Source organism: Streptomyces sp. NPDC101234, assembly GCF_044767525.1.
Classification (GTDB): Bacteria; Actinomycetota; Actinomycetes; order Streptomycetales; family Streptomycetaceae; genus Streptomyces; species Streptomyces sasae.
This window is the reverse complement of record NZ_JBIWOA010000002.1, coordinates 442,858-498,713: the sequence shown is the minus strand read 5'-3', so window position 1 is coordinate 498,713 and position 55,856 is coordinate 442,858. Positions and strand designations below refer to the sequence as shown.

General features: G+C 70.4%; 51 protein-coding genes (2 of these 51 only partly in view). 26 read left to right on the top strand and 25 right to left on the bottom strand.

Annotation, left to right across the window (positions count from 1 at the left end; all coding sequences use genetic code 11):
* The 3 genes in view from ACIRR9_RS05560 to ACIRR9_RS05550 are tightly spaced (at most 17 nt apart) and all read left to right on the top strand, a layout consistent with a single transcriptional unit that may run on beyond the window.
* Nucleotides 1-930: the 3' portion of a metallophosphoesterase family protein gene (locus ACIRR9_RS05560; protein ID WP_403747865.1), read on the top strand. Its footprint begins 99 nt before the window's first position; only the last 930 of its 1,029 coding nucleotides appear in the window; the start codon falls outside the window, past its left edge; the stop codon is at nt 928-930.
* A complete protein-coding gene (locus tag ACIRR9_RS05555) occupies nt 927-1,337 on the top strand; it encodes a hypothetical protein (RefSeq protein WP_403747863.1) in 411 nt (136 codons plus the stop codon). Before ACIRR9_RS05560 ends, ACIRR9_RS05555 begins: the two co-directional genes overlap by 4 nt.
* Nucleotides 1,338-1,354: 17 nt before the next feature.
* The gene (locus ACIRR9_RS05550) at nt 1,355-1,651 is read left to right on the top strand and encodes a hypothetical protein (RefSeq protein WP_403747861.1); all 297 of its coding nucleotides are present in this window, start codon (nt 1,355-1,357) and stop codon (nt 1,649-1,651) included.
* A 122-nt stretch (nt 1,652-1,773) separates the two neighbouring features.
* On the opposite strand, the gene ACIRR9_RS05545 is transcribed toward ACIRR9_RS05550, so the two are convergent.
* The 8 genes from ACIRR9_RS05545 to ACIRR9_RS05510 form a co-directional block, all read right to left on the bottom strand.
* Entirely contained in the window at nt 1,774-3,216 is a 1,443-nt protein-coding gene (locus ACIRR9_RS05545; protein WP_403747859.1) for an MFS transporter, read from the bottom strand.
* Between the two features lie 88 nt (nt 3,217-3,304).
* On the bottom strand, nt 3,305-4,327 hold the full coding sequence (gene fbaA / locus ACIRR9_RS05540; protein WP_089100088.1) for a class II fructose-bisphosphate aldolase: 1,023 nt from the start codon (nt 4,325-4,327) through the stop codon (nt 3,305-3,307).
* 161 nt (nt 4,328-4,488) lie between these two features.
* A complete protein-coding gene (pyrE, locus tag ACIRR9_RS05535) occupies nt 4,489-5,037 on the bottom strand; it encodes an orotate phosphoribosyltransferase (protein ID WP_403747856.1) in 549 nt (182 codons plus the stop codon).
* A gap of 10 nt (nt 5,038-5,047) precedes the next feature.
* The gene (locus tag ACIRR9_RS05530; protein WP_403252826.1) at nt 5,048-5,836 is read right to left on the bottom strand and encodes an aldose 1-epimerase; all 789 of its coding nucleotides are present in this window, start codon (nt 5,834-5,836) and stop codon (nt 5,048-5,050) included.
* Nucleotides 5,837-6,090: 254 nt separating this feature from the next.
* A complete protein-coding gene (locus ACIRR9_RS05525) occupies nt 6,091-6,831 on the bottom strand; it encodes an SRPBCC domain-containing protein (RefSeq protein WP_403747853.1) in 741 nt (246 codons plus the stop codon).
* A gap of 41 nt (nt 6,832-6,872) precedes the next feature.
* Nucleotides 6,873-8,507 (bottom strand): polyamine aminopropyltransferase, encoded by a 1,635-nt coding sequence (locus ACIRR9_RS05520; protein ID WP_403747850.1) that lies wholly within the window; start codon nt 8,505-8,507, stop codon nt 6,873-6,875.
* 117 nt (nt 8,508-8,624) lie between these two features.
* Complete coding sequence (locus tag ACIRR9_RS05515) at nt 8,625-9,155, bottom strand: DUF2617 family protein (RefSeq protein ID WP_403747847.1); 531 nt, start codon at nt 9,153-9,155, stop codon at nt 8,625-8,627.
* Between the two features lie 362 nt (nt 9,156-9,517).
* Complete coding sequence (locus ACIRR9_RS05510; protein WP_403747844.1) at nt 9,518-9,817, bottom strand: hypothetical protein; 300 nt, start codon at nt 9,815-9,817, stop codon at nt 9,518-9,520.
* Nucleotides 9,818-10,193: 376 nt separating this feature from the next.
* Here ACIRR9_RS05510 and ACIRR9_RS05505 point away from each other — a divergent pair, with 376 nt between their 5' ends.
* Nucleotides 10,194-10,613: a hypothetical protein gene (locus tag ACIRR9_RS05505; RefSeq protein ID WP_403747842.1), complete on the top strand. Its 420-nt coding sequence runs from the start codon at nt 10,194-10,196 to the stop codon at nt 10,611-10,613.
* Nucleotides 10,614-10,699: 86 nt separating this feature from the next.
* On the top strand, nt 10,700-11,887 hold the full coding sequence (locus ACIRR9_RS05500) for a pyridoxal phosphate-dependent aminotransferase (protein WP_403747839.1): 1,188 nt from the start codon (nt 10,700-10,702) through the stop codon (nt 11,885-11,887).
* 5 nt (nt 11,888-11,892) lie between these two features.
* On the opposite strand, the gene ACIRR9_RS05495 is transcribed toward ACIRR9_RS05500, so the two are convergent.
* Nucleotides 11,893-12,318, bottom strand: coding sequence for a signal peptidase I (locus ACIRR9_RS05495; protein ID WP_403747836.1), 426 nt, complete (start codon nt 12,316-12,318; stop codon nt 11,893-11,895).
* A gap of 86 nt (nt 12,319-12,404) precedes the next feature.
* Between ACIRR9_RS05495 and ACIRR9_RS05490 the strand changes: the two genes are divergently transcribed.
* Nucleotides 12,405-13,583, top strand: a complete 1,179-nt coding sequence (locus tag ACIRR9_RS05490) for a hypothetical protein (RefSeq protein ID WP_403252820.1) — start codon at nt 12,405-12,407, stop codon at nt 13,581-13,583.
* A gap of 6 nt (nt 13,584-13,589) precedes the next feature.
* Here ACIRR9_RS05490 and ACIRR9_RS05485 read toward each other — a convergent pair whose 3' ends face one another.
* Nucleotides 13,590-14,132 carry a YbjN domain-containing protein gene (locus ACIRR9_RS05485; RefSeq protein WP_123975434.1) on the bottom strand — a complete coding sequence of 181 codons (543 nt, stop codon included), beginning with the start codon at nt 14,130-14,132 and terminating at the stop codon, nt 13,590-13,592.
* A gap of 217 nt (nt 14,133-14,349) precedes the next feature.
* Complete coding sequence (clpB, locus tag ACIRR9_RS05480) at nt 14,350-16,959, bottom strand: ATP-dependent chaperone ClpB (protein ID WP_403748175.1); 2,610 nt, start codon at nt 16,957-16,959, stop codon at nt 14,350-14,352.
* A 113-nt stretch (nt 16,960-17,072) separates the two neighbouring features.
* Between clpB and ACIRR9_RS05475 the strand changes: the two genes are divergently transcribed.
* Nucleotides 17,073-17,486, top strand: coding sequence for a pyridoxamine 5'-phosphate oxidase family protein (locus ACIRR9_RS05475; protein ID WP_403747833.1), 414 nt, complete (start codon nt 17,073-17,075; stop codon nt 17,484-17,486).
* A gap of 192 nt (nt 17,487-17,678) precedes the next feature.
* Here ACIRR9_RS05475 and ACIRR9_RS05470 read toward each other — a convergent pair whose 3' ends face one another.
* Complete coding sequence (locus ACIRR9_RS05470) at nt 17,679-17,975, bottom strand: (2Fe-2S)-binding protein (protein ID WP_046730465.1); 297 nt, start codon at nt 17,973-17,975, stop codon at nt 17,679-17,681.
* 40 nt (nt 17,976-18,015) lie between these two features.
* On the bottom strand, nt 18,016-18,180 hold the full coding sequence (locus ACIRR9_RS05465; RefSeq protein WP_403747831.1) for a hypothetical protein: 165 nt from the start codon (nt 18,178-18,180) through the stop codon (nt 18,016-18,018).
* Between the two features lie 102 nt (nt 18,181-18,282).
* Between ACIRR9_RS05465 and ACIRR9_RS05460 the strand changes: the two genes are divergently transcribed.
* From ACIRR9_RS05460 to ACIRR9_RS05450, 3 genes are read left to right on the top strand one after another with little or no spacing between them, the layout of a single operon-like run.
* Entirely contained in the window at nt 18,283-19,314 is a 1,032-nt protein-coding gene (locus ACIRR9_RS05460; protein ID WP_403747828.1) for a helix-turn-helix transcriptional regulator, read from the top strand.
* The gene (locus ACIRR9_RS05455; RefSeq protein WP_403747825.1) at nt 19,311-20,336 is read left to right on the top strand and encodes a LuxR C-terminal-related transcriptional regulator; all 1,026 of its coding nucleotides are present in this window, start codon (nt 19,311-19,313) and stop codon (nt 20,334-20,336) included. Before ACIRR9_RS05460 ends, ACIRR9_RS05455 begins: the two co-directional genes overlap by 4 nt.
* Nucleotides 20,317-21,303, top strand: a complete 987-nt coding sequence (locus ACIRR9_RS05450) for a helix-turn-helix transcriptional regulator (RefSeq protein WP_403748172.1) — start codon at nt 20,317-20,319, stop codon at nt 21,301-21,303. The genes ACIRR9_RS05455 and ACIRR9_RS05450 overlap by 20 nt, the downstream gene beginning before the upstream one ends.
* On the opposite strand, the gene ACIRR9_RS05445 is transcribed toward ACIRR9_RS05450, so the two are convergent.
* On the bottom strand, nt 21,257-22,318 hold the full coding sequence (locus tag ACIRR9_RS05445; protein ID WP_403747823.1) for a LuxR C-terminal-related transcriptional regulator: 1,062 nt from the start codon (nt 22,316-22,318) through the stop codon (nt 21,257-21,259). The genes ACIRR9_RS05450 and ACIRR9_RS05445 overlap by 47 nt on opposite strands.
* Nucleotides 22,319-22,711: 393 nt before the next feature.
* Here ACIRR9_RS05445 and ACIRR9_RS05440 point away from each other — a divergent pair, with 393 nt between their 5' ends.
* The 3 genes from ACIRR9_RS05440 to ACIRR9_RS05430 are packed head-to-tail and all read left to right on the top strand — an operon-like array spanning nt 22,712 to nt 26,032.
* Nucleotides 22,712-24,259, top strand: a complete 1,548-nt coding sequence (locus ACIRR9_RS05440) for a circularly permuted type 2 ATP-grasp protein (protein WP_403747820.1) — start codon at nt 22,712-22,714, stop codon at nt 24,257-24,259.
* A complete protein-coding gene (locus ACIRR9_RS05435) occupies nt 24,256-25,188 on the top strand; it encodes an alpha-E domain-containing protein (RefSeq protein WP_365348347.1) in 933 nt (310 codons plus the stop codon). The genes ACIRR9_RS05440 and ACIRR9_RS05435 overlap by 4 nt, the downstream gene beginning before the upstream one ends.
* Nucleotide 25,189: 1 nt before the next feature.
* Nucleotides 25,190-26,032 (top strand): transglutaminase N-terminal domain-containing protein, encoded by an 843-nt coding sequence (locus ACIRR9_RS05430; protein ID WP_403747817.1) that lies wholly within the window; start codon nt 25,190-25,192, stop codon nt 26,030-26,032.
* Between the two features lie 243 nt (nt 26,033-26,275).
* Here ACIRR9_RS05430 and ACIRR9_RS05425 read toward each other — a convergent pair whose 3' ends face one another.
* Entirely contained in the window at nt 26,276-27,382 is a 1,107-nt protein-coding gene (locus ACIRR9_RS05425; protein ID WP_403747814.1) for a sugar ABC transporter substrate-binding protein, read from the bottom strand.
* A gap of 946 nt (nt 27,383-28,328) precedes the next feature.
* Here ACIRR9_RS05425 and ACIRR9_RS05420 point away from each other — a divergent pair.
* Nucleotides 28,329-29,441, top strand: a complete 1,113-nt coding sequence (locus tag ACIRR9_RS05420) for a hypothetical protein (protein ID WP_403747812.1) — start codon at nt 28,329-28,331, stop codon at nt 29,439-29,441.
* 15 nt (nt 29,442-29,456) lie between these two features.
* On the opposite strand, the gene ACIRR9_RS05415 is transcribed toward ACIRR9_RS05420, so the two are convergent.
* The 5 genes from ACIRR9_RS05415 to ACIRR9_RS05395 form a co-directional block, all read right to left on the bottom strand.
* Complete coding sequence (locus tag ACIRR9_RS05415; RefSeq protein ID WP_089100113.1) at nt 29,457-29,903, bottom strand: heat shock protein transcriptional repressor HspR; 447 nt, start codon at nt 29,901-29,903, stop codon at nt 29,457-29,459.
* 5 nt (nt 29,904-29,908) lie between these two features.
* Complete coding sequence (gene dnaJ / locus ACIRR9_RS05410) at nt 29,909-31,087, bottom strand: molecular chaperone DnaJ (protein WP_384559180.1); 1,179 nt, start codon at nt 31,085-31,087, stop codon at nt 29,909-29,911.
* A 45-nt stretch (nt 31,088-31,132) separates the two neighbouring features.
* Complete coding sequence (grpE, locus tag ACIRR9_RS05405) at nt 31,133-31,789, bottom strand: nucleotide exchange factor GrpE (RefSeq protein ID WP_403747809.1); 657 nt, start codon at nt 31,787-31,789, stop codon at nt 31,133-31,135.
* Nucleotides 31,786-33,621, bottom strand: a complete 1,836-nt coding sequence (dnaK, locus tag ACIRR9_RS05400; protein ID WP_365348335.1) for a molecular chaperone DnaK — start codon at nt 33,619-33,621, stop codon at nt 31,786-31,788. The genes grpE and dnaK overlap by 4 nt, the downstream gene beginning before the upstream one ends.
* Nucleotides 33,622-33,715: 94 nt before the next feature.
* Complete coding sequence (locus ACIRR9_RS05395) at nt 33,716-34,735, bottom strand: MraY family glycosyltransferase (protein WP_403747806.1); 1,020 nt, start codon at nt 34,733-34,735, stop codon at nt 33,716-33,718.
* 221 nt (nt 34,736-34,956) lie between these two features.
* Here ACIRR9_RS05395 and ACIRR9_RS05390 point away from each other — a divergent pair, with 221 nt between their 5' ends.
* The 3 genes from ACIRR9_RS05390 to ACIRR9_RS05380 all read left to right on the top strand — a co-directional run bounded on the left by ACIRR9_RS05390 (nt 34,957) and on the right by ACIRR9_RS05380 (nt 38,796).
* Nucleotides 34,957-37,239: a (Fe-S)-binding protein gene (locus ACIRR9_RS05390; RefSeq protein WP_403747804.1), complete on the top strand. Its 2,283-nt coding sequence runs from the start codon at nt 34,957-34,959 to the stop codon at nt 37,237-37,239.
* A gap of 130 nt (nt 37,240-37,369) precedes the next feature.
* Nucleotides 37,370-38,590, top strand: a complete 1,221-nt coding sequence (locus ACIRR9_RS05385) for a cytochrome P450 (RefSeq protein WP_403747801.1) — start codon at nt 37,370-37,372, stop codon at nt 38,588-38,590.
* 5 nt (nt 38,591-38,595) lie between these two features.
* The gene (locus tag ACIRR9_RS05380; RefSeq protein ID WP_403748170.1) at nt 38,596-38,796 is read left to right on the top strand and encodes a ferredoxin; all 201 of its coding nucleotides are present in this window, start codon (nt 38,596-38,598) and stop codon (nt 38,794-38,796) included.
* Here ACIRR9_RS05380 and ACIRR9_RS05375 read toward each other — a convergent pair.
* The gene (locus ACIRR9_RS05375; protein WP_403747798.1) at nt 38,791-39,228 is read right to left on the bottom strand and encodes a MarR family winged helix-turn-helix transcriptional regulator; all 438 of its coding nucleotides are present in this window, start codon (nt 39,226-39,228) and stop codon (nt 38,791-38,793) included. The two genes, ACIRR9_RS05380 and ACIRR9_RS05375, sit on opposite strands and share 6 nt — an antisense overlap.
* 151 nt (nt 39,229-39,379) lie before the next feature.
* Here ACIRR9_RS05375 and ACIRR9_RS05370 point away from each other — a divergent pair, with 151 nt between their 5' ends.
* The gene (locus ACIRR9_RS05370; protein WP_403747797.1) at nt 39,380-40,276 is read left to right on the top strand and encodes an NAD(P)H-binding protein; all 897 of its coding nucleotides are present in this window, start codon (nt 39,380-39,382) and stop codon (nt 40,274-40,276) included.
* Between the two features lie 15 nt (nt 40,277-40,291).
* On the opposite strand, the gene ACIRR9_RS05365 is transcribed toward ACIRR9_RS05370, so the two are convergent.
* Together ACIRR9_RS05365 and ACIRR9_RS05360 are read right to left on the bottom strand one after the other, a co-directional pair.
* On the bottom strand, nt 40,292-41,383 hold the full coding sequence (locus ACIRR9_RS05365; protein ID WP_403748168.1) for a sugar ABC transporter substrate-binding protein: 1,092 nt from the start codon (nt 41,381-41,383) through the stop codon (nt 40,292-40,294).
* Between the two features lie 355 nt (nt 41,384-41,738).
* Nucleotides 41,739-42,404, bottom strand: coding sequence for a DUF402 domain-containing protein (locus ACIRR9_RS05360; RefSeq protein WP_403747795.1), 666 nt, complete (start codon nt 42,402-42,404; stop codon nt 41,739-41,741).
* A gap of 415 nt (nt 42,405-42,819) precedes the next feature.
* On the opposite strand from ACIRR9_RS05360, the gene ACIRR9_RS05355 reads away from it, so the two are divergent.
* The 5 genes from ACIRR9_RS05355 to ACIRR9_RS05335 all read left to right on the top strand — a co-directional run bounded on the left by ACIRR9_RS05355 (nt 42,820) and on the right by ACIRR9_RS05335 (nt 49,292).
* The gene (locus tag ACIRR9_RS05355; RefSeq protein WP_403747793.1) at nt 42,820-43,878 is read left to right on the top strand and encodes a LacI family DNA-binding transcriptional regulator; all 1,059 of its coding nucleotides are present in this window, start codon (nt 42,820-42,822) and stop codon (nt 43,876-43,878) included.
* Nucleotides 43,879-44,382: 504 nt separating this feature from the next.
* Entirely contained in the window at nt 44,383-45,894 is a 1,512-nt protein-coding gene (locus ACIRR9_RS05350) for a glycoside hydrolase family 32 protein (protein WP_403747790.1), read from the top strand.
* 151 nt (nt 45,895-46,045) lie between these two features.
* Complete coding sequence (locus ACIRR9_RS05345) at nt 46,046-47,389, top strand: ABC transporter substrate-binding protein (protein ID WP_403747787.1); 1,344 nt, start codon at nt 46,046-46,048, stop codon at nt 47,387-47,389.
* Between the two features lie 74 nt (nt 47,390-47,463).
* Nucleotides 47,464-48,453: a carbohydrate ABC transporter permease gene (locus tag ACIRR9_RS05340; protein ID WP_403747786.1), complete on the top strand. Its 990-nt coding sequence runs from the start codon at nt 47,464-47,466 to the stop codon at nt 48,451-48,453.
* Between the two features lie 2 nt (nt 48,454-48,455).
* Nucleotides 48,456-49,292, top strand: a complete 837-nt coding sequence (locus ACIRR9_RS05335) for a carbohydrate ABC transporter permease (RefSeq protein ID WP_403747783.1) — start codon at nt 48,456-48,458, stop codon at nt 49,290-49,292.
* A 39-nt stretch (nt 49,293-49,331) separates the two neighbouring features.
* Here the strand turns inward: ACIRR9_RS05335 and ACIRR9_RS05330 are convergent, their stop codons facing one another.
* Nucleotides 49,332-50,330, bottom strand: coding sequence for a LacI family DNA-binding transcriptional regulator (locus tag ACIRR9_RS05330; RefSeq protein WP_384559224.1), 999 nt, complete (start codon nt 50,328-50,330; stop codon nt 49,332-49,334).
* A gap of 201 nt (nt 50,331-50,531) precedes the next feature.
* Here ACIRR9_RS05330 and ACIRR9_RS05325 point away from each other — a divergent pair, with 201 nt between their 5' ends.
* A complete protein-coding gene (locus ACIRR9_RS05325; RefSeq protein ID WP_403747780.1) occupies nt 50,532-52,502 on the top strand; it encodes a hypothetical protein in 1,971 nt (656 codons plus the stop codon).
* Nucleotides 52,503-52,575: 73 nt separating this feature from the next.
* Here ACIRR9_RS05325 and ACIRR9_RS05320 read toward each other — a convergent pair whose 3' ends face one another.
* Nucleotides 52,576-53,928 carry a S8 family serine peptidase gene (locus tag ACIRR9_RS05320; RefSeq protein ID WP_403747777.1) on the bottom strand — a complete coding sequence of 451 codons (1,353 nt, stop codon included), beginning with the start codon at nt 53,926-53,928 and terminating at the stop codon, nt 52,576-52,578.
* Between the two features lie 258 nt (nt 53,929-54,186).
* Between ACIRR9_RS05320 and ACIRR9_RS05315 the strand changes: the two genes are divergently transcribed.
* Nucleotides 54,187-55,512, top strand: a complete 1,326-nt coding sequence (locus ACIRR9_RS05315; protein ID WP_403747774.1) for a phosphatase PAP2 family protein — start codon at nt 54,187-54,189, stop codon at nt 55,510-55,512.
* A gap of 123 nt (nt 55,513-55,635) precedes the next feature.
* A protein-coding gene (locus tag ACIRR9_RS05310) for a hypothetical protein (RefSeq protein WP_403747771.1) crosses the window boundary here: on the top strand, nt 55,636-55,856 show its 5' portion. The gene runs 184 nt beyond the window's last position; 221 of the gene's 405 nt are visible here — the first part of the coding sequence; the start codon lies at nt 55,636-55,638; the stop codon falls past the right edge of the window.

Genomic DNA, 55,856 nt, shown 5'->3' with positions numbered 1-55,856 from the left:
ATGACGCGTCGCCAGCTCATGCGGCACGCGGGGTGGTTCGGCGGCGCGGTGGTGCTGACCGTGGCCGGCGGAGAGGTGATCAGCCATATCGCCGGCGCCCGCGACGCCACCGCCGAGGCCGCCACCGCGGGCACCGCGGCGGGAAACGGCGAGCTGCGGTTCGTGCAGGTCTCCGACAGCCACATCGGGTTCCAGGGCCCGGCGAACATGGATGTGGCCGGCTCGTTCAAGGAAGCGATCCACCAGGTCAACTCGCTCGGGTTCAGGCCCGACTTCGTCATGCACAGCGGCGACCTGACCCATCTGTCCACGGCCGGACAGTTCGACCAGGTCAAGCAGATGATGACCGGCATGAAGACGGACCGCGTCTTCACCGTACCGGGCGAGCACGACTCCATCGGCGACGCGGGCCGCGCCTACCGGCGGACCTTCGGCACGGGCACGCTCGGCGACGGCTGGTACAGCTTCGACACCCACGGCGTGCACTTCATCGCCCTGGTCAACACCCTGAGCCTGGAGAAGCTCGGCCACCTCGGCAACGACCAGATCGACTTCGTCCGCAAGGACGTCGCCGGACTGTCGTCGGACACTCCCGTCGTGGTCTTCAGCCACATCCCGCTGTTCGCCATGTACCCGAAGTGGGGCTGGAGCACCGACGACGCCCTCAAGGTCATCGCCCTGCTGCGCCGCTTCTCCTCCGTCACCTGTCTCAACGGGCACGTCCACCAGCTCTTCACCAAGACCGACGGCAACATCACCTTCCACTCCGCCACCACCACCGCCTACCCGCTGCCCAAACCGGGCCATGGCCCCGCCCCCACCCCGCAGGTCGTCCCCGCCCGGCAGCTCAAGGGCGCACTCGGTATCCGCAGCGTCGGCTACCGCCGGGGCGACCGCGAACTGGCCGTCACGGACGAGAGGCTGGCATGAACGGCCGAAGACTCCCCGTCACCGCCCTGCGGTGGGCGACCGCCGCGGCACTCGCGGCCGGCGGCTACATCCACGCCCAGCTCTACGTCGACGACTACCGTTTCATCCCCGTCGTCGGCCCCCTGTTCCTCGTCCAGGCCAGTGCCTCCTTCGCCCTCGCCGTCCTGCTGCTGACGGGGACACCGCCCCTGCTGCTGAGGGCCGCCGCGGCCGGCGTCGCACTCGGCGCCCTCGGCGGCTTCGCGGCCTCGCGCACGGTAGGCGTGTTCGGATTCACCGAGCGCGGTCTGCAGCCCGCGCCCCAGGCCGTCCTCAGCCTCGTCGCCGAGACCGGCACGCTGCTGCTCCTCGCGACCTGGCAGCTGGCCGCGGCCACGACCGCGACCGCGACCGCCACGGCCGACTGAACCAGGAGGTATCTCCCATGCGTCTGGAACCACACCTGGAACCACGCCCAGGAATCGCCTGGCCGAGCCCGCGCCTTCGCGAGCTGAGGGACGCCGTGCGCGTCCTGCTCGGCCTGGACGACGACACCGCCGTCGTGATCCGCCAGCTCGGCTGCGGCAGACCCGGCCACCCACCGCTGGAGACCGTGGTCGAAGTGCTGCCCATGGACGGCGGCAAGGCTCACCGCTGGACCCTCCCCCGCCCCGCCGACCGGATCACCGGGCCCGAACTGCGGGCCGTCCTGTCCACTGGACGGCCGAAACACGGGGGCTAGAGGGCTAGGGGCCGTCCGGCGGATCAAGTCGCAGGAAAGCAACGGTGCCTGATCGGCCGAGGTGAGCGGGGTCTGGTGGAGTGCCAGACCCCGCGTCCACGGCGTGAGCCGCCGGACAGCCCCTAGGGCCGGCCCTCCGCCTCGATCGGTGGTGTTGTCACGTTTCCGTGGCGGCGGCACTCCGGGCGTACGCAGCCCGGGGCGGGTCTGCGGACCAGGGCGAAGGCCAGGGCCGCGCCCACCACCAGCACCCCGGCGCAGATCGGCATCGCCCTGCGGAAGGCCGCGTCGAAGGCGGCGGCCGAGCGGTAGGCCTCCGGGCCCATTCCCGCGAGCAGTGGCAGTCCCGCCACCGCGATGAGGCTGCCCGCGCGGGCCGCCGCGTTGTTGATGCCGCTGGCGATGCCTGCCCGGGCCGTGTCCACCGAGGCGAGGACCGAGGCGGTGAGGGGGGCCACCAGGGTGACCATGCCGACGCCCATGACCAGGACCGCCGGGAGGACGTCCGTCAGGTAGTTCGCGTGCTCGCCCACCCGCAGCATCAGCAGCATCGCCGCCGCGCAGAGCAACGGGCCGACGGTGAGGGGGATGCGGGGGCCGATGGTGTCGGCGAGGGCGCCCGAGCGGGCCGAGAACAGGAGCATCAGGGCGGTGGTGGGGAGCAGGGCCGTGCCGGCGGCGAGCGCCGAGTAGCCCGCCACCACCTGGAGTTGCAGCGCGGTGAGGAAGAAGTAGCCGCCGAACGCGCCGTACACGCACAGGGTGACGATGTTCAGCGCCGTGAACTGGCGGGAGGCGAAGATGTCCAGCGGGAGCATCGGGTCCGGGCGGTGCTTCTCGACGTACACGAAGGCCACGCCGGCCGCGACGCCCGCCACGGCGAGCAGTGCCAGGGTCCCGGCCTCGATCAGCGCGTACGTCACCAGGCCCAGCGCCAGCGCGGCCAGCACCGCGCCGAGGACGTCGAAGCGGCCGTGGGCGCGTTCGTCGGAGGACTCCGGGACATGGCGCAGGGCGACCGGGACGCAGAGCAGGGCCAGCGGGACGTTGAGGAGGAACACCCAGCGCCAGCCCGGGCCGTCCACCAGCCAGCCGCCCAGGAACGGGCCGACGGCCGCGCCGATACCGCCGAAGCCGGACCAGAGGCCGACCGCGCGGGCCCGGTCGTCGGGGTGGAAGGAGGCCTGGATCAGGGCCAGGGAGCCCGGGGTGAGAAGAGCGCCGCCGATGCCCTGGAGGGCGCGGGCGCCGATCAGCACGGCGTCGGTCGGGGCCAGGCCGCACAGCAGGGACGCGGCCGCGAACCAGACGACACCCGTGACGAAGACCTTCCGGCGGCCGTACTGGTCGCCGAGCGAACCGCCCAGCAGGATCAGGCCGGCCAGCGTCAGCATGTACGCGTTGACCGTCCACTGGAGGGCGGACAGGCTCGCGTTCAGATCCTCCCCGATGCGGGGCAGGGCGACGTTGACGACCGTCGAGTCCAGCATCGCCATGCTGGAGCCGAGGACCGTGGTGAGCAGGATCCACTTGCCCTGGGATGAGGCCAGCCGGACATCGGGCATGGTCCAGGTATACAGCGGACCCGGCGCTGTCGACAGACGAAGACAGACGCCGGGTCCGGACCGTAATACGGATTACCCGTAATGCGGCTTACTTGATCTTGTTGCCCGCCGAGCGCAGGTTCTGCGTGGCCTCGACGACGCGCGCGGCCATGCCCGCCTCGGCCAGCTTGCCCCAGGTGCGCGGGTCGTAGGTCTTCTTGGAGCCGACCTCGCCGTCGACCTTCAGGACGCCGTCGTAGTTCCTGAACATGTGGTCGGCGACCGGACGGGTGAAGGCGTACTGGGTGTCCGTGTCGAGGTTCATCTTCACGACGCCGTTCTCCAGCGCGGTGCGGATCTCCTGCTCGGTGGAGCCGGAGCCGCCGTGGAAGACGAAGTCGAACGGCGACTGCTTGCCGAACTTGGCGGCCACGCCGTCGCTCAGCTCCTTGAGCAGGTCGGGGCGGAGCACCACGTTGCCCGGCTTGTACACGCCGTGCACGTTGCCGAAGGAGGCGGCGAGCAGGTAGCGGCCCTTCTCGCCCAGGCCCAGGGCCTCGGCGGTGCGGATCGCGTCGTCGACCGTGGTGTACAGGGAGTCGTTGATCTCGTGGGAGACGCCGTCCTCCTCGCCACCGGTCGGGGTGATCTCGACCTCGAGGATGATGTTGGCGCGGCGGGCCTGCTCCAGGAGCTCCTGGGCGATGGCCAGGTTGTCGGCGAGGGTCTCGGCGGAGCCGTCCCACATGTGCGACTGGAAGAGCGGGTTGCGGCCGTTCTTCACGCGCTCCTCGGAGATCGCGAGCAGCGGACGTACGTACCCGTCGAGCTTGTCCTTCGGGCAGTGGTCCGTGTGCAGCGCGATGTTGACCGGGTACTTCTCGGCGACGATGTGCGCGAACTCGGCGAGCGCCACCGAGCCGGTGACCATGTCCTTCTTGTACTGGCCGCCCAGGAACTCGGCGCCGCCGGTCGAGATCTGGACGATGCCGTCGCTCTCCGCCTCCGCGAAGCCGCGCAGCGCCGCGTGCAGGGTCTGGGTCGAGGTGACGTTGATGGCCGGGTAGGCGAACTTGCCTGCCTTCGCCCGGTCGAGCATCTCGTTGTAGACCTCGGGGGTTGCGATGGGCATCTGTCCGCTCCTTGAGTGTGCGGGTCGGCGTACTGCTGTTTTCTTACGGCCCTGACCTAGACCTATGGATGCGACGTCATCGTCGTCCCCATCTTTCCAGACCTGAACCGATGCTCCACGCACCGGTCAAATCCGGGTCAATCCCACCCGTCGACCGGGCGTCAGTCCAGCCCCAGTTCATCCTTCGAGAAGGCGAACACATACGGCACGCCGGCCTGCTCCGCGATCGCCTCGGCCGCGCCCGTCGCCCGGTCCACGATCGTCGCGACGCCGACGACCTCGGCGCCGGCCTCACGCAGCGCCTCCACCGCGGTCAGCACTGAGCCGCCGGTGGTGGAGGTGTCCTCGACGGCGAGGACACGACGGCCCTTGACCTCCGCGCCCTCGATACGGCGCTGGAGGCCGTGCGCCTTGCCCGCCTTGCGCACCACGAAGGCGTCCAGCGTCTTTCCGCGCGCGTGGGAGGCGTGCAGCATCGCGGTGGCCACCGGGTCGGCGCCCAGGGTGAGCCCGCCGACGGCCTCGAAGTCCAGCTCGGCGGTCAGGTCGAGCATGACCTGACCGACCAGCGGGGCAGCCTGGCCGTCCAGCGTGATCCGGCGAAGGTCGATGTAGTAGTCGGCTTCCTTGCCCGACGACAGGGTCACCTTGCCGTGCACCACGGCCTTGTCCTTGATCTGTTGCAGCAGCTCAGCACGTACGTCGCTCATGCCGACCAGCTTAGAGGCGGCGCCAGGTCCAGGTGGTGGTGGCTTCGAGGGGCTCGATGGGCGTGACGAGCCGGGGCAGTGTGTTCAGCCCGTTGGGCGGGCCGGTCTGCGGCTCCACGCAGACGGCCTCCGCCTGCTCGTCGTAGACCACGACCCACTGCTCGCGGCTGGTGACCTTCAGCTCCAGCTGCCCCGGCCAGGTGAGGGTGACGTCGACTCCGTCGGGCATGCCGAAGCAGTCGTCCCAGGGGCCGGGCCTCGGGTCGATGCGGTTGCCGGTGGGCAGATGGTCGTCGCCGCGCTCCTCCTGCCAGGCGGGGTCGAAGGCGACCTGGACGTCCTGGCCGCCGAGGTTGCGGTGGAACCACGGGTGCCAGCCGATCTGCGCCGGGAAGGAGTTGTCGTACGCCTCCACGCTCATCGTCAGCGTCAACGAGTCCTCGGCCAGCTGCACGGCGTGGGTGACGCGGCCGGGGTGCGGCCAGGGGTCGCCGAGTTCGCACGTGATCACGGCCTCGCTCGCCGAGACGCGCGCGGTGCGCCAGGCGCCGTCGCGGGCGGTGCCGTGGATGGCGTGCGGCGGGGAGTTGAGGGGCATCTGGACGACGGTGGCGCCGTCGCGGAAGCGGCCGTCCCGGATCCGGCCGCACCAGGGAACCATCGGGAAGCAGCCGAACCGGTCACCTTGCCGGAGCAGTTCGAGGGATCCGACCTCGAGTCCGGCGATCCGGCCGCCGTTTCCGGGGTGCAGGTGGAGGGTCGCGTCGCCTGCGGTCAGCGTGATGTCTTCGTTACTCACGGGACGACAGTACTGGGGAAGGGGCGTCGAGTTCCGGGCGCGGGTGGGTGGGGGCTGATCGCGCCCACGCGGCGGAGCCGCATATCGATACGGCCCCGCGCCCCTGACGGGGCGCTGCAGCCGCGGCACCTTGCGAGCCACCGTAGCTGCGGGCATGCGTGCCTCCCCCGGAGGGGGACCCCCAGGGCGGCACGGGTGGGCGCAGCGGCACCCGGCAAGCGCCGGTAAGCGTTCCCACCCCCGTCCTGCGTACCTCACCGCCGTTTGCGCAGCGCCCTCGTCACCACGATCGCCGATGCCAGGGCCAGCGCCGCCGCCGGTGCCGCCCAGCGCAGGGCTGATGCCGCCGCGACCGTCTGGGGGGCCGGGACCGGGGCGTAGCGGCCGCGAGGGGGCGCGTGGTCGACCTCCTCCGCGCTGCGGCCGATCATCGTGCGGCGGGCGTGGGCCGCCTCGGCGAAGATCTCGGGGAGCGGTTCCTCCTCCGGTTCGGGCGCCAGGGACGGCGGCGGGACCTCCGTCTCGAAGACCGACGTCGGTTCGTCCGGGGCCGCCTCCGGCAGCTGCTCCGGTGTCTCCTCCGCCAGCGCCTCCACGAAGCGGTTCAGCAGCCTCGTCGCCGCCGACGCCACCGCCTCCACCGGAAGTTCCGCGACCCGCCCGCCGGCGGAGGCCGTACCGGTCACCGTGACCGTGCAGCCGCCCTCGTCGGTGTCGGCGAGGCGGACGGCGAGCGCCAGCTTGACCGTGCCGGTGCCGCGCGCCTCGGTCGCGTCGCCGTCGACCTCGTACGTACCGTCGTCACGGGCGGTGACGCGCAGGGAGCCCCGGTAGGTGATGGAGTGGCTGCCGATACGGACCTTGAGGCGGCCGGTGCCAGGGGCGGCGCCCGCGTCCTGCTGGAGGCCGGGGACCGCCCGGGCGACCCGCGCGGGGTCGGCCAGCGCCTGCCTGAGCCGCGCGCTCGGGGCGGGGACGTACACCTGGTGCTCCATGCCGGATGAGCCTACCCACGAGTCGGTCCGTCACACCCTCCTCAGTAGCGCGGATGCACCAACGTGGACGGCGGCAGCCCGGCCGCCGGCACCTCCAGTTCGTCCCGCTCCAACGCCCGCCCGGTCAGCGTCCGCAGCCGCGGCCCGTCCGCCGCCAGCCACAGGGGCGGCCGGCCGGGGCCCGCGGTCGCCAGGACGAAGCCCCAGTCGTGCGGGGCCCTGGACTCGCCGGCCGCGCGGTCGGGGCCGGGGGCGAAGCCGATGTCGTGGCCGAGGACCCGGTAGGCGGTCGTGGCCAGGCCGGCGGCGCGCATGGTGGCCGCGACCGTCCAGAAGGCACGGGGGCGGGCCGTCACCGGGCCGGCGTGCACGACCAGCCGGCCGCCGGGGGCGAGGGCGCGGCGGGCCAGGCCGTAGAACTCCTGGGAGTACAGCTTGGTGCTGGCCGTGATGCCGGGGTCGGGCAGATCGGCGATGACGACGTCGTACGCGGCGCGCGGCGCCGTCCGGCGCAGCCAGCAGAAGGCGTCGGCGGTGTGCACATGGACGCGGGTGCTGTCGTAGACGTGGCCGTTGAGTGCGGCGAGGGCGGGGTCGTGGCGGGCGAGGCGGACCAGGCCCGCGTCGAGTTCCACGAGGTCGACCCGGTCGACGCCGGGCTCGCGGAGCACCTCGCGCGCGGCCATGCCGTCGCCGCCGCCGAGGATGAGCACGCGCGCGTGCGGGCCGCTCATCGCGGGGTGGACGAGGGCTTCGTGGTAGCGGCGTTCGTCGCGGCCGCCGACCCGGAGCCGGCCGTCGAGGAAGAGGTCGAGGGGGCGGCCGTGGGTACCGCCGGTGAGGACGATCTCCTGGACGTCTGTCTGGAGGGCGACCCGGACGCCGTCGCCGTAGACCGCGTGCCGGGCGGCCCGTTCGAAGTCGTCGACGAGGGCGGCGGCGGAGGCGAGCAGACCGAGAACGGTGACGTTGACGAGGAGGAGGGTCCAGCGGGCCCGCCGGGAGAGGTCGCGGCGGAACAGGCCGAGGACCAAGGCGCCCCCGGCCGCCACGTTGACGGTGCCGGTGAGCAGGGTGCCCGTCAACTGGCCGAGGACCGGCAGCAGCAGAAAGGGGAAGGCCAGGCCGCCGACGAGCGCGCCGACGTAGTCCGCCGCGAACAGGTCGGCCACCGCGCCGCCCGCGTCCTGGCGGCGGATGCGCTGGATGAGCTCCATCAGCAGCGGCACCTCGGCGCCGATGAGCAGGCCGATGGCGAGCGAGAAGGCGACCAGGAGGCAGCGCGGGCCGGCGGACCACAGGCCGCCCCAGTCGCCGGTCCAGGCGAAGACGGCGTACAGGGCCATCGCGCTGCAGCCGCCGACCAGCGCCAACGCGGCCTCCACCGCGCAGAATCCGACCGCCGCGTGCCAGCGCAGCCGCTTGGCGCCGAGCGAGCCGACGCCCATCGCGAAGACCATGACGGACAGCACGACGGAGGCCTGGGTGACCGAGTTGCCGATCAAGTACGAGGCGAGGGCGACGAGTTCGAGTTCGTACACCAGACCGCAGGCCGCGCAGACGAAGACGCACGCGAGGACCAGGAACCGTCCCGTCCCCGGCCGCACGGGAAGCGGCGCGGGGGCGCTCCAGGGCGGTGGTGTGCCGGGAGGGGCGGGTGCGTGCGGATCGATCACTCTGCGACGTTACGTCACTCGGTCGGTACGCTTCGTCACCCACACGTGTGGATCTGGACTGCCTTGACGGGCCCAGGGTTTATGCCGTCCGATTGTCGTCCGGTTGCCGTCCGGTGGTCATCCGGCCATGGACCGGCGTACCGGGACCCGTACGCCCACCCTGGTCCGGGTGGCCACCAACTGCCCGTCCTGCGGGTACGCGTGCCAGGTCCGCCAGTGCACCTGGCCCTCGTACCGCTGGGCCAGCATCGCCGTGAACGCGTGCGGGATGCCCGGGAAGACACCGGCGAGACCGTGCGGATGCTCGGCGACCAGGGCGAGCAACTCCTGGGCGCGGCCGGCGAAGGAGCCCGGTGACAGGACCTCGACGCGGGCCGCGAACTCGTACTCCCAGTCGCCGTTGCGCTTGGCGACTCCGAGCGGCAGGGGTGTGCTGGAGCCCGGGATGCACGCCACCGTCTCCGAACAGCCGCCCCGCTCCTCCTCCAGGAGCACCTGGTGGGACGCGCCGAGCAGTCTCAACTGCAGTTTCGCCCCGGTCAGTTCCAGGTCGAGGGTGGCCAGGGCGGGCAACGGCTCGCGCCCGAGGGCCCAGGCGAGGTCGGCCGCGCGCGTATCGGTGTAGGAGGTGTGAAGGGTCGTGAGCATGGATCGGCTCCGCTAACACGCAAAAGGGAGAGTGTGGTCCGGCGCACCTCGGTCGACACCGGGAGATCGGCCCGGCCGGCCCAGCCGGGGAGGGGTGTCGTCAGGACGTCCGAGGCGCTGCTTTGGTGATTTAGAGGGAATCATGAACTGTGACGCTGCCACAGCGTTTTTACCCAACTTCGTGGGGTTTCCATCCCTCAGAGGGCTCCACAGCTCAACTGTTCAACCACACCGTGCGCCGTACTCCGCCCGGCGTGCGCCGGGACGTCCGGTCGAAGAGCTCCCCCGCTCTCCGGCCGGACGCCCCGGTCCCCTTCCCCCTTGTCTCCCCCTGTCTCCCCCTGCCCCCGGGTCCCCCGGGTTCAGTGGCCCCCGCCGCACGACGAGCCGCCGCCACAGGACGAGCCACCGCAGGAGGAGTGCCCGCCACCGCAGGAGTGCCCCCCGTGACCCCCATGACCTCCGTGTCCACTGTGTCCACTGTGTCCGCCGTGCGAGGACGACGAGCCCGAGTCCCCGGTCCACCAGCTGCCGGAGCTGTCGTAGCCGGAGGACCCGCCCCGGCCGGACGCCCCCTTGACCCGTCCGCCCCTGCGGACCGCGGTCCCGACGATCACGAAACAGACGATCGCGGCCGCCGCCACGATGAAGACGATGCTCATGGCGCCACCTTCTTTCCCTTCCCCCGCGAGCGACCCCCCGTGGGCGCCCCGGCCGCCGCGTGAGCGCGACGTGAACGGGGGATGCCCGCCCGTCCCAGCACCCAAAGCAGAGTTGAGGAACTTCAGAGGGTCCTGGCTGTACGTGCCGGATTCAGTGTTTTCCCCGATGTCTCCCGGAACTGCGGTTGGCGACGGTGGTGGCCCCGTCTGGCCACAGGCGGGCCGGCACTGATGGAGAGAGAACATGACGTTGCCCCAAAGACGGGGTGCTGCCGTGCAGAAGCGCGCAGACGAACTCGGGCTCGGTCGGTCGCGCCGGACCTACGCCATCACGGGCGTGATAGGCAGTCTTGGGCAACTTGCCCGGCGGAGCCTCATGCTCGTGCTGGTCCTCTGCCTCGTCGCACTGGTCTGCTTCAGACCCCCCTCGGTGCTGCTCAAGGGCGCTGTCGTCACAGCCCTGCTGCTCGCCGCGTACGGCATCGGGCCGGCCTGGCGCCGCGTATCCGCCGACCTTCAGATGAACCGATGCCACCTCTATCCCGGCGGTGTGGTCGTCACCGACCTGTTCGGTCAGGTACGGGACGCGGTGACGTGGGCCGAGGTGTCCATGCTGAAGCGGTCGTACGGAGCCGTGCTGCTGACGGTCATCAACCGGGTCGAACTCGCGCGGCGCGGTGCGGCCCCCCTGGCGCTCGTGGCTCTGGGGGCCGACCCTGATCTGGTCAAGGCTCTTCAGGAGCAGGCGACCCGGCACGGAATCCCACAGCGCAACGTCCGCTTCCAGGTCTCCTAGCCTCGGTCTTTCATCAGCACACAGCGCATCACCGCAGGTCCCATCCCCCGGACGTGGGTTGAGGAACTCCGGAGCTTGGGCGCAGGATGGCCGGCATGACCTCCAGCGAACGCCCTTTTCTCAATCGCCGGCTCGCCGAGTTCGGGACCACGATCTTCGCCGAGATGTCGGCGCTCGCCCTCAGCACCGGGTCCATCAACCTGGGGCAGGGCTTCCCGGACACCGACGGCCCCGAGGAGGTCAGGGAGGCCGCCGTGCGCGCGCTGCGCGAGGGGCGCGGCAACCAGTACCCGCCGGGGCCGGGCGTCCCCCAGCTGCGTACCGCGATCGCCGCGCACCAGGAGCGCCGGTACGGGCTGTCGTACGACCCGGACGCCGAGGTCCTGGTCACGGCGGGCGCCACGGAGGCCATCGCGGCCGCCCTGCTGGCCCTGGTGGAGCCCGGTGACGAGGTCGTCGCCCTGGAGCCGTACTACGACTCCTACGCGGCCTGCATCGCGATGGCCGGCGGCACCCGCGTCCCGGTCACCCTGCGCCCGGACGGCGGTGCGTTCCGCCTCGACCTCGACGAGCTGCGCGCCGCGGTCACCCCGCGCACCCGCCTCCTGCTGATCAACACCCCGCACAACCCGACCGGCACGGTCCTCACCCGCGCCGAGCTGACCGCGATCGCGGAGCTGGCGGTGGAGCGGGACCTGCTGGTCGTCACGGACGAGGTGTACGAGCACCTGGTCTACGACGCGGCGGAGCATGTGCCCCTCGCGACCCTCCCCGGCATGCGCGGGCGCACGGTCACCATCGGCTCGGCCGGCAAGACCTTCTCCTTCACGGGCTGGAAGGTCGGCTGGGTGACGTCCACGCCGAAGCTGGTCACCGCGGTGCGCTCGGCGAAGCAGTTCCTGACGTACGTCTCCTCGGGCCCCTTCCAGTACGCGGTCGCCGAGGCCCTGGCCCTGCCGGACTCCTACTTCGAGTCCTTCCGCGAGGACATGCGGGCCAAGCGCGACATCCTCGCGACGGGCCTGAAGGAGGCGGGCTTCAAGGTCTACGACACCGCCGGCACATACTTCATCACCACCGACATCCGCCCGCTCGGCGAGAGCGACGGCTTCGCGTTCTGCCGTTCGCTGCCGGAGCGGGCGGGGGTCGTCGCCATCCCTAACGCGGTCTTCTACGACCACCGGGAGGCGGGGGCGCCGTTCGTGCGGTTCGCGTTCTGCAAGCGCGCGGAGGTCCTCAAGGAGGCGGCTGAGCGGCTGCGGAAGCTGTCGTAGGCGCCCTACGGGGTGTCGCACGGGGTGCCGTACGCACCGAGCGTGCGGTGACCGGCCGCGGAATCGTCCTCGTCGGCCTTGTAACCCGGGACGGAGGGCCAGCGAACCGTCAGCACCACGGACTCCTCCTCCGCGAACCAGGAGTGGTCGACGCCTCGTCCCCACACGACGTAGTCCCCCTGCCGGACCAGGAGGACACTGCGCCCGGGCAGTTCCACCCGGAAGCGCCCGCTGATGAGGACCAGCAGGGCGGTGCGCTCTTCGCCGGTCACCCACCGAGCCCGCTCGTCGCCCTTGGGGTGAACACCCCATTTGATCTCGACGGCCGCACTGTGCCGGGGATCGGAGGCATCTTTGAAATGCCCCAGCAGCCACCCCCGGTCCAGCGCCGCGTCCCTGCCCGCATTGCCCACGTACACGCTGTCGGTCATGACTCCGGAAGGTAGCAGCGGCCCCACTTACCCCATCTGCCGCACATTTCTCGCACATCACCGCGATCCCCCTGCACTGTGCGAATGTGAGCCACGCCAGTACCGCCCTCGCCCCGTCCGTCGCAGAGCAACCCGGCACCCGGCTGTCCCTCGTCTCGGCCGGCGGGGTCGCCATGGGGCTGTTCGCCACGGCCCGGCTCACCGGCATGGCCGCGCTCGCGCTGCTCGCCTGGGCGGGCGGCGGGCATCCGCTGACCCTGCTCGGCCGGTCCTGGGACTCGGCCTGGTACCTCGGCATCGCCGCACACGGCTACGGCCGCACCCTGTACTTCGGTCCCGGCATCGTCCACAGCGACCTGGCGTTCTTCCCGCTCTACCCGGCCCTGATCCGCGTCCTCACGGCCCTGACCCCGCTGAGCGGCGCGGGCGCGGGCCTGCTGGTGTCCTGGACCGCCGCCGGGGTCGCCGCCGCCGGCATCTACGCGGTGGGCGCCCGGCTGCACGGCCGCGCGGTGGCCACCGCACTGGTGCTGCTGTGGGGCCTGCTCCCGCACTCCGTCGTGCTGTCCATGGCGTACACGGAACCGGTCCTGACCGCCTTCGCCGCCTGGTCCCTGTACGCGGTGCTGGCCGGGAACTGGCTGTGGGCGGGCACCCTGGCCGCTCTCGCGGGCCTGTCCCGCCCGAACGGCTTCGCCGTCGCGCTGGCCGTGCTCGCCGCCGCCGTCCACGAACTCGTCCGCTCCCGCGGCCGGGTTGCCCACAGGCTGTGGACGGGCGCGGCGCTGGCTCCGCTCGGCTGGACGGCGTACGTGCTGTGGGTGGGCCGGCGCAGCGGGAACTGGCTGGGCGGCTACTTCGACGTGCAGCGCCTGTGGGGCTCGCGCTTCGACCTCGGCCGGGGCTCGCTCGGGTTCGCCCGCCGGCTGCTCCTGCACGGCGACCGCTTCGTCTTCCCGATGACCCTGGTGATCGTGGCGGCGGCCGTGGTCCTGTGCGCCCTGCTGGTCCTGGACCGCGCCCCGCTCCCGCTCCTCGTCTACACAGCCGTGCTCCTGCTGATCACGCTCGGCGGCTCGGGCTTCTTCGAGTCCAAGCCCCGCTTCCTGCTCCCGGCCTTCCCGCTGCTGCTCCCGCTGGCCCGGGCGCTGGTCCGCACGGCGAGAGCCCGGCCCTGGCACGCGACCGTGGTGGTCGCGGCCCTGGCCGGGCTCTCGTTCAGCTATGGCGCGTACCTGGTGGTCGTCGCGCACACGCCGCTGTAGGACCGGTTACTCGCCGTCCTCGGGCTGGTCGTCCTCGGGCTTGTCGGCCTCGTTGACGGCCTCCTCCAGGCCGAGCTGCTCGACGAGCCACTTGTCGAACTCGATCGCGGCCCGCACCCAGCTGACCGTGGACGACACGAAGTGGTTGATGTCGACGCCCATGCCGATCAGCATCTGCGCCTCACCGATGAGACGGACGGTGCCGTCGTCGTGGGTGTGGCTGTAGACCTTGGGCCACAGGGTCCGACGGTTCCAGTCGTCGATGGACTCGAGCAGCTGCGGCTTCTCGTCGATCTTGTGGGGGCGGTCGTAGAACGTCCGTACCGAGAAGACCGCCTGCTCGTCCTCTCCGCGGAACATGAAGTACGTACGGAACGTCTCCCACGGCGCGGCGAGGTCACCCTCGTCGTCGACGACGTACTTGAGCTCCATCTGGTCGAGGAGCTGCTTCACAAGATCCTGATCCGGGATGACGGGGCCCGCCGGTCCTTGGGGCTGCGGCTCGGGCTGGCCCCCGAAGTTCGGAATCGAGGACGGGTCGATGGACATCAGTGGGACTCTCCTGCGGTCGTCTGGTTCGTCCGGTCATCACTGAGACCCGACGCAAGGTCCACCCTCTCTCTCTTGGACCGTGACGGGCAACCGACTCAGCCCTCGCGCCGCCACTTCCTGCCGGATCAGCGGGTCGGGCAGCCGAATCCCGGTGCCCGGCCCTCGGCAGAGCGGCGGCGGTCCGCCGGGTTCCGCAAGGGCCGGGCACCGCTCGTCACAGCGTCTTTCCGGTGTCCTCGGCCGTCACCGGGCCCACGATCAGGCCGTCCCCGAACGCGTCCACGCGGATCGTGTCGCCGTCCTTGACCTCGCCGGCCAGGATCTCCTTGGCCAGGCGGTCGCCGATGGCGGTCTGGACCAGGCGGCGCAGCGGGCGGGCGCCGTACGCCGGGTCGTTGCCCTCCTCGGCCAGCCATGCCAGCGCCTCCGGAGTGATCTCCAGGGCGAGACGGCGGTCGGCGAGGCGCTTGGCCAGCCGGTCGAGCTGGAGCCGGGCGATCCGGGCCAGCTCGTCCTTGGCCAGGGCGGAGAAGACGACCAGGTCGTCGAGCCGGTTGAGGAACTCCGGCTTGAAGGACTGCCGGACCGTCTCCAGGACCTGCCGCTTCTTCTCCTCCTCGCCGAGGACCGGGTCGACCAGGTACTGGCTGCCGAGGTTCGAGGTGAGGACCAGGATCGTGTTGCGGAAGTCGACCGTGCGGCCCTGGCCGTCGGTGAGGCGGCCGTCGTCCAGCACCTGGAGGAGGATGTCGAAGACCTCGGGGTGGGCCTTCTCCACCTCGTCCAGGAGGACCACGGTGTACGGCCTGCGGCGGACCGCCTCGGTGAGCTGGCCGCCCTCCTCGTAGCCGACGTATCCGGGCGGGGCGCCGACCAGCCGGGCCACGCTGTGCTTCTCGCTGTACTCCGACATGTCGATACGGACCATCGCCCGCTCGTCGTCGAAGAGGAAGTCGGCGAGGGCCTTGGCGAGTTCCGTCTTGCCGACACCGGTCGGGCCGAGGAAGAGGAAGGAGCCGGTGGGGCGGTCCGGGTCGGCGATCCCGGCGCGGGACCGTCGTACGGCGTCCGACACCGCTCGTACGGCCTCGGTCTGGCCGATCAGCCGGCGGCCCAGTTCGTCCTCCATCCGGAGCAGCTTCTGGGTCTCGCCCTCCATCAGACGGCCGGCCGGGATGCCGGTCCAGGCGGCCACCACGTCGGCGATGTCGTCGGAGCCGACCTCGTCCTTGACCATGGTGTCCCGGGCCGTCTCCTCCTCGGCCTCGGACGCGGCCTCCAACTCCTTCTCCAGCTGCGGGATCTCGCCGTACAGCAGCTTGGAGGCGGTGTCGAAGTCGCCGTCGCGCTGGGCGCGTTCGGCGGTGCCGCGCAGTGCGTCGAGCTTCTCCTTCAGCTCGCCGACCCGGTTCAGGGACTGCTTCTCGCGCTCCCAGCGGGCGTTGAGGCCGCGCAGGTCCTCCTCCTTGTCGGCGAGGTCGCGGCGCAGCTTCTCCAGGCGCTCCCGGGAGGCCGGGTCGGTCTCCTTCTCCAGCGCCAGCTCCTCCATCTTCAACCGGTCGACGGCGCGCTGGAGTTCGTCGATCTCGACGGGCGAGGAGTCGATCTCCATACGGAGCCGGGAGGCCGCCTCGTCGACCAGGTCGATGGCCTTGTCGGGCAGGAAGCGGGAGGTGATGTAGCGGTCCGAGAGGGTCGCGGAGGCGACCAGCGCGCTGTCGGCGATCTGGACCTTGTGGTGGGCCTCGTAACGGCCCTTCAGGCCGCGGAGGATGGCGATGGTGTCCTCGACCGTCGGCTCGGCGACCAGTACTTGCTGGAAGCGCCGCTCCAGTGCCGGGTCCTTCTCGATGCGTTCGCGGTACTCGTCGAGGGTCGTGGCGCCGACCATGCGCAGTTCGCCGCGGGCCAGCATCGGCTTCAGCATGTTGCCGGCGTCCATGGCGGAGTCGCCGCCGGCGCCCGCGCCGACGACCGTGTGCAGCTCGTCGATGAAGGTGATGATCTGCCCGTCGGAGTCCTTGATCTCGGCTAGGACGGTCTTGAGCCGCTCCTCGAACTCACCGCGGTACTTGGCCCCGGCGACCATGGCCCCGAGGTCCAGCGAGACGAGCCGCTTGTTCTTCAGCGACTCGGGGACGTCCCCCTTGACGATCCGCTGCGCGAGCCCCTCGACCACGGCGGTCTTGCCGACGCCCGGCTCGCCGATGAGCACGGGGTTGTTCTTGGTGCGGCGGGACAGCACCTGCACGACCCGGCGGATCTCCTGGTCCCGTCCGATGACGGGGTCGAGCTTGCCGTCCCGGGCGGCGGCGGTGAAGTCGGTGCCGAACTTCTCCAGCGCCTTGTACTGGCCCTCGGGGTCGGCGGTGGTCACCCGGCGTCCGCCGCGCGCCTTCTGGAAGGCCTCCACCAGCTTCTTCGCGGTGGCCCCCTGCCGGTCGAGCACCTCGCCGGCCGGGCCGCCCTTCGCGGCGATGCCGATGAGCAGGTGCTCGGTGGAGAGGTAGTCGTCGCCGAGGTCCTTGGCGCGCTCGCCGGCGTCGGCGAGGACCGCGAGCAGGTCGCGGTTGGGCTGCGGGGGCGCGACCGTGGAGCCGGTCACGCTGGGCAGCGCGGCCAGCGCCCGCTCGGCGCCCTGGCGTACGGCGGCCTGGTCGGCGTCGACGGCCGCCAGCAGGTCGGTGATGTTCTCGTTGTCCTGCCCCTGGAGCAGAGCCAGCAGCAGGTGGGCAGGGGTGAGGTCCGCGTGCCCCATGGTCACGGCACGGTTGCTGGCCGCGTTGATCGCGTCCCGGCTCCTGTTGGTCAGCTCGGCGTCCACGTTCGGGTTCTCCTCCTCGGCGTCGTACAACTGCTTCAGCCAACATACATAAAGTTGAGTCTATTCCACTCAAGGTGGAGTCGGGAGTCCTTCCGGCGACTAGCTTTCAAGCCATGAGTACATACCGCGTGAACCCGTCCGCACCGGACGAGGCCTACGTCAGCTTCTGGCAGGAACGCCATCTGTGCACCCTCACGACACTGCGGCCCGACGGCAGCCCGCATGTCGTTCCCGTCGGGGTGACATACGACCCGGAGGCGCGGCTGGCTCGGGTGATCACCAACAAGACGAGCACGAAGGTGTCCCATGTGCTGGCCGCGGGTCCTGACGGGGCCCGGGTGGCGGTGTGCCAGGTGGCCGGGCGGCGGTGGGCGACGCTGGAGGGGCGGGCACGCGTCCGGAGCGAGCCGGAGCGGGTGGCGGAGGCCGAGCGGCGGTACGCGGAGCGGTACGGGAGAACCCCCGGGGAGAACCCGTCCCGGGTGGTCATCGAGATCGAGGTGGAGGGCGCGCTGGGGCGGGGGTGAGCGGAGCGGGCCGGCCTCCGGGGCGACCGCCCCGTTCTACCGGCGGGTTTCGGCCACCGTGAACGTTGACCGGAACCAGCCGATACCTTGAAATGTCCCCCGAAAACTGCAGCGGCGTCACCGTGTTCAGGTCACGGTGACGCCGCTGCTGGGGGAAGCACCTGAGCGATCTTTTACGACGGGGGAATCGCGTCAGGCACTGCGGGGGGTGGCCGAGATGGTCCTCACGTCCGGTACCTCCGGCTCAGCCAGCCGGTGGTCCCGTTGGTCCAGGTTCACAAAGATCATTCCGTACCGGACGGCACAGCGGACGGGCTGTGGCGCGCCTCGGGGCTTGCGCAGACACCGGTAGGCCCGTACGTCCTCGTCCTCGTCCCGCGTGACGACGACCGGCTCACCGAAGACGGTCACCATCAACGAGTCACCACTGTGGGGGATGGCGGTGACCAGGTCGATGAAGTGCCAGCCCGAGCGGTAGGCGGTGGCCATTTCGCGGCGGAAGGATCGGTCGTCCGGTGGGGTGGTCACTTCAACTCCCGGCTCCGGCTGCTGCGCTGTTCACGGCAACCGCAGGCCACTCGGTGACGGCTTGGGTGGTGTCGCCCCTGACGCCGGAGAGGCTGGTCGACACCCCCATGGCCACCAGAGCTGCGAGCACGGTACCGAGCACCGAGCGAAGCAGTCTGTTACGCATGGTCGGCTTCGTCCTCACTAGAAAGTCCCTCTCCCCCGTCAGATAAGACGATGGCTCATTCGGGCACGTGGTGGCCACACAATCAGTGCATCATGTTCCTGCATGTTCAGGACCCTGGGGGGTGGAGATTTGACAATCAAGCGGGTGAAAGCGACACATCCTCATACTGTGACCGCGTTGTGTGATGAAGGCAGCCGCCTTTACGCCGCAGCACTGCGATCGGGACGAGTCGCCCGCGCGGACGCGGAAGCCGCTCCCTGTCTGATGGAACTCGCCCTTCTCCACCCGGATCCCGACGACTCCGCCTGGCTGCTCCCGGTCCCGCCGGCCGTCGCCCTAGCCCGCCGACTCAACCCGATCGAACGCGAGATCACCGAACGCAGACAGCTGTCGGTCGAACTCGCCCAGATCTTCGAGCCGTTCATGACGATCGGCCCGGAGGCGAACACGGCCAGCGACGCGATCACCGTCCTGGAAGGCAGCGAGCGGATCAACGCCGCGCTCAACCTCGCCACCTCCCAGTCCCAGTCCGAACTCCTCACCGTGCAGCCTTCCGACCGGATCTCGGAAGCCAGTCTGTTGCGGGGTCTCGAAAGAGACCGACACCTGATCGAACGCGGTGTGAAGGTCCGTAGCCTGTATCAGCACACCGCCCGCTACAACCCGGAGAAGCTGGCCTACGCGGCCCAGCTCTCGGACGGCAAGTTCGAGTACCGCACCATCGACGAACTGGTCGAGCGCCTGATCATCGTCGACGAGTCCATCGCCTTCATCCCGGCCCGCGACGACCAGAAGGTCGCCCTGGAGCTACGCCATCCGGGTGTGGTCCGCTATCTGATGAAGGTCTTCGAGTACCTGTGGGACCGGGCCGTACCGATGAGCGCGGGCGGCCCGTACGCGGTCGACTCCGACGGCATCACGGAGATCCAGTACTCCATTGCCAAACTCCTGGTGGAAGGCCACGTCGACGAGGCCATCGCCCGCCGGCTGGGCATGAACGTACGGACCTGCCGCGCCCACATCGCCAAACTGGCCCAGTCCCTCGGCAGCGGCAGCCGCGCCCAACTCGGCTATCTCATCGCCCAGTCCGGCCTCCTGGAACAGACGCTCCCGGGGGAGGGCGACACCCGGTGACGTACACCCCGCACATCGAACACGGCATCGAGGACCTGTGCGACGCGGGGACGAAACTCTACGAACACGCCCTGCGCCAGGGGCGGCTGTCCGCCGAGGACGTCGCCGAGGCCCCCTGCCTCGTCGACCTCGGCCTGCTCCACCCGGCGCTGGACGACGTCGACCGGCTGGAGCCCGTCGCCCCGGACATCGCCCTGAACCGGCTCCTGCGCGGGTCCCGCGCCCGCGTCGCCGAGGAATGGCGGCTGGAGGAGCGCCTGGTGGAGCTCCTCGGACCGCTGACGAACATCCAGGGCATACCCGGCACGACGACGGACTCCCCGGCCCTACGGCTGCTGAGCGGCACCCGGCGGATCAACCAGGCCCTCGACGAGGCCATGACCGAGGCCCGGCTGGAAGTCCTCTGCGTCCAGCCGCACGCCGGTCTGGTCGGTGAACGCGGCGAGGCGGCCCTCCCGGCCGCCCACGAGCGCGACCAGACGTTCCTCGACCGCGGCGGCCGTTTCCGCACGCTCTACCAGCACACCCTGCGCCATCTGCCGAACGTGTACACCTATGCCGAGGACCTGAAGGGCGACAGTGAGGCCCGCGGCCTCGACGAGGTGCCCGACCGGCTCGTGGTCATCGACCAGACGGTCGCCTTCGTGCCCGCCAACGCCGACGGCACCCTCGCCCTGGAAGTCCGCCACCCGGCCCTGGTCAAGTACCTGACCACCACCTTCGAACGGCTCTGGCGACTGGCCACCCCGATGTTCCCCAAGACCGAGCAGCGCCCCACCGTCAACGGCATCACACCCCGCCAGCAGGCCATCGCCGCCCTCCTCGTGGAGGGCCACACCGACGCCGTCATCGCCGACCGCCTCGGCATGAACGTGCGCACCGCCCGCGTCCACATCGCCAAACTCGCCGCCACCCTCGGCAGCGAGAGCCGCGCCCAACTCGGCTACCTCATAGCCCAGTCGGGCGCCCTAGCCCAGTTGGCCCCAGGGAAGGAGGCCCCCGCTGACGCACACGGAACATGACCTCGAGAGCCTGTGCGCCACCGGGGCGGACCTCTACGAACAGGCTTTGCGCAAGGGGTACATCACCACACCGGACGCCGTGGACGCGCCCTGTCTCATCGACTCCGGTCTGGTCCACCCCGTGCTCGACGATCCCGGACGGCTGGAGCCCGTCGCCCCCGTCGTCGCCCTGAACCGCCTGCTCCGCGGCACACAGAAGCGCATCGCGGAGGAACGCAGACGCGAGCACCAACTGGTCGAGCAGTTCGCACCGTTGCTGCACGCCGACAGCCTGCTTCCGGCGGCGGGCACCCCGTCCCTGCAACTCCTCAGCGGCACGCGGCGGATCAACCAGGCCATCGACGAGGCCATGGCCGAGGCCCGGCACGAGGTGCTCTGCATTCAGCCGCACACGGGCATCGTCGGCGAGCGCGGAAAAGTCGCCCACACCACCGCCTACCGACGCGACCAGGAGTTCCTCGACCGCGGTGGCCGGAACCGGGCGATCTACCAGGCCAGCCTGCGTCACGTCCCCACCGTCTACACCTACGTCGAAGTACTGAAGGGTGACACCGTCGGCCGCAGTCTCGACCGGGTGACCGACCGGCTCATCGTCATCGACCGCAAGGTGGCGTTCATTCCCGCCAACGGCGCCGGCACGGTCGCCCTGGAGGTGCGCCAAGAGGCCGTGGTCAAGTTCTTCGTCACGACCTTCGAGGTGCTCTGGGACGTGGCCACCCCCATGTTCCCCAAACTGGAACGCCGCCCCACCGTCAACGGCATCACACCCCGCCAGCAGGCCATCGCCGCCCTCCTCGTCGAAGGCCACACCGACGCCGTCATCGCCGACCGCCTCGGCATGAACATCCGCACCGCCCGCGACCACATCGCCAAACTCGCCGCCACCCTCGGCAGCGAGAGCCGCGCCCAGCTCGGCTATCTCATCGGACGCTCGGGGATCCTTGCCCAGGAAGGTCGGGAAGGCTGACCGCGGCCGGCGGACCGGTCGTCCCGCCGGGCGGCCGGTCCAGCCCCACCTGCGCTATCCGCACGCCCAGTTGGGTACGGCTGGCCGCGCCGAGGGTCTCCGAGAGGCGCGCGATATGGGCGCGGCAGGTGCGCACGCTGATGCCCAGGCGCTCGGCGATCACCGCGTCCTGGTGGCCCTCCGCAAGGAGCGCCGCGATGGACTGCTCCCGGTGTGAGATGCCCTCGATACCGGTGTCGGGGAGCGGGGCGGTGAGCGGGATCGCCAGCCGCCAGAGCCGTTCGAAGACGGTGACCAGGTACCCGACCAGGCCGGGATGGCGCAGCTCCAGGGCCATCGTGCGGTCGGCGTTCGCGGGGATGAACGCCACCGTGCGGTCGAAGAGGATCAGACGGTCGATGACCTCGTCGAGGGTGCGGGCCTCCACCGCGTCGCCCATCAGCTCCAGGTAGTTGAGCAGCCCCTGGCCGTGCCGGGCGACATGCGTGTACAGGTCGCGCATCCGCACGCCCCGGCCGCGCAGGGCGACGGCCCGGTGCAGGCCCTCGGTCAGCTCGGACTCGCGGCGGATGCCGCCCGGCTGCACGGTCAGCACCTCGGTCGTGCACGCCTGGGTCGCCTCGTCCATGGCCGCCTGGATCCGCGACAGCCCGTCAAGGACCCGGATCGCCGCCGTGCCCTCGGCGGAGGCCGACGCGGCCTGCAACTGCCGTCCCAGACCGGCGTACCAGTCGAACGCCGCCACCGCCGAGCCCATCCGCCGCTGGCTGTCCGTGACCTCGTCGTAGACCCCGCGCAGCAGCCGGGTCATGACCTCCTGCGGGGAGGTCGGCACCAGCCAGTCCATGTCGTCGGGGTCCGGGTGCAGCAGCGCCAGCTCCAGCAGACAGGGCACCGCGTCGGCGTCCGTGCGCGGCACCCGGCCCCGGCGCACGGCCCGGGAGTAGACACGGTCCCCGGCGTCGCACAGCCGGTCGGCACCGTGTGGATGCTCCTCCGCCCCGTGCCCGGTCATCGCCCATTCCACCCCCGGTTTGCTGCCTCTTCCGCAGCGCAACTATGAGCGGTCCGGACCGGCTCCGCAACACGGCTCCCCTCGCACCGGGCGCCGTAATGCACCGGTACGACGGGGTATCGTCCGGCCTCCGCAGCCCGCGTTGCAACAAGATGACGGTGGTGCGCATGGGGTGCGGAAGGCAAGGTGGGAACCGCTTCCCACGGGCGTTGCCGGACGCCCGGCGGGTGCTCCGGCCGGCATCCCCCGCGGGCCGGAGCACCCGCGCAACGCGTCCACGGGGGAGACGCGTTGCGGGGAGGGCCGCTCGCGGGCACGTGACGTGGCGGACCAGGCGGATCCCCGAAATCCGCCAGTGATCGCCGCGTTACGTGCCCGCTCTAACGTCCCCTCATGGCGGACATATTTGACGCGTACGCGTTGGCCGACGCGTGGGACGAGATGTTTGTGCGGCCGGGTGAGGTCAGGACCGCCTATGAGCCGGTGCTGGCGGCACTTCAGCCGATCGAGCCGAGTGAACTGCGCTTCCGGGCCGACCAGATGGCCCGTGCCTTCACCGACCGGGGCGTGACCTACGCCTTCGCGGGCGAGGAGCGGCCCTGGCCGCTGGACCTGGTGCCCAGGATCCTCGACGCCCTGGAATGGGATCTCGTACGAAGAGGCGTCGCCCAGCGGGTGCGGGCCCTGGAGGCCTATCTCGCCGACGCCTACGGACACGCCTGCGCCTTCGAGGACGGTGTGGTCCCCTGGCGGCTGCTGCTGGGCTCACCGCACTTCCACCGGGCGGCGCACGCGGTGGAGCCGCCCGGCGGGGTGCGCATCCATGTGGCCGGGATCGACCTGGTCCGGGACGAGGCCGGCGCCTTCCGGGTCCTTGAGGACAACGTGCGGGTGCCGAGCGGGGTGTCGTACGTCATCGAGAACCGCAGGGCCATGACCCGGATCTTCCCCTCCCTCTTCGCCGAGCAGCACGTGCTGCCGGTCGACGGGTACGCCCAGCGGCTGCTGGCCGCGCTGCGGGCCGCGGCGCCCGGCGGGGCGGCGAACGACCCCCGGGTCGTCGTCCTCACCCCCGGCCCCAGCAACGCGGCCTACTTCGAACACGCCCTGCTCGCCCGGCTGATGGGCGTGCAGCTGGTGGAGGGGCACGACCTGGTGTGCCGCAGCAACCGGGTGTGGATGCGGACGACCCGGGGCGAGGTGCCCGTGCACGTCGTGTACCGGCGGCTCGACGACGACTTCCTCGACCCGCTGCACTTCCGCCCCGACTCGGTGATCGGCTGCCCCGGCATCCTGAGCGCCGCCGTCGCCGGGAACGTCACACTCGCGAACGCCGTCGGCAACGGTATCGCCGACGACAAGCTCCTCTACACCTACGTCCCGGACCTCATCCGCTACTACCTCGGCGAGGAACCGATTCTGCCCAACGTGGAGTCCTATCGACCCGATGAACCGGGCCAGTTGGAGGCGGTCCTCGACCAGCTCGACCAGCTCGTGGTGAAGCCCGTGGACGGGGCCGGCGGGCAGGGGATCGTCATCGGCCCGAAGGCCGACCGGGACACCCTGGAACGCACTCGCAAAGCAGTCGCCGCCGACCCGCGCGGCTTCATCGCGCAGCGTCCGGTCGCCCTCTCCACCTCTCCCACCCTCGCGGGTGACCGCATGGCACCGCGCCACATCGACCTGCGCCCGTTCGCCGTGAACGACGGCGACGACATCTGGGTGCTGCCCGGCGGCCTCACCCGGGTCGCCCTCCAGGAGGGCAACCTGATCGTCAACTCCAGTCAGGGCGGCGGCTCCAAGGACACCTGGGTGCTCGCCGAGGGCCCCGCCGAGCGCCCGGCGCCGGCCGGCGCGGGCCCGATCCCCGCGATCGCCCCGCGCCGCCTGGGCCCCGACGGCACCCGTGCCGTCGTACCGGAAGGAGGACAGCAGCAGTGAACGACGTGATCCTCTCCCGTATCGCCGAGTCGCTGACCTGGACCGGACGGTATGTCGAGCGGGCCGACGCCACCGGCCGCATCCTCGACGCCTATCTGCACCGGATGCTGGAGGACCCCTGGCGCGACGAGGACGCCGCCTGCCGCTCGCTGTACGCGATCCTCGGCGTGGACGCCGGCGGGGAGCGGGTGGACATGCAGCAGGTGCTGGACCAGCTCGCCTTCGACGCCCGCTCGACGGGCTCCATCGAGGGCGCCCTGGGCGCGGCCCGGCTGAACGCGCGCAGCGCCCGTGAGGCGGTCTCCTCGGAGATGTGGGAGTGCCTCAACTCCACCTGGCACGCGCTCGGCGACCAGCGCCGCGCGGCCCGCCGTACCGGCCCCTACGCCTATCTGGAGCTGGTCCGCAGCCGGGCCGCCCTGTTCTTCGGGCTCGCCGACTCCACCATGAGCCGGGACGACAGCTGGCGGTTCGTCGTCCTCGGACGCAGCCTGGAACGGGTCGACATGACCGTACGGCTGCTGTCGGTGCGCGTACTGGACGCGGCGCACGCACCGGACTGGACGACGCTGCTCAGCGCCAGCGGGGCCGACGAGGCCTACGCGCGGGTGCACAGCGGGTTCGGGGACACCCCGCGGGTGGCCGAGTACCTGCTCCTGGACCGGGACTTCCCGCGCTCGGCCCTGCACGCGCTGAGCACGGCGGAGGAGTGCCTGGCCGCGCTCGGCCGGCCCCGCCAGGATCCGGCGCGCTCCCCCATCGGCCGGGCCCGCACCCGCCTCGAATACCTGGACACCGCCTCCCTGGAGGAACAGCTGCCGGTCCTGCTCCGGGATCTGCAGCAGGCCTGCATGGCCTCCGCCGACGCGGTCGCGGAGCGGTTCTTCCCGTACCAGGGGCCCGTGGAGTGGGCCCAGGAAGGAGCCTGACATGGCTCGTCGCCTGCGTATCCGGCACACCACCCGGGTCTCCTACGCCCAGCCCGCCTCCTCCTCGCACAACGAGGTCCGGATGACCCCGCTCACCCTGCCGGGCCAGACGACCCTGGACGCACGGGTCACGGTCACTCCCGCGACCTCGGTGTGGTCGTACTGGGACTACTGGGGCACCCAGGTCACCGGCTTCGACCTGATGGATCCGCACGAGGATCTGACGATCACGGCGTCGAGCCTGGTGGAGACCTCGGCACCGGGGCCGTTGCCCACCGCGCCCACCTGGGTCGAGCTGTCCGAACGCGCGGCCGGCTCACGGCTCCTGGAGTTCATCGGCCCCACGGAGCGTACGACGGTACCGAAGAAGCTGGTGAGGAAGGCGCAGGGCGCCGCCGCCGGGCTGGCGCCGCACGAGGCCGCGGCGGCCGTCTCCGAGCTGGTCGCCGACCGGGTGGCGTACCTTCCGGGGGCGACCGGGGTGAACACGTCCCCCGCTCAGGCGTGGGCCCAGCGGGCGGGGGTGTGCCAGGACATCACGCATCTGACGATCGCGCTGCTGCGCGGGGTGGGGCTGCCGACCCGGTACGTCTCGGGCTATCTGCACCCGGAGCGGGAGGCGGAGCTGCACCGGCCCGTCGCCGGGCAGAGCCACGCGTGGATCGAGTACTGGGCGGGCGAGTGGTGCGGGTACGACCCCACGAACCGGGTGCGGGCGGACGAGTCGCACGTGGTGGTGGCCCGGGGCCGGGACTACGACGACGTGACTCCGCACAAGGGGGTCTACCGGGGGGTTCCCGGAGGGGCCCCGGAGGTGACGGTGGAGTTCACGAGGGTCGCGTAGCCGGTCGTCCGCGGACCGGTGGGGGGGGCGGCTGGTCGCGCCCACGCGGCGACAGCCGCACATCGATACGGCCCGCGCCCCTGAAGAGGCGCTCCAGCCGGCGCCTCTCCCCAGAGGGGGACCCTCAGGCGGCTCGGGTGGGGCGCTGGGGGTCCCCCCTGCCGAAGGGGGCCCCTGCCGAAGGCTGGGGGAGGCACCCTGCCAGCGCCGGTAGGCGTCCCACCCCCGCCCGCCCCACCGCGCTTACTTGAGGCCCACCGCCGCGCACGCAGACTTGTACTGGGCCGTGCAGATCTGCGAGACCTTGTAGATGCCGTCGGCGACGACGGTGTCCTTGATCTTGCTCTTGGTCACGGCGTTGACCTGCACCAGCTGGGACGGGATGTTCTTGGTGGTGGGGCTGTCGACCTGGTCCTGGGTGAGCGCGTCGAACTGGATGTCCTTGCCCTGCACCTTGTAGACGGCCATCTCGGCGGCGGCCTCGGCCTCGTCCGGGTAGGGCTTGTAGACGGTCATGTACTGCTCGCCCGCGAGGATCCGCTGGATCGCGTTGAGGTCCGCGTCCTGGCCGGTGATCGGCGGCATGCTGGTGACGCCGGCCGCCTTGAGGGCCTGGACGATGCCGCCCGCCATGGCGTCGTTCGCGGAGTAGACCGCGGCGACGTTGTCCTTGCCGATCGCGGCGACCGCCTTGGCCACCTCCTGCTCGGCGATCTTCGGGTCCCAGTCCTTGGTGTCGTACGAGCGGGCGATCGTCACCTTGCCGGCCAGCTCGGACATGGCGCCCGTCTTGAACTGCTTGGCGTTCGGGTCGGTCGGCGAGCCGTTGACCATGATGACCTTGTCGGAGGTGTCGACGTTCGACCCGAGGCCTTCGAGGAGGGTACGGGCCTGCACCTCGCCCACCAGCTCGTTGTCGAAGGAGACGTAGGAGTCGATCGGGCCCTCGGCGAGACGGTCGTAGGCGATGACCGGGATGCCCGCCTCCTTGGCCTTCTTCACCGAGCTCGCGATGGCGTGCGCGTCGACGGAGTCCAGGATGATCACGTCGACCTTCTCGTCGATCATCTTCTGCATCTGCGTCGCCTGCTTGGGGGCGGACGACCCGGCGTTCTGGTAGTCGACCTTGCCCTGCTTGTTCGTGAGCTCCGCGATCTTGGACTTCATGATCGGGTAGTCGAAGTTCGTGTACCGGGTGTTGATGAGGTCCGGCATCAGCACACCCACGGTGATGTCGTTGCCCTTGGTCGGTGTCGCGGAGGTCGATGAACCCGTCGCGTCGAGCATGCCGCAACCGGCGAGCGAGAGGGTCATCGTGGACGCGGCCACGAACATGGCTATACGACGCATACGGGGGCTCACTTCAGGTGCGTTCCGGACGTGGGGCTGTTTTGCGGCCCAGATGTCTGAAAAGCCAACGCGGAGGCCGTACCCGGCGTCAAGCGGAATCACTTAACGAGTGCGCAACACCACGCTCCGCCGATCCTGTGAACGACCAGCGGAACCGCCTCCAAACGCCCTTTACGGACCCTCCATGCAAAGGGAGTTCATGGGGAGGCAAAGATCAGTACAACCAACTCCCCGGCGGCCGGTTCGCCCTCGCGGCCGCAAGATCAGCCTCTGGTCCGACACGACCGGTTCCCGTCCGAAGACCGTGAACGTGACAATCCCCAAGGGGGCACACCCTCCGTATCGACTACGTCAACCGGCCTGGCAACACCAAGGTCAAGTTCACCTGTGCGCCCCGCACTTCGGCGAGCATCGACAGTCAAGCCGCCCACCCCGACCGGGGCTTTCGTCTCACTACAACTCGGCCAGAGGCATGGCCAGTCCCACCTGATTCCTTATGGATCCGTAGTGATGCCCTGCCCTCCGCCTCGTCCCGGTTGCCTGGCGTCGTATGTGAGTGCGTACATCGAAGGTGTGACCTTTTCGTGCGGGTGTCGTTGATCCGACGGGATGACGGCATCACGAGCGGAAGCAAGGGGGGACGGTGAGTCGGCAGCCGCCACTGGGCGAGGCGCCACGCATCGCCTGTGCCCCTGGCCTGCTGCGTATCGAGGTGGAGGAGAAGACCGGGAACATCCCCACCGCGGCGGTGCCAGCTCGGCGGATGGCTGAGCCTCTGGTCTGGTCTGGTCTGGTCTGGTCTGGTCTGGTCTGGTCTGCGGTATGGCAGCCGAGCTGCTGGCCGCACGCTGTCGCATGGCAGCTGATTTGTGGGAGGAGATGACAGCGATGCGGGCTGGCCAGACGCGGAAGTTCCGGGGCAAGAAGGGCGTACGAGGCGCACCTGATGATCCTCGGTCCGGGCTACACCTCCCCCAACGTGCGGGAGATGCGGCTCCAGGCCGCCGCGCTGGACCGGGTCGGCGGCGTGGACGGCAACGTCTCCAACCTCTCCGTCGTCTCCTTCCCCACCTCCGTGGACCCCGTCGACAGCGCCCCGGCGTCCTCGGAGATCACGCTCACCGGCGCCGAACACGCACAGCTGGAGAAGGAAGCCAAGAAGCGGCGGGGCCGTGCGCGGGCACTGGAACGCTCCCGCCGCGCCACGAACACGGCACAGTACGGTCTGTCGAAGAAGCAGCAGCGCCGCGCCGACCGGCGGGCTTCCAAGGGCCTCCCGGCCAAGGCCGTCACCGTGCCCGGCGGTGCCCGCACCGCACGCTCCGATGGAGTACCCGAGCAGGCGTTCCGCCGCGACCGACTGTCGAACAGCTACCGCAAGGTGCGCGCCCGTCAGGCCGAAGCCGCCGCATCCGCCGCCGAGCGCCGCCGCCACCGCGCCGGTCTAGTGGCCCGTGAGATCATCGCCGCCCACGGGCCGAACCTCACGGTCGAGGACTGCGACATCCGCACCTGGTACCGGCTGTGGGGTAAACGGCTCTCGCAGACCACGCCGGGCATGCTCATCAAGGCCCTGGAGGTCGAGTGCCAGGCGGCGGCCGGTAGGCTTGTACGGGTTAGCACCTGGTCGACTGCCCTGTCCCAGCACTGTCTCTGCGGCGAGCGCGTCAACAAGACGCTGCGCGATCGCCAACACAAGTGCATCGCCTGCGGGCTGATCGGCAAGCGCGATCTCGTCTCCGCCGCCTTGGCAGCGTTCGTCCGTCTCACCGACATGGACGACCCGAAGACCGCGTATCTGGACACCGCGCTGTCCCGGCGCGCACAGATCATGTACGGAGAAGGGCTGGAAGAAGCCCTGTGTGAGTCAACCACTCCAAGCCCGAAACCGGTTCGCCGGTCGGGACGTGTGGCAGTCCCCCGCCAGCAGGAGACCTCTGCTCACCGAACCGCCGCAAGGCGGCCCCGAGCGACCCCGGATGAGACACGCCTTGTGCGTGACCACACCGGAAAGCCCGGACGCCGCCCCGGCTGCGACCCGAAGCTCACCCTCTGGTGAACTGCGGGACAAGTCTTAGTCCTTGGCCTTCTTCGGCCGCCACACCACCAGCGCGCTGGTCTGCTGCACCTCCTGGTACGGCACCAGGTCGCGGCGGTAGGAGGCGTGCACCGCCGCCTCGCGCTGCTGCATCGCGGCCGCCGCGCCGTCGACCGCCGCCTGGAGTTCGGCGACGCGCTGCTGGAGCGCGATGACCTGGTTCTCCAGTTCGATGATGCGCTTGATGCCGGCCAGGTTGATGCCCTCGTCCTGCGACAACGCCTGCACCTGGCGGAGCAGTTCGATGTCGCGGGCCGAGTAGCGCCGGCCCCGCCCGGCCGTGCGGTCCGGGGAGACCAGGCCGAGGCGGTCGTACTGGCGCAGTGTCTGCGGGTGCAGTCCGGAGAGCTGGGCCGCCACCGAGATGACGTAGACCGGGGTCTCCTCGGTCAGTTCATACGGGTTACGTCGACGGCCGTCCATCTCTGTCATGCTCCCTTCGCGGCCTCGAACAGCTCGGCCCGCGGGTCCTCACCCGCGGTCGCCTCGCGATACGCCTCAAGTGCGTCACGAGCCTTCCCCGACAGGTCCTTGGGGACACTCACCTCGACGGTGACCAGGAGGTCGCCGCGGGTGCCGTCCTTGCGGACCGCGCCCTTGCCACGGGCGCGCATGGTGCGGCCGTTGGGCGTGCCCGGGGGCAGCTTCAGGGTGACCGGCGGTCCGCCCAGGGTGGGGACCCTGACCTCGCCGCCGAGGGTGGCCTCGGTGAAGGTCACCGGGACGGTCACCGTGAGGTTGTCGTCCTTGCGGCCGAAGACCGGGTGGGTGTCCACGTGGACCATCACATAGAGGTCGCCGGCCGGGCCGCCGCGCTCGCCCGGCGCGCCCTTGCCGCGCAGCCGGATGCGCTGGCCGTCCGTCACCCCGGCGGGGATGCGGACCTGCATGGTCCGGGACGACTTGGCGCGGCCGCTGCCCTTGCAGTCCGGGCAGGGGTTCTCCGCGATCAGGCCGCGGCCCTTGCAGTCGGGGCAGGGGTCGGTGAGCGAGAAGCCGCCGCCGGATCCCCGTGCCACCTGGCCGGTGCCGACGCAGGTCGGGCACACCCGGGGTGTGCCGTTGGCGTCGCCGGTGCCCGAACAGGCCTTGCAGGGGGCCTGCGAGGACATCCGCAGCGGGACCGTGGCGCCCTCGATGGCCTCCGTGAAGCTGAGCGTGACCTCGGACTCGATGTCCTGGCCGCGCCGGGGCTGGGTGCGCGCACCCGCGCCGCCGCCCCGGTTGAACAGGCCCCCCAGGACGTCACTGAAGCCGCCGCCGCCCCCGCCGAAGCCGCCCCCGCCCTGGGCGGTGCCCCCGAAGAGGTCGCCCAGGTCGAAGTTGAAGTTGCCGCCGCCCGCGCCCGGCCCGGGGCGGAAGCCCCCGTTGCCGAAGAGGGCGCGGGCCTCGTCGTACTCCTTGCGCTTCTTGGGGTCGCCGAGTATGTCGTTCGCCTCGGAGATCTCCTTGAAGCGCTCCTCGGCCTTGGCGTTGCCCTTGTTGGCGTCCGGGTGGAACTCGCGGGCGAGCTTCCGGTACGCCTTCTTGATCTCGGCCTCGGTGGCGTCCTTGGGGACGCCGAGGACCTTGTAGTAGTCCTTCTCGATGAAGTCCTTGGTGCTCATCCCCGACGCGCCCCCTTCCCGGTGTTCCGCGTGTTATCTACGACTTCAGCCCTCCTCAGGGCCGTTGTCCTTGTCGTCCCCGGCCGCGGGGGCCTCTTCGGCGCCCTCGGCCTTCACCGGGGTCGCCCCCGGCTGCGGTTCGGCGACCGCCACCCGCGCGGGGCGGATGGTGCGCTCACCGATGCGATACCCGGGCTGCAGAATCGCCACGCACGTCGTCTCGGTGACGTCCGGCGCGTAGCTGTGCATCAGCGCCTCGTGGATCGTCGGGTCGAAGGGCTCGCCCTCCTTGCCGAACTGCTGCAGGCCCATCTTCGCCGCGACCGTCTCCAGCGACTCGGCCACCGACTTGAAACCGCCGACCAGTTCGCCGTGTTCCCGGGCGCGGCCGATGTCGTCGAGCACGGGCAGGAGTTCGGTCAGGAGGTTCGCGATGGCGATCTCCCGGACCGTGATCCGGTCGCGCTCCACCCGTCGGCGGTAGTTCTGGTACTCGGCCTGAAGGCGCTGGAGGTCCGTGGTGCGCTCGCCGAGCGCGGTGCGTACCTGGTCCAGCTGGGCCGTCAGACCGGCGACCTGTGCGCTTGAGTCCCCGGCCGGGGCCGCCCCCTGAGAGGGAGCGGCCTTCGGCGCGGCGTCGTCGGGGGTGGCGCCGGAGGGGACGTCGGGCTTCTCCTCGAAGCCCGGGGTCTCCTCCGTCACGCGGCACCGTCCTTGCGCTCGTCGTCGACGATCTCGGCGTCCACCACGTCGTCGGCGGCGTCACCGGCGGGGGCACCGCCGGCGGCGGCACCGGAGGCCTGGGCGTCGGCGTACATGGCCTGGCCCAGCTTCTGGGAGACGGCCGCGACCTTCTCGGTGGCGGTGCGGATCTCGGCGGTGTCCTCGCCCTTGAGGGTCTCCTTGAGCTCCTCCAGGGAGGCCTCGACCTCGGTCTTGATCTCGCCGGGGACCTTGTCCTCGTTGTCCTTGAGGAACTTCTCGGTCTGGTAGACGAGCTGCTCGCCCTGGTTGCGGGTCTCGGCGGCCTCGCGACGGCGGTGGTCCTCCTCCGCGTACTGCTCGGCCTCCTGGCGCATCCGGTCGACCTCGTCCTTCGGCAGCGAGGAGCCGCCGGTGACGGTCATCTTCTGCTCCTTGCCCGTGCCCAGGTCCTTCGCGGTCACGTGCATGATGCCGTTGGCGTCGATGTCGAAGGCGACCTCGATCTGCGGGACACCGCGCGGGGCCGGCGGCAGACCGGTCAGCTCGAACATGCCGAGCTTCTTGTTGTACGCCGCGATCTCGCGCTCGCCCTGGTAGACCTGGATCTGGACGGAGGGCTGGTTGTCCTCGGCGGTGGTGAAGATCTCGGACCGCTTGGTCGGGATCGTCGTGTTCCGCTCGATGAGCTTGGTCATGATGCCGCCCTTGGTCTCGATACCGAGGGACAGCGGGGTGACGTCGAGGAGCAGGACGTCCTTGACCTCGCCCTTGAGGACACCGGCCTGGAGCGCGGCGCCGATGGCGACGACCTCGTCCGGGTTGACGCCCTTGTTGGCGTCCTTGCCGCCGGTCAGCTCCTTGACGAGCTCGGCGACGGCGGGCATACGGGTGGAGCCACCGACGAGAACGACGTGGTCGATCTCGCCGAGCTGGATGCCGGCGTCCTTGATGACGTTGTGGAACGGGGTCTTGCAGCGCTCCAGCAAGTCCGCGGTCAGCTGCTGGAACTGGGCGCGGGTGAGCTTCTCGTCGAGGTGCAGGGGGCCCTCGGCGGAGGCGGTGATGTAGGGCAGGTTGATCGAGGTCTCCGTGGAGGAGGACAGCTCGATCTTGGCCTTCTCGGCGGCCTCGCGGAGGCGCTGGAGGGCCATCTTGTCCTTGCCGAGGTCCACGCCGTGGCCGGCCGCGAACTGCTTGACCAGGTAGTCGACGACGCGCTGGTCCCAGTCGTCACCACCGAGGTGGTTGTCGCCGTTGGTGGCCTTCACCTCGACGACGCCGTCACCGATCTCCAGGAGGGACACGTCGAAGGTGCCGCCACCGAGGTCGAAGACGAGGATCGTCTGGTCGTCCTTGTCGAGGCCGTACGCCAGCGCGGCGGCGGTCGGCTCGTTGACGATGCGCAGGACGTTCAGGCCCGCGATCTCGCCGGCCTCCTTCGTCGCCTGGCGCTCGGAGTCGTTGAAGTAGGCCGGGACGGTGATGACCGCGTCGGTCACCTTCTCGCCCAGGTAGGCCTCGGCGTCGCGCTTGAGCTTCTGCAGGATGAACGCGGAGATCTGCTGGGGGTTGAAGTCCTTCCCGTCCAGCTGGATCTTCCAGTCGGTGCCCATGTGACGCTTCACGGACCGGATGGTCCGGTCGACGTTGGTGACCGCCTGACGCTTGGCGACCTCGCCGACGAGGACTTCGCCGTTCTTCGCGAAGGCGACGACGGACGGCGTGGTCCGGGCACCCTCGGCGTTGGTGATGACGGTGGGCTCGCCGCCTTCAAGAACGCTTACGACGGAGTTAGTCGTGCCCAGGTCGATGCCGACCGCACGTGCCATGGTGATTTCCTCCAGCTGACTTGAGTGGAACGGACTCAAGTGTGCATCAAGCCTGCCCCTGGGTCAACAGACCTGAGTGGAGCAGACTCAAGTCTTATCCGTTCCTTACACGCAAGTGGCCGCTGACCTGCGCAGTCTCCGGAGGCCGGGAGCCGTAGACAGGGATCCGAAGGAGTACGAGTACGGCGATCAGGGTGACGCCGACGACCCAGGCGACGGTTGCGGAGGCGATCCAGCCGCCCTGCGCGAGCACCGCGACGAGTACCCCGGCGAAGGATCCGGCACCCAGGACGATCGTCGCCCCCGGCGAGCTGAGCCCGAGCCGCCGCAGCCGGTGCGCGAGGTGGTCGGGCCCGCGCCGCAGCACCGGCCGCCCGGCGAGCAGCCGCGACAGGAGTACGACCACCACATCGGCGCTCGCGACGGCGGTGAGCGCGAACAGCACGCCCGCGCCGGCGACGGGGTCGTGCCCGGTCCGGGTGAACAGCGCGGCCGCGGCCAGCACGAACCCGGCGAACAGCGAGCCGGTGGCGCCGAGGGCGATCCGCGCGGGATGCCAGTTGTGCATCAGGAACCCGGTGAGCGCGGCCGCCAGCACGCTCAGCAGTACGGCGAGCCCGTCCATGACCTCGACGGTGGCACAGGCACCGACCCCGAAGGCGGTGACCACGCCGACGGTCCCGGCGAGGCCGTCCGCATGGTCGAGCCCCTTGAAGGCGACGGCGACGAAGGCGATCCACCCGACGGCGAGCACCCCGCCCCCGACGCCGAACTCCTCGTACGGCACCACGCACGCGGCCGCCACGGCCGTACCGAACAGCAGGAACCGCGTCTTGAGCCGCCACACGTCGGCGACCACCCCGAGCAGCGCCACGACTCCCCCGGCGACCAACAGCTCACCGACCCCGGTGCCGAGCGGGGCGACCCCGCTCCAGTCGCCGACGCCCGCGACCAGGCAGGTGGCGCCGACGACGGCGAGCCCGCCCAGCGCCGGCACCGGCCGCACCCGCCTGCGGTCGACCAGCCCCAGCCGCAGGGCCGCCGGCCGGATCAGCGCGGAGAGGACGGCGGCTAGCAGCAGGGCGGTGGTGGCGGCGGCGATCCCGTAGAGCACAGGTCCAAATTAGACCTGAATGTAACAATTCTTTATGAATAACACGATTGGGTTGGGAGGAAGCGCAGGCGGACCTCAGCGATCCAGATCACCTCGCCCCTGACTACAGTGCGAGTAAAGATGCGGGTAGTCTCAGAGGACTGCATAAGTTACCGCTTAGTAATTTCGGGAACCCTCGCGAAGAGACCCGAAGAGACCCCTCGCAGGCCCGAGGAGCCCCCATGCAACTCGCCGCGATCATCGTGTCGCTGGTTCTGATCGTGGTCGGCGTGGCGTTGTTCGCCCGCGCCCTGCTGCAGATCTACAACTTCATGCGGCTCGGTCAGAACGTACCCGCCGGCACCCGTACCGACGAACCCGTCCAGCGGACCGTCACCGTGGCCAGGGAGTTCCTCGGCCACACCCGGATGAACCGCTGGGGCATCGTCGGCGTGGCGCACTGGTTCGTCGCGGTCGGGTTCTTCTCCCTCCTGCTGACGATCGTCAACGCCATCGGCCAGCTGTTCCAGGCCGACTGGATCCTGCCGGTCATCGGCGACTGGGCGCCGTACAACGTCTTCGTCGAGTTCATCGGCACGATGACGGTCCTCGGCATCCTCACGCTGATCGTCATCCGCCAGCTGAGCAAGCCGAACCGGCCGGGCCGCAAGTCCCGCTTCGCCGGCTCCAACTTCGGCCAGGCGTACTTCGTCGAGACGGTCATCCTGATCGTCGGCGTCTGCATCTTCACGCTGCACGCCCTGGAGGGCGCCCAGCACCACGTGGACTCCTACGAGGCGTCGTTCTTCATCTCGTACCCGGTGGTCTCCTGGTTCCGGGGCATGGACGTCTCCACGCTCCAGAACCTCACCTACTTCTTCGCCGCCCTGAAGATCGCGACCTCCTTCATCTGGATGATCGTGGTCGCCCTGAAGACCGACATGGGTGTCGCCTGGCACCGCTTCCTGGCCTTCCCGAACATCTGGTTCAAGCGGAACGCGACGGGTGAGACCTCGCTGGGCGCGCTGCTCCCGATGACCTCCGGCGGCAAGCCGATCAACTTCGAGGACCCGGGCGAGGACGACGTCTTCGGCGTCTCCCAGGTCGAGCAGTTCTCCTGGAAGGGCCTGCTGGACTTCTCCACCTGCACCGAGTGCGGCCGCTGCCAGTCGCAGTGCCCGGCCTGGAACACCGGCAAGCCGCTCTCCCCCAAGCTGCTGATCATGTCGCTGCGGGACAACGCGCACGCCAAGGCGCCGTACCTGCTGGCCGGCGGCGGCAAGACCGCGGAGGGCGAGGAGAAGGGCTCCGAGGAGCAGCTCGCCTCGGTGCCCGCCGCCGCCCTCGCGGAGGCCGAGCGCCCGCTGATCGGCACCGCCGAGGAGAACGGCGTCATCGACCCGGACGTGCTGTGGTCCTGCACCACCTGCGGCGCCTGTGTCGAGCAGTGCCCGGTGGACATCGAGCACGTCGACCACATCGTCGACATGCGCCGCTACCAGGTGATGATCGAGTCCGCGTTCCCGTCCGAGGCGGGCACGATGCTCAAGAACCTGGAGAAGAAGGGCAACCCCTGGGGCCTGGCGAAGAAGCAGCGCCTGGAGTGGCTCAAGGAGGTCGACTTCGAGGTCCCGGTCGTCGGCAAGGACATCGAGGACCTCACCGAGGTCGAGTACCTGTACTGGGTCGGCTGCGCGGGCTCCCTGGAGGACCGCGCCAAGAAGACCACCAAGGCCTTCGCCGAGCTGCTGCACATCGCGGGCGTCAAGTTCGCGATCATGGGCGGCGACGAGAAGTGCACCGGCGACTCCGCCCGCCGCCTCGGCAACGAGCCCCTGTTCCAGGAGCTCGGCATGGAGAACGTCATGGCCCTGAACACGGCGTTCGGCGAGGAGCTGGACGACGACGGCAAGGTCACGGCGGAGTCGAAGAAGCCCAAGTCGGCGAAGAAGATCGTCGCCACCTGCCCGCACTGCCTCAACACCATCGGCAACGAGTACCCGCAGCTCGGCGGCGACTACGAGGTCATCCACCACACCCAGCTGCTGCAGCACCTGGTGGACGAGGGCAAGCTGGTCCCGGTCACCCCGGTCGAGGGCATCATCACCTACCACGACCCCTGCTACCTGGGCCGCCACAACAAGATCTACACGCCTCCGCGCGAGATCATCGCCAGCGTCCCGGGCCTCAGGAACGAGGAGATGCACCGCCACAAGGAGCGCGGCTTCTGCTGTGGCGCCGGTGGTGCGCGGATGTGGATGGAAGAGCGGATCGGCAAGCGCATCAACAACGAGCGCGTCGACGAGGCCCTGTCGGTCAACCCCGACATCGTCTCCACCGCCTGCCCGTTCTGCCTGGTCATGCTGACGGACTCGGTCAACGGCAAGAAGAACGACGGCAAGGCCAAGGAGTCCATCACGGTGGTCGACGTGGCCCAGCTGCTCCTCGACTCCGTCAGGACCCCGGTCGACCCGGCGGGCGCGGCGGAGCAGGAGAGCGCACCGGAGCCCGAGCCGGTGAAGTAACCCGTCCGTACGCACGGAACGCCCCCGACCCACTGCGGGTCGGGGGCGTTCCGGTTTCTCCGGGTGCTCACGGGGATAGGGGCTTGCTTGACTAAAGCAATGCACGGCAACGGTCCTCGAGGAGCCCCCCATGACCGCGAACCGGCAGGACGAACCCCTGCACTACCCCCTCCCCTCTTCCGGCCCACTCACACCGCCCGCCGAGTGGCCGGAGTTACGGCAGAAGTGCCCTGTCGCCCCGGTGACGCTCCCCAGCGGCGACCGGGCGACCCTGCTCACCCGCTACGCGGACGTCAGGCTCGCCCTGTCCGACCCCCGGCTGAGCCGGGAGGGCCTGGCCCGGCCCGACGCGGCCCGGATCACCGCGAGCGAGTCGGGCAGCGTCTTCGACAGCCCGATGGCCCGCGCGCTCAACGCCGAGGGGCACGAGCGCTGGCGGCGGATGGTCGGCCGGTGGTTCACCGCCAAGCGCATGCGGGCGCTGATCCCGAAGATCGAGGCGACGGCCGACCGGCTCGTCGACGACATGGTGGCGCACGGACAGCCCGCCGACCTGGTGCCGTGGCTGGCCTTCCCGCTGCCCGTGTTCGTCATCTGCGACATGCTCGGCGTCCCCGAGCGCGACCGGGACGACTTCAAGCGGTGGTCGGACGCGTTCCTGAGCATCTCCACGTACCCGGCGGACGAGGTGAGGTCGGCGCAGACCCGGTTCGCCGAGTACATGTCCGGCCTGATCGAGGAGAAGCGGCGGGATCCGCGGGACGACCTGATCAGCGAGCTGCTCGCGGCCACCGACGCCGAGGGCCGGCCGATGTCCGACCTCGCCCTGGCCGCCACCGGCCAGGCGCTGCTGCTCGCGGGGCACGAGACCACGGCCGGCTTCATCAGCTCGTTGACCGCCACCCTGCTGGCCGACCGGACGCAGTGGGAACGGCTGCTGAACGACCCCTCGCTGATCCGCTCCGCGGTGGAGGAGGTGCTCCGCCATGAGCCGCACGGCGGCTTCGGGATGCTCCGTTACGTCCACGAGGACACCGAGGTGCCGAGCGGTGCCGTGCTGCCCGGGGGCACCACGGTGGTGTGCAGCATGGCCGCGGCCAACCGGGACGCCGACGCCTTCGAGCACGCCGAGGACCTGGACCTGGGCCGCTCCCCCAACGCGCACCTGACCTTCGGCGTCGGACCGCACTCCTGCCTGGGCCAACCGCTCGCCCGCACCGAGATGCAGACGGTGCTCGGTGTGCTGCTGCGCCGCCTGCCCACCCTCGAACTCGCCGTGGACCCCGCCGGCCTGCGCCGCCTCGAAGGGCAGCTCACCACGCCGCTGGTCGAGCTGCCGGTGCGGTGGTGAGCGCCGTGGAGGTGACCGTCGACGAGGCGAAGTGCTGCGGCGCGGGACAGTGCGTACTGATCGCGCCGGAGGTGTTCGACCAGCGGGACGAGGACGGCATCGTCGTCCTGCTGGCCGCCGAACCCGCCGAGCAGTGGCACCCGGCCGTGCGCGAGGCGGCGAGTGTCTGTCCGGCCGGCGCGATCCGGCTCACCGGAGGGTCATGACCCCGCGGGGTCGTCCAGGAGGCCGCTCGCGGTGCGGTGGATCTTCGCCAGCGCGCCGAGGAGGTGCCGCCGTTCGGTGTCGGTGAGGTCCGCGGTCACCGCCTCCTCCATCCGCCGGCGCTCCTCCTCGACCGGTCCCTGCAGCGCCCGTCCGGCGTCGGTGAGCCACAGCCTGACGAGACGGCTGTCACGGTCGTCGGGGCGCCGGGTGAGCAGTCCGGCGGCCGCCATGCGGGTGGCCATCTTGGTCACCGTGGGCGTGGTGACGTGGACCGCCGCCGCGATCTCGCCGGGGGTACGGCCGTCCTTCTCCCAGAGCGTCGCGAGCAGGTGGTTCTGGCCGAGGTGGAGGCCGTGCTCCCGCATGCCGCGGTCGGCCAGGGCCCGCAGGGCCTTGGACGTCTTGCTGTGCAGGTCCAGGAACTCGGACATCGCGGCCTTTCGGAAAGACGGCGCGCGGCGGCCGGGCACGGTCGTCGTACGCCGCGCAACCGGCGCCGTCCACCGATCGATTGACGGCTAATCATTTCCCGGCTAACGTCCCGTCCCGCAAAGTCGTTAACCGGCAAATGACAGGGGTGTCATGTTACTGCTCACCGGAGCCACCGGGAACATCGGCCGCGAACTCGTACGCCAACTAGACGCGCAGGGCGCCGAGTTCCGCATCCTCGTGCGTGATCCCGACCGCGCCGCCGGCCTGCCGGGCCGGGCCGAACGCATCGTCGGCGACCTGGGCGAACCGGCGACCCTCCCGCCCGCCTTCGACGGGGCCGACCGGCTGTTCCTGCTCCCCTCGGGCATCGGCATCGACCACACCAGGCATGCCCTCGCCGCCGCCCGGGCCGCGGGAGTGCGCCACATCGTGCACCTGTCGTCCTTCAACGTCCTCGGCGACCCCATGCCGGCCATGGGCCGCTGGCACCACGAACGCGAGACCCTCGTCCGCGCCTGCGGCATCCCCGCGACCCTCCTGCGGCCCGGCGGCTTCATGACCAACGCCCTCGACTGGCTGCCCACCCTCCGCGAGGCGGGTTACGTCCTCGACCCGGCCGGCCCGGGCCGCTACGCGCCGATCGACCCCGCGGACATCGCCGCGGTGGCCACGCTCACCCTGACCGAGGACGGCCACCGGGGCGCGGAGTACACCCTGACCGGCGCGGAGACGTTCACCCTCGCCGAGCAGGTCGGCGTCCTCGCAGCGGCGGTCGGGGCCGGTATCGAGGTGCGTCCGGTGGCCACCCCCGCGGAGGCGGTGCGGTTCCGCTTCCCCGGCGGAGCGCCGCCCGCCCTCGCCGAGGCCCTCGTCGAGGGGTTCACGCGGATGCGCGCCGACACGGTCGGCCTGCGCACGGACACCGTGGAACGACTCCTGTCCCGCAAGCCGCGCACCTTCGCCGACTGGTGCACGGCACACGCGGACGTGTTCCGGCGGGCGCTCGGCATCCGGCCGGGGGCGAGCGGGCCGGAATCCTCGGGCTGAAGCCCGGGGAGCACGTCAGTTCAGGCCGATGGCCGCGCAGGCCGCCTTGTACTTCGCGGTGCAGATGTCGCCGACGGTGTAGACGCCGTCCGCGATCACCGTGTCCTTGATGTTGCCCCTGGTGAGGGCGACCACCGGCACGAGCGTCGCGGGGATGTCCTTCTCGGTCGGGCTGTCGACCTTGTCCTGGGTCAGCGCGTCGTACTGGATGTCCTTGCCCTGCACCTTGTACACCGCCATCTCCGCGGCGTCGGTGGCCTCTTCCAGGAACGACTTGTACACCGTCATGTACTGCTCGCCCGCGACGACCCGCTGCACCGCGTCCAGGTTCGCGTCCTGCCCGGTGACCGGGGGGATCGTGGTGGCCCCCGCCTGCTTCATCGCGTCGATGACGGCGCCGGCCATGCCGTCGTTGGCGGAGTAGACGGCGGCGATGTTGCCGAGGCCGACGGCCTGGATCGCCTTCTTCATGTTGGCCTCGGCGACCACGGGCGACCACTTGTCGGTGTCGTACTCCTTGGCGATCTGGACCTTGCCCTTGAGCTCGCCGAGGGCGCCGTCCTTGAACTTCCCCGTGTTCGGGTCCGCCGGATCGCCGTTCATCATGACGATCTTGCTGGTGGCGGCCTTGCTGCCGAGCGCCTCGACGATGGCGCGGGCCTGCACCTCGCCGACGAGTTCGTTGTCGTGCGAGACATAGGCGTCGATGGGGCCCTGGGCGAGCCGGTCGTAGGCGATGACGGGGATACCGGCGTCCTTCGCCTTCTGCACGTCCGGCGCGATGGCCTTGGCGTCCAGCGCGTCCACCACGATGATGTCGACCTTCTTGGACACCATCGCCTGGAACTGCCGACTCTGCTTGTCCTGGCTCGCCTCGGCGTTGGCGTAGTCGACCTTGGCCTTGCCGTGCGTGAGGGAGGCGACCTCCTTCTTGAAGATGGGGTAGTCGAAGGCCTCGAACCGGGCCGTGTCCTTGTCGGGCAGGAGCAGTCCCACCGTGATGTCGTCGCCCTTGCCCGGGGACGCGGAGCCGCTGCTGCCGCCGATGCCGTCGACGACACCGCACGCGGTGAGCGACAGGGCGGAGGCGGAGGCGGCCAGGACCATCGCGAAACGAGGCAAGGGGGTGCCACAGAAAGCAGGAGCGCTCACATCAGCGCCTTCCGGGTGGGGCGAGCATCATGCGCCGGCGGATGATGTGAACGAAGCAAACGGGTAACTACCGAGTAGGTCAAGACGTAAGGACATTAAGGCTGTTGGGGAATTCTGTGCGCATCGATGGGAGATGCTGTGACCGGATGAGGATTCCGCAGGTCAGGTGTAGTTCACCGGTAAGTCGCCCCGTATTTCGGCGTGTTCGCGATGTCGGCCGGTCTCGGAAATTTGGACGATCGGGCAACGGCCGCGCGCTGTCCGGCACTTCACTGCTGCAAGATCCGACCCGCGGGACGGGTCCGGTATTTCAGAGGAGACCGGCGGTCAGGGCGTCGGCGGGCAGCGCGGGGGCCGGCCGGCCGGGCTCGGGGCGCCAGTCGCGATGGCCGGCATCGTCGGCGAACGGTCCCGCCCCTTGTGCGATCATCGCCACCGCTTCCTCGCGGGCCCGCTGCACCGCCCGGTGATCGGCCTCGCCCACCACGCCCAGCCGACGGCCGTGCTCGTACTCGTCCTCGTCCTTCCAGTCCCATCGCGACAGGTCGGGGGCGATCACCAGGTCCAGGAGGAGGTCGAAGGTGTCGAAGCCGATGGCCGTGCGCCGCATGGGCCGTTGGAAGTTGACGTACCAGTGGGCCAACCGGTGGCCGTCGGAGGCGTCGTAGAACGCGTTCACGCTGAACCAGGTGCCCGGCGGCACCCATTGCAGATGGGCCGTGTCCCGCCACGACCAGCGGCCGAGCCGCCAGCTCCCCTGGGCCAGGTTCGGCAGCGCCTGGACCCGCGCGGTCCGCTCGCCGGTCAGCAGCCACTCGATCCAGGAGGTCGGCACCAGGAGCTCGGCGCCGGGCCGGCAGCCGAGGACGAGCGCCTCGGCGGAGTCCTCGACGACCCGGAACGCGTGGGCGCTCCACACCTTGCGCCGGAACACATCACGCCGGACGGCGGTCTCGCCCGGCCGGAACGTTCGCATGGAGCCCCTCCTGACGGCCGGACCCTCAGCCGGCCTCGGTCGTGAGCGTCCGCGGGGACGCCATTCTGGTCCGGCTCGCCCGTCACCGGAAGCCCCGGCGGGGCACGCCGGTACATCGGACACCAGCGACAGCGACAGCGACAGCGACAGCGACGCCGAACGGGCCGAAGAGGGTGACGGGCAGCAGCGGCCACAGCTCCGCCGGGTCGTCCCGCAGCCGGTGGCGGTTGCCGAGCCGGTTCGCGCCGACGTCCGGCACGCCTCGACACCGATGTCGCCGTTCCTGTCGAAGACACACGCCGGCCAAGAGTTCGTAACGAGCCATTGACATGAGCCCCGGCCATGGGCACCCTCATGGGAACGCGGTTGGCTAAACGATTTACCAACCCGGTATCTACTACTTTGGGCAGGGGCAATGGCGCGCCGGATCGGGATCAAGGACGTGGCCGCGGCGGCAGGTGTGTCGACCGCGACCGTGTCGCACATCCTGAACGGCGTCGAGGGCAAGCGGGCCAGCGCGGAGACCCGGCAGCGGGTGCTCCAGGTCGCCGAGGAGCTCGGCTACGCGCCGAACGGACTCGCGCGGGGACTGCGCACCCAGCGCTCCCAGACCATCGCCCTCATCAGCGACGAGATCGCCACCACCCCGCACGCCGGCCGGATGATCCTCGGCGCCCAGGAGGCCGCCGCGGCCGAGGGCCTGGTGCTGCTGCTGGTCAACACGAGCGGCGACGCCGAACTGGAGCGCACGAGCATCGAGATGCTGCTCCAGCGGCAGGTGGACGGCGTCCTGTACGCGGCGATGTACCACCGCGTCGTGGAACTGCCGGAGAGCCTGCGCTCGACGCCCACCGTGCTGCTCGACGCCCGCTCCGCCGACCCCGCCGTCCCCTCCGTGGTGCCCGACGAGGTCCAGGGCGGGTACGCGGCGGTGCGCGAACTGCTCGACCACGGGCACCGCAGGATCGGCGTGACCGTGCAGCCCGTCGACCTCCCCGCCCGCCAGGGCCGCCTGGAGGGCTACCGCAGGGCGCTCGCCGAGGCCGGGGTGGCGTACGACCCGTCACTGGTCGCCGACGAGACCGCGGTCCCCTTCAACACGGTCGGCGGTGACGTGGATGCCGGCTACCGGGCCGCCCGCCGGCTGCTGACCGCGGAGCACCGCCCGACGGCGCTGTTCTGCTTCAACGACCGGATGGCCGCGGGTGCCTACCGTGCCGCCGCCGAGCTGGGACTCTCCGTCCCCGGCGACCTGTCCGTCATCGGGTTCGACAACCAGGAACTGGTCTGCGAGTCCGTCCACCCGCAGCTGAGCACGGTCCGGCTGCCGCACTACGAGATGGGGGCACGGGCCGTGGCCCAGTTGCTCGCGCTCACCAAGACACCGGGCCGGCCACCGGGCCCGGACACCCAGGAGAAGCTGCTTTGCCCGCTGGTGGCGCGGGCATCGGTCGCTCCGCCGCCCCGACTCTGACCCCGGGACGGCGAAGCAGTTCACACCAATGACAGGCGACCGTTGCGACCGGTCGTCACCCCTGTCGGTTCTTCGAACAAAGTGAGGGTACACATATGTCCGCCGAGACGTTCAGCGTGCCGTAGCACCGGCGCAGCCGGCTGAATCCGGTACGGCCGCCGGTCCGCCCGTGGCCATCACCGGGCCGGTCCGCGCGAGTTCGCCGCGCTCCTCCCCCGCCCCGGCCGCCGGGCGCGCGGGCACCGAGCCGCGCGCTCCTCGCCGGCCCCCGGCCGCACCGCGCCGGCACTCCCGCACGCCTTCCGCCTCCGCGCATCCCGCACACACCGCCCAGCCGTGGTGGCCCGCGACGGGTGCCCGCGGAAGGCACCTCCGTCACGTTCCACGAGGGGATCGTCCCCGGTGCCCCGGAGTCCTTGGGTGCCCCCGGTGCCCCGGCGTCCTCGGACCCGTCCGACGACGTCCGTCCCCGCCTGCTCCCCGCACATACCGAAAGGCACGTGTGTGTCCACCGCGCCCTGCGATCCGTACCGGCCCGTCGCGCATCTGCGCCCGCCCCGGAACTGGATCAACGACCCCAACGGGCTGGTCTTCCACGACGGCCAGTACCACGTCTTCTACCAGTACAACCCGTACGGCGCGACCCACGCGAACATGCACTGGGGCCACTTCCGCAGCCCCGACCTGCTGAGCTGGGAGCCGCTGCCGATCGCCCTGTCCCCGGCCCCGGGCGGCGTGGACGCCGACGGCTGCTTCTCCGGCAACGCCGTCTCCGACGGGGACCGGCTGGTCGCCTTCTACTCCGCGCACCGCGAGGACCGTTCGCCCCAGCACCAGCCGGTCACCTCGGCCACCTCGCTCGACGGCGGCCGGACCCTCACCCCGCGCGGGGACCTGGTGATCCCGGAGCTGCCCGAGGGCTGCACGATGTACCGCGACCCGTACGTCTGGCGGGACGGCGAGGGCTGGCGGATGCTGGTCGGCGCCGCCCTCGCGGACGGCCGCGGCGCGGCCCTGCTGTACGAGTCGTCCGACCTGGACGAGTGGACCTACCTGGGCCCCTTCGACGCCCGTGAGCAGCAGCCGGTCGGCGACAGCGGACTGCACACCGGCGAGGGCTGGGAGTGTCCCCAGTACCTGCCCGCGCAGGCCGGGCGGCCCGGCGCCCTCCTCTTCAGCGCCTGGAACGACGACGACAGCCCCCGCTGTGTCACCGCCCTGGTCGGCGAGGAACACGGCAACACCTTCCAGGCGGGCCCGCCGGTCCTCGTGGACCACGGCCCGGACTGCTACGCACCCGCGCTGCTGCCCGCCCCCGGTGGCCGGTGGCTGCTGTGGGGCTGGTCCCGGGAAGCCCGTGAGGAGGCCTGGGCGGTCGCCGACGGCTGGGCCGGGGTGCTGACCCTTCCCCGGGAGATCTCGGTCGGCGACGACGGCACGCTGCGCCAGCGGCCCGCCGCCGAACTGCTGGCCCTGCGCGGCGAGCAGACCGTCCGCGCCGAGGGCACCGCCGACGGACCGGAGCCCGTGGAGCTGGGCGGTGTGGGCCGTGCCTTCGACCTGACGGCCCGGCTGGAGACGACCGGCACGGCGACCCTGCGACTGCTGACCGGCGCGGACGCGGGCAGGGACGCGGACGGAGACGGGGGCGGGCACGGGGACGAGTACCTCGACATCCGTCTCGACGCCGCCGCCGGCGAACTCGTCGTCGACCGCGAGCACGCCTCGCTGGACGCCCGCGCCCACGGCGGCTCCTACCGGATGCCCTGCCCCACCGGTCAGCCGGTCGAGCTGCGTCTGGTCGTCGACCACTCCACCGCCGAGCTCTTCCTGACCACCACCGGCCAGGTGCTCACCCTGCGCTTCTACCCCACCGGGGACACCCCCTGGCGGCTCCAGGCCCGCACCGCGCCGGACGCGCGGCTGGGCTACTCGGTCGACGCCTGGGAGCTGCTCCCCCTCGTGGTCAAGGAGCCGAGCGCCGAGACCGAAGCGCGGCAGGGGCAGACCGCATGACCGGGTCGACGACCGAGTCGACGACCGACCCGTCGGCCGTGTCGTCGTACGCCCCCTGCCGAACCGCCGTACCCCGTCTGCCCCACACACCCCCCATGCACCTCCGCACCACCCACTCCCGCCCGCACCGCACTCCGGAGGCACACCGCTCATGAACACCGGCAGCAGAAGGTCCCGCCGTACGGCACTGACCGCCCTGACCCTCGTCCTTCCCCTGACCGCGGTGGCCGCCTGCGGTGGCGGCAGCGGTACCGGCACGTCCGCCGAGCAGGGCAGCGGTACGGGCACCATCACCGTCTGGGCCCACCAGGGCCAGGCCAGCGAGGCCGCCGCGCTGCAGAGCGCGGTGAAGACCTTCAACTCCTCGCAGCAGAAGGTCAAGGTCAAGCTGACGCTGATCCCCGACGCCGACTACACCAAGACCATCACCGCGACCGACGCCTCCAAGCTGCCGGACGTGATGGAGTTCGACGGCCCGACGATGGCGAACTTCGTCTACAACAAGAAGCTCGCCGCGATCGACTCCTACGTCTCGGGCAAGACCCTGTCCAACGCCACCGACGCCATCAAGGCGGAGGGCCGGATCGACGGCAAGCAGTACGGGCTCGGCATGTACGACTCCGGGCTCGGCGTCTACGCCAACAAGAAGCTGCTGGACGCGGCGGGCGTCAAGTACCCCACCGGTCTCTCCGACGACTGGACGGCGGCCGAGTTCACCGCGGCCGTGAAGAAGCTCGCCGCCAAGGACTCCGACGGCAAGAGCCTGGACCTCCAGGAGAACAACGGCTTCGCGAGCGAGTGGGGCACCTACGCCTTCGCCCCGGTCGTCTGGTCGGCCGGCGGTTCCCTGCTGAAGGACGGCAAGGCGGCGGGCGCCCTGGACACCTCCGCCGTGGCCTCGGCGCTGAAGACCTTCCAGTCCTGGAAGACGTACACCGACCCCAACACCGACGGGAACGCCTTCACCAAGGGCCGGGCCGCGCTCAGCTGGGGCGGTCACTGGAACTACCCGGCGTACAGCAAGGCGCTCGGCAAGGACCTGGTCGTGCTGCCGCTGCCCGACTTCGGCAACGGCGCCAAGACCGGCCAGGGCTCCTGGGAGTGGGGCATCGGCGCCGACACCAAGAACGGCAAGGCCGCCGGCGCCTTCCTGGACTCCCTGCTGAACGACACCAACGTCACCGCGATGACCACGGCCAACGGCGCCCCCGCCGGTACCAGGTCCGCGCTGGCCGCGAGCGCGCTGTACAAGAAGGGCGGCCCGCTCCAGCTCTTCGCCGAGCAGCTCGCCAAGCCCTGCGGTGACAGCGACATCACCAAGTCCTGCGTCGCGGTGACCCGCCCGATCACCGCCGGATACCCGACCGTCACCGCCAAGTTCAGCCAGGCGCTGAGCGACGTCTACGGCGGCGCCGACCCGAAGACCGCCCTGGCCAAGGCCGCCCGCGCCATCGACCAGGACTTCTCGGACAACGACGGCTACCCGCTCTCGTAGCCATCCAGCAGCCGGGCGGGACGGACGCGCCCTGACAGCGTCCGTCCCGCCCGGCCGGGAAGAGGACTCCTACCGTGACCACCGTGAACCCCGCACCCGCCACGCCCGACCGGCGGAAACCGAGCCCCGCACCGGCGGCCGCCCTGCCCGGACGCCCCCGGCGCCTGAACCGCGACCGGCTGCACGGGCTGCTGATGTCCGCGCCCGCGCTCACCGGACTGATCGCCTTCGTCGGCGTGCCGTTCGGGTACGCCGTCGTCCTGTCCTTCTACAACGTGCGGCTCGGCTCCCCGCTGCCGCCGCGGTTCTTCGGCATCGAGCAGTACCGCCGGCTCTTCACCGACCCCGACATGTCCGGGCCGTTCCTGCGGGCGCTGCTGAACAACCTGACGTTCGCCGCGGTCGTCGTACCGCTGCAGACCGGGCTCGCGCTGGCCCTGGCCATCCTGCTGAACCGCAAGCTCAAGGCCATCGGCCTCTTCCGGTCCCTGTTCTTCCTACCGGTGGTCTTCCCGATGGCCCTGGTCGCCGTCATCTGGCGGCTGATCCTCGCCCGCAGCGGCGACGGCCTGCTCAACTCGGCGCTGCACACGGTGAGTCTCGGCAACTGGGGGGCCTTCGACTGGCTCGGCAACGGGCTCACCGCGATGGCGTCGATCATCGTGCTGTCCGTATGGCAGGGCGTCGGCTTCCAGATGGTCATCCTGCTGGCCGGCCTCCAGCAGATCCCCGGCGAGCTCTACGAGGCCGCCGAGCTCGACCGGGCCTCCCGCTGGCAGCAGTTCCGGCATGTCACCCTGCCCGGCATCCAAGGCACGCTCGTCTTCGTCGCGATGCTCACCTCGGTGCTGTCCTTCCGGGTCTTCGACCAGATCTACGTCCTCGTGCACGGCGGAGGCCTGAACGAGGACGCCACCCGCACGGTGATGTACGAGGCCGTCACCACCGCCTTCGACCAGAACAACATCGGCCAGGCGTCCGCGATCACCGTCGTCTTCTTCCTGATCGTCGTCGCCCTGACGCTCATCCAGCGCCGTGTCGTCCGCACCGGCAACGAGGACTGATCATGACCCGCACCCCCCTGCGCCGTTTCCTCGACTACACCGTCCTGAGCGTGCTGGCGTTCGTCTTCGTCCTGCCGGTGCTCTATCTGCTGATCGGCAGCTTCAAGCCCTCCGACGAGGTGCTGAGCGGCCTGACCGGCTTCCTCCCCACGCACCTGACCCTGCACAACTACACGGCCGTCCTCAACAACTTCGACTCCGACGCGACCGGCTACTTCTGGCGGTTCATGGGCGTCTCGCTGCTGGTGGCCACCGTCACGGTCCTCGGCGGGCTGATCGTCAACTCCATGGCCGCCTACGGGCTGACCCGGCTGCGCTGGCGCGGCCAGAACGTCGTCTTCGGCCTGGTCCTGCTGCTGATGCTGGTGCCGTTCGAGGCGGTCGCCGTCCCGCTGTTCTACATGCTCAACGAGCAGCGCAACACGATCTACGTGCAGGCGATCCCCTTCATCGCCAACGCCTTCTCCGTCTACCAGTTCGCCACGTTCTTCAAGGCGATCCCGCCGAGCATCGAGGAGGCCGCGCGGATCGACGGCGCGGGTCCCTGGCGGACCTTCTTCGCGATCGTCGTCCCGATGTCGAAGCCGGTGTTCGCGTCGGTGGCGATCCTGACCTTCCTCACCCAGTGGGGCGCGTTCCTCTGGCCGGTCCTGATGGTCTCCGACCCGTCGGTGCGCCCGCTGCCCCTGGAGATGAGCGTGTTCCAGGGCCAGCAGCCGGTCGACTGGGGCCAGGTCCTCGCCTTCGGTGTGCTCCTCGTCCTGCCCGTCCTGGTCGTCTTCGCGTTCTTCCAGCGGTGGTTCGTGCAGGGGGTGGCCAGCTCGGCGGTCAAGGGCTGAGCCTCCCCGAGGGGGACTCAGGGGGGCTCCCGGTGGGGCTCACTCCGCCTTCGGCGGGGCGGTGCTCGCGCGGATCACCAGTTCCGGGTCGAAGAGGAGCTCGCCGACCGGGACCTCGCGGTTGCCCAGCAGGGCCAGGACGCTGCGGGCCACCTCGGGGGCCAGCCGGTCGGCGGGCTGGCGGACCGTGGTGAGCGGCGGGTCGACGAAGTCCATGATCATGGAGCCGTCGTAGCCGACCACCGAGACGTCGCCCGGGACGTCGTAACCCTGCCGGCGCGCGCCGCGGATCGCGCCGAGGGCCATGTAGTCGCTGGCGGCGACGACGGCCGTGGCACCGCGGCCGAGCAGGGAGACCGCGGCCGACTGGCCGCCCTCCACCGTGTACGACTGCCGGACCACCCACTGCTCCGGGTCCGCGATCCCGCGCCGGGCGAGCGAGGCGACGAAGCCGCTGACCCGGCGGTCCGCCGGGCGGTTGCCGACCGGACCCGACGCCATGCCGATCCTGCGGTGCCCGAGCCGGTACAGGTGGTCGACGGCGAGCTCGGCGGCCAGCAGGTCGTCGGTGGAGAAGACCGGGGCCTCGCAGCCGCCCTCGAACTGGCCGTTGACCCCGACGAACGGGATCCGGCGGGAGCGCAGCAGTTCGTACGCCTCCGGGTCCGCGCCCTCGATGGTGTTGCTGGCGGAGAGGAAGACGACCGCGGCGATGCCCCGGTCGGCCAGCGAGGTCACGTAGTCCAGCTCCTGCACCCCGCCGGGGAAGCACGGGCACAGGACGGTCTTCAGGCCGTGCGGGGCGAGGGTGGCCTCGATGCGTTCGCAGACGTCGGCGAAGAACGGGTTGGAGACCAGCTCGGTGACGACCGCGACGAGCTGTCCCTGCGTCTGCCGCTCGTAGCCGAGGTCGGCCATCGCCTGCTCGACGGCCTCACGGGTCTTGCGGGACACGCCCTGGCGCCGGTTGATGACCCGGCTGACCGTGGCCTCGCTCACCTGCGCCCGGTCCGCGACCTCGGTGATGCCGACCTTCATGCGGTTCCCTCCGTCCCCCGTCGTGCGGACCTCCACACATTACTTTGCCCGACAACGGCTCACTTGCAAGATTTCGATGAAGACTTTCAGTCCCGTTGCAAGATTTCTATGCATGACCATTGAACGGCTTCTTCCGCCCCTGTTAGCTTTCCGCCACGACTCGGCCGCCCCGCCCGCCGTAGCTGAAGACCGGGAGATCCGATGAAGCCCTCAAGGCTCATGCTGCTCACCGCCGTTGCCCTGCTCACGCCGCTCGTCCCCGCCATCTCCGCGACCGCGGTACCGCGTGCCGCCGCCGACTCCCGGCCCCAACTCGCCCTGCCCGACCCGGGGTTCGAGAACGGCGGGGCGGGCTGGACCTTCAGCGCCGGCGCCGGGGTCGGCGAAGGGAACGTCCACAGCGGTTCCCGCTTCCTCTACCTCGACGCCGGCGCGGGCAAGTGGGCCAGCCAGACCATCACCGCGCCCCGGGACGGCAGTTACGACTTCTCGGCGTGGATAGGCAGCGCCGGCACCGGCGGTACGTACACGATCCGGCGCAACGGCGAGACCGTCGGCACCATCGACCTGCCGCAGCGCCCCTCCTACGCCCGGTACACCATCAGCCGCGTCGATCTGAAGGCCGGCGACCGGCTGGAGATCGTCTTCGGCTCGGGCAGCGCCTGGGTCAACGCCGACGACCTGATGATCTCCCCGGCCGCACCCGCCGACCCGCGGATCAGCTCGTCCGACCCCGAGGTGGTCGAGATGTTCGACTGGGCGAAGCGGAAGGCCAACAGCTGGGTGCAGCTGCCCGGCACGGTCGGCCCGGTCAACGCCGACGAGTACCACACCACCGGCACCGGCACCGCGACGTACGGGCCCACCTACTGGGCCGGATACGCCAACCGCAGCGCGTACTACTCCCGGGACATGACCCACCAATTGGCCGGCGCCCATCTCATCGGCCTCGACACCGAGAACGAGACGATGCTCCGCTCGTACGCGGCGTCGGCCACCGCCGAGGACAAGTACTTCCCGGTGTGGTCCCTCAACTTCGACGCCAAGACGTATCTGAGCATCGACCACCACAGCCCGGACGACTACGTGCGCGAGGTGCCGGCCGTCTTCGAACTCGTCGAGAAGGCCGCTCAGGCGTACCTCTGGACCGGCGACCGCAGCTACGTCGACGACCCGGTGCTGTGGGACTACTACCGGCACGCCACCGAGCAGTTCATCGACCTGCACAACAGCGCCGTCCCCAACGGCAAGGTGAAGGTCGCCGAGGGCACCGGCAACGGCATCTTCGCCGGTGCCGCCAGCTACAACGAGCAGGACGGCGACAACCTCGCCGAGGCCGGGGACACCATCGCCTCGGAGTACCAGGCGTATCTGGCGATGGGCGTGCTGGCGCGCGGCAAGGGCGACACCGCGCTGGCGAAGAAGTACGACCGCAAGGCCGCCGATCTGAAGGCGTACTTCAACGACACCTGGAGCGGCACCGGCAGCGGCGCCGACATGGTCCGCGCGTACACCACCTCCGGCACCCCGGTCACCGGCTGGGGCAAGGAGAACAGCGTGTTCATGCCGATGAAGCAGATCATCGACCCCGGCCCGCGCAACGACGCCTACCTCGACTACATCCAGGCCCAGGAGCTGGGGCCGAACGGCTCGCCCAACATCGAGTCGACGACGTATCTGCCCGACATGTTCTTCAGGAACAACCGCGCCGATACCGCGTGGTGGTGGATGAAGAAGATCTACGGCGAACGGGAGCTGCAGCACGTCAACTCCAGCCAGGGCCCCGACGGCGACTACCCCGAGTTCTCCTTCACCCTGGTCAGCCAGACGGTCCAGGGCCTGATGGGCATCACCCCGAACGCGGCGGCCCACCAGGTGACCACCGAGTCACGGCTGCCCTCCGGCATGAAGTGGCTCCGGGTCGCGGACATCCCGGTCGGCAAGGACACCATCACCGTGCGGCACGACGGCGCGACGAGGACCACCCTGACGAACAACGCCCGGCACGGCTCCTACAGTTGGGAGGCCCGCTTCCCCGGTGTCCACAAGACGATCACCGTCGACGGCGTCCCGCAGCGGGCCCGCACCAAGACGGTCGACGGTGTGACGTACACGTACGCGACACCGGTGGTACCGGCGGGGGCGACGGCGGTGGTGCAGGTGACCGGCTGACGGCAGCCTCGGCGGCTCACACGCACGTACGGCCCGGGTGCGGAACCCGGGTCGTGCGTGCGGTGCCTGCGACTCAGCGGTGCGAGCCCTCCTTGGCGAGCGCCGGGACGAAGCGCAGGGCGTCCACGGTGCCCACGCCGGTGGCGAGGTCGTAGCCCTTGACGGCCTTGTAGCCGGTCACGCCCTGGTAGCTGTTGTCGGTGCCGTCGTTGACGTCGACGACACCGTTGCTCTTGGCGTGGTGGGCGGCGAGGTCGTACAGGGCCTGCTGGATGTTGCCCAGCCGCTTGCCCGCCACCTGGTCGGCGAGGGCCACGATGCCCGAGAAGAGCGGGGTGGCCTCGCTGGTGCCGCCGCTGACGTCCCAGCCGACGGCGGTCGGGTCGAAGCTGGAGTAGATCCAGGCACCGCCGTTGACCGCGGCGGACATCGAGATGTCCGGGGTGCCGCGGCGGGTGCCGACGACGTTCTTCACGCCGTTCTGGAAGGCCGGGCGGGTGAACACGTGGGACTGGCCGCCACCGCCGGAGCCGTAGTCGTTGTAGACGCTGTCCGGCTTGACGCGGTTGCCCTTGTCGTCCAGGTGGAGCTGGGTGCCGCCGATCGAGGTGACCAACGGGTCCGAGGACGGCCAGGAGTTGACGCGCTTCTTGTAGTACGTCTTGCCGTCGGCCTGGAGGTCGGTGGCGCCGCCGTCACCGGAGGCGGCGAGCACGGTGACGTGCTTGCGGTTGGCGTCCTGGAAGGCGTAGCGCAGCTTCTTGATGCTGGAGAAGTCGCCCTTGGCGAAGCCGGGGAAGGTGTTCTCCGTGGCGCCGAAGCTCTGGCTGATGACGTCGCCGACACCGTGGTCGATCATGTACTTCTCGGCGTCCATCATCTCCGGCAGACCGGTGGTGCCCTCGGTCTCGGAGACCGCCGTCTCCACCACGACGATCTTCGCGGCGGGCGCGACCGCGTGCGCCATCTCGACGTCCAGGGTGGTCTCGCCGGCCCAGCCCGTCATGTCGGAGTTCTTGGGGTCGAAGGCGGGCACGTGGCCCCACTTGACGACCTTCACCTTGGTGCTGGGCAGCCCGAACTGCTTGCTGTAGACGTCGAGGTCGTGCTGGACGGTCGGGGAACCGTACGAGTCGACGATGACGATGGTGCGCCCCTTGCCCGTGATCCCCTTGCGGTAGAGGGCGTTGAGGTCGTACGCGGTGCGGTACTGGAGCGGCGTGTAGCAGTTGATGTGCCACTTGGTCTGGCACTGCGCGCTGGTCAGCGGGCTGCTCACGCCATGGACCAGGGTGTGTCCGGCGACGGCGGGTACCGCGAGGGTGTGCGGTACGGAGGTGGGCGCGGCGGCCGTCAGCGCGGTGGCCGCGAGGGCGGCGACGGACGTGGCGGCCGCGACGCGCAGCCCGGTACGGGCTATGTGCATGGATCCCCCAGAGATCTCGGCATGGTCTCCGCGCATCCCATCGAATAGGTCATGCACAGTTCAAGACCGTTGAACCGACGATGCCGAACCCTTTACTCCGCGATGGATGCCGGAGCTTTTCCCTGAACTCCAGGGGAACGAGGACGCAACCCTGGCCGCGTCTTTGGGGTCTTACCCTCACGTACAGGCTTTTCTTAACAAGGAAATATCTAACAAATCGGTCAAACGTTGAAAAAGACACCCCTGAGAATCTGGGCCGTGGCGGCTGCCACGGCCCTCGCGTTCCTCGTCGCCCTGCAGATCACCGCACGCCACTACGGGCTGCCGGGACCGATCACCACCGAGGCACGGGAAGTGATAGCGGCGCCCAAGTCGGGCTTTCTGCTGTACGCCGGTCTGGCGTTGACGATGCTGGTGCTCACCTGGCGGCAGCGGTCCATCGCCCTCGGCGCCGCGGTCGGTATCGACCTCCTCTTCTGGGCCGTCCGGTGGGCGACGGGCAACGAGGTGACCCAGGGCCATCCCTTCGGGAATGGCGCGCTGTGGGTGATGATCGGCTGCGCGGTCGTCGCCGTGACCCGCCGCACCGGCCGGGAACGCACTCTGCTGCTCAAGGGCGTAGGGCTGGGCCTGCTGCTGGTGACCGGCCGCAAGACCGGCGACACCTGGCTGCTCATCACCTCCAAGACCCGCCCGATGGTGCTCGACCAGTACGTGGCCACCGCCGACCACGCGCTGGGCAACCCGTCGTGGGTGGTGGGCCGGCTGGTCACGGCCAGCGGGCCGGTCGGCTTCAACCTCCTCGAAATCGTCTACGGTCAGCTCGCCGTCGCCGCGGTCGCCGTCGCGGTGTACCAGCTGCGGCACGTGGCGGCCGAACGCCGCTTCCCGCGCCACCACCTGGTGCGCACCTTCCTGGTGATAGGCCTCGTCGGGCCCGCCGTCTACATGATCTTCCCGGTGGTCGGCCCGGTCTTCGCCTACGGCACCGGCGTCGAGCACTGGGCCTCGGTCAGCCTCTGGCCGGACCAGCCGCCGCTGTCCGGCGGCGGTCACTGGGAGGTGGCCGACCTGTGGCCGCGCACCCCGTCGCCGCTCGGCACCCCGCACCCCATGGCGTTCGACGGATTCACCCCGCGCAACTGCATGCCCAGCCTGCACACGGCATGGGCCACCGCGATCTTCATCCACTCCCGCAAGGGCCCCCGGGCGCTGCGGTTCGCCGGTGCCTTCTGGCTGGTCGCCACGCTCACCGCGACGCTGGGCTTCGGCTACCACTACGGCGCGGACCTCATCGCCGGCGTGGTGTTCACACTCACCATCGAGACGGCCCTGCGCACCTACGACCACGGCTGGGACCGATCGGGGATCCGGCTGGTCGCCTACGGTACGACGGTCTTCACCGCGCTCCTGCTGTCCTACCGCTGGCTGCCGTCGGAGATGGCCGGCCATCCGTGGCTGGCCGGACCGCTTCTCCTGCTGGCGATGGTCTCGGTGATCTACGGCTACGTCCGGACGGTCGCGCGCTGGGAACCCGCGCCCGTGCCGATGCCGCAACGGGAGCCGCTACCCGAACTGATCTGATCCCGACGGGCACCGGACAGTTGATTGCCCCTGGTGGAAGGCTGTCCGATCAACTCCTGTGGCGGCGGGTCTCGGTGCCAGACGCCGGACGACCGCGGCCGGCGCAGGAACCGGAGAACGTCCATGACGATGAAGCGTCCCCTGCGCAACAGGTGGATCGGGCTGCTGACGATGGCGCCGGCGCCGATGGTGGTGATCGCGGCACCCGGCACCGCGTCGGCGGCGAGCACGGTGCGCCTGGGCAACTCGGACGGTTCCCAGAGCGATATCGAAGGCAACTGGCCGACTCCCGACAAGACGCGGTCGGTGACCGTGCAGCAGGCGTCCAACACCTGGCAGGCCTG

What these genes read in the sequence shown, in the direction of transcription:
- ACIRR9_RS05555 (WP_403747863.1), top strand. Translation starts at nt 927, where the DNA reads ATGAACGGCCGAAGACTCCCCGTCACCGCCCTGCGGTGGGCGACCGCC.
- ACIRR9_RS05550 (WP_403747861.1), top strand. Translation starts at nt 1,355, where the DNA reads ATGCGTCTGGAACCACACCTGGAACCACGCCCAGGAATCGCCTGGCCG.
- ACIRR9_RS05545 (WP_403747859.1), bottom strand. Translation starts at nt 3,216, where the DNA reads ATGCCCGATGTCCGGCTGGCCTCATCCCAGGGCAAGTGGATCCTGCTC.
- fbaA (WP_089100088.1), bottom strand. Translation starts at nt 4,327, where the DNA reads ATGCCCATCGCAACCCCCGAGGTCTACAACGAGATGCTCGACCGGGCG.
- pyrE (WP_403747856.1), bottom strand. Translation starts at nt 5,037, where the DNA reads ATGAGCGACGTACGTGCTGAGCTGCTGCAACAGATCAAGGACAAGGCC.
- ACIRR9_RS05525 (WP_403747853.1), bottom strand. Translation starts at nt 6,831, where the DNA reads ATGGAGCACCAGGTGTACGTCCCCGCCCCGAGCGCGCGGCTCAGGCAG.
- ACIRR9_RS05515 (WP_403747847.1), bottom strand. Translation starts at nt 9,155, where the DNA reads ATGCTCACGACCCTTCACACCTCCTACACCGATACGCGCGCGGCCGAC.
- ACIRR9_RS05510 (WP_403747844.1), bottom strand. Translation starts at nt 9,817, where the DNA reads ATGAGCATCGTCTTCATCGTGGCGGCGGCCGCGATCGTCTGTTTCGTG.
- ACIRR9_RS05505 (WP_403747842.1), top strand. Translation starts at nt 10,194, where the DNA reads ATGCTCGTGCTGGTCCTCTGCCTCGTCGCACTGGTCTGCTTCAGACCC.
- ACIRR9_RS05500 (WP_403747839.1), top strand. Translation starts at nt 10,700, where the DNA reads ATGGCCGGCATGACCTCCAGCGAACGCCCTTTTCTCAATCGCCGGCTC.
- ACIRR9_RS05495 (WP_403747836.1), bottom strand. Translation starts at nt 12,318, where the DNA reads ATGACCGACAGCGTGTACGTGGGCAATGCGGGCAGGGACGCGGCGCTG.
- ACIRR9_RS05485 (WP_123975434.1), bottom strand. Translation starts at nt 14,132, where the DNA reads ATGTCCATCGACCCGTCCTCGATTCCGAACTTCGGGGGCCAGCCCGAG.
- ACIRR9_RS05475 (WP_403747833.1), top strand. Translation starts at nt 17,073, where the DNA reads ATGAGTACATACCGCGTGAACCCGTCCGCACCGGACGAGGCCTACGTC.
- ACIRR9_RS05470 (WP_046730465.1), bottom strand. Translation starts at nt 17,975, where the DNA reads ATGGCCACCGCCTACCGCTCGGGCTGGCACTTCATCGACCTGGTCACC.
- ACIRR9_RS05465 (WP_403747831.1), bottom strand. Translation starts at nt 18,180, where the DNA reads ATGCGTAACAGACTGCTTCGCTCGGTGCTCGGTACCGTGCTCGCAGCT.
- ACIRR9_RS05460 (WP_403747828.1), top strand. Translation starts at nt 18,283, where the DNA reads ATGTTCAGGACCCTGGGGGGTGGAGATTTGACAATCAAGCGGGTGAAA.
- ACIRR9_RS05445 (WP_403747823.1), bottom strand. Translation starts at nt 22,318, where the DNA reads ATGACCGGGCACGGGGCGGAGGAGCATCCACACGGTGCCGACCGGCTG.
- ACIRR9_RS05440 (WP_403747820.1), top strand. Translation starts at nt 22,712, where the DNA reads ATGGCGGACATATTTGACGCGTACGCGTTGGCCGACGCGTGGGACGAG.
- ACIRR9_RS05430 (WP_403747817.1), top strand. Translation starts at nt 25,190, where the DNA reads ATGGCTCGTCGCCTGCGTATCCGGCACACCACCCGGGTCTCCTACGCC.
- ACIRR9_RS05425 (WP_403747814.1), bottom strand. Translation starts at nt 27,382, where the DNA reads ATGCGTCGTATAGCCATGTTCGTGGCCGCGTCCACGATGACCCTCTCG.
- ACIRR9_RS05420 (WP_403747812.1), top strand. Translation starts at nt 28,329, where the DNA reads ATGATCCTCGGTCCGGGCTACACCTCCCCCAACGTGCGGGAGATGCGG.
- ACIRR9_RS05415 (WP_089100113.1), bottom strand. Translation starts at nt 29,903, where the DNA reads ATGGACGGCCGTCGACGTAACCCGTATGAACTGACCGAGGAGACCCCG.
- dnaJ (WP_384559180.1), bottom strand. Translation starts at nt 31,087, where the DNA reads ATGAGCACCAAGGACTTCATCGAGAAGGACTACTACAAGGTCCTCGGC.
- dnaK (WP_365348335.1), bottom strand. Translation starts at nt 33,621, where the DNA reads ATGGCACGTGCGGTCGGCATCGACCTGGGCACGACTAACTCCGTCGTA.
- ACIRR9_RS05390 (WP_403747804.1), top strand. Translation starts at nt 34,957, where the DNA reads ATGCAACTCGCCGCGATCATCGTGTCGCTGGTTCTGATCGTGGTCGGC.
- ACIRR9_RS05385 (WP_403747801.1), top strand. Translation starts at nt 37,370, where the DNA reads ATGACCGCGAACCGGCAGGACGAACCCCTGCACTACCCCCTCCCCTCT.
- ACIRR9_RS05375 (WP_403747798.1), bottom strand. Translation starts at nt 39,228, where the DNA reads ATGTCCGAGTTCCTGGACCTGCACAGCAAGACGTCCAAGGCCCTGCGG.
- ACIRR9_RS05370 (WP_403747797.1), top strand. Translation starts at nt 39,380, where the DNA reads ATGTTACTGCTCACCGGAGCCACCGGGAACATCGGCCGCGAACTCGTA.
- ACIRR9_RS05365 (WP_403748168.1), bottom strand. Translation starts at nt 41,383, where the DNA reads ATGGTCCTGGCCGCCTCCGCCTCCGCCCTGTCGCTCACCGCGTGCGGT.
- ACIRR9_RS05360 (WP_403747795.1), bottom strand. Translation starts at nt 42,404, where the DNA reads ATGCGAACGTTCCGGCCGGGCGAGACCGCCGTCCGGCGTGATGTGTTC.
- ACIRR9_RS05355 (WP_403747793.1), top strand. Translation starts at nt 42,820, where the DNA reads ATGGCGCGCCGGATCGGGATCAAGGACGTGGCCGCGGCGGCAGGTGTG.
- ACIRR9_RS05345 (WP_403747787.1), top strand. Translation starts at nt 46,046, where the DNA reads ATGAACACCGGCAGCAGAAGGTCCCGCCGTACGGCACTGACCGCCCTG.
- ACIRR9_RS05335 (WP_403747783.1), top strand. Translation starts at nt 48,456, where the DNA reads ATGACCCGCACCCCCCTGCGCCGTTTCCTCGACTACACCGTCCTGAGC.
- ACIRR9_RS05330 (WP_384559224.1), bottom strand. Translation starts at nt 50,330, where the DNA reads ATGAAGGTCGGCATCACCGAGGTCGCGGACCGGGCGCAGGTGAGCGAG.
- ACIRR9_RS05325 (WP_403747780.1), top strand. Translation starts at nt 50,532, where the DNA reads ATGAAGCCCTCAAGGCTCATGCTGCTCACCGCCGTTGCCCTGCTCACG.
- ACIRR9_RS05320 (WP_403747777.1), bottom strand. Translation starts at nt 53,928, where the DNA reads ATGCACATAGCCCGTACCGGGCTGCGCGTCGCGGCCGCCACGTCCGTC.